Below are 57,671 nucleotides of genomic sequence, written 5' to 3'. Positions count from 1 at the left end.
AACAAAATGTGCATACTTACAAATTTGCAGCAAGCATTTTATACTCATAACACAACAAACCTTCAAGGAGGACCTACTTTGAAAACTCTTGTAATCGTCACTCATCCAAGCATCGAAACATCCGTCATCAATAAGCGTTGGGTAGAAGAACTCAAAAAATATCCAGAAAAGTATACCGTACACGAATTGCATAAGGCATACCCAGATGGAAACATTGATGTGGAAAAAGAACAGCAGTTGGTTGAATCGCATGGGAATCTAGTAATGCAGTTCCCGGTTTACTGGTTTAATTGTCCGCCGCTCCTGAAAAAATGGCTTGACGACGTTTTCGCATATGGGTGGGCATACGGTTCAAAGGGAGGCGATAAATTAAAGAATCGAAAAGCTGCATTAGCGGTTTCTGCCGGAATTAGGGAAGAGGATTATCAGGAAAAGGGGAGATATCGGTATACACTTGAGCAAATATTGACCCCTTTTGAAACAACCTTCCGCTACTGCCACGCGGATTATCGTTCATTCTTTGCGTATTATGGTACGGAGACTGAGTCAGGGGAAAATGTACCTGGTCAAGAACTTGAGCCGACTGGTAGCCTATTAGATAAGAGCGCGCAAGATTATTTGAAATTCGTTGATAGCCTGTAAGGAGCTACATGAAAAAAGAAGTATTTCCTCGTTTAGGAGATACTTCTTTTCCTGTTAAAAACAATCGTTATGCCTGCTGCTTTACAGCCGCCAGAGGGGGCAAGCTGTTTTTCTCTCCCCAGTCGCACATCATATTTAACAAGGGAATGAGAGAAAGACCACGTTCTGATAAAGAATATTCCACTTTTGGAGGGACTTGTGGATATTCCTTGCGGATGATCAAGTCGTCTGCTTCTAGCTCTTTTAACATTAAGCTCAGCGTTTTAAAGGAAATGGTACCGATACTTCGCTTCAGCTCATTATGCCGCATCACCTTATTTTCAGCTAGCCAATACAAAATGATCATTTTATATTTACCGCCTATTAAAGACAACGTATATCCAAAGCCAGTGTCTTTCAGCTCCACGCCAGTTGGAACACAGGTTTCAGGCACAAAGCACACTCTCCTTTGTGAAGTATAGTTTCACAATGCATATATGTTACCATACATCAATATGCCATTTTTTGAAAGTGATGCAGAATAAGAAACCTGTGAACCTTTATGATTCGAGACTCTTTTGATGGCGTTCAAGCTTGCCGGGGCCAGCGTATAGTACCGAAAAGAAGCCGATAACGGCGAAAACCAATCCCACGATATAACCATGATTGATGGCGGTTCCTAGAGAATCAATCAGAAAAGAATGAATACCTGGCTCGATTTTTAAAGGCTCGCGCATGAGTACTTCAGGGTTAAGCAGACCTTCTACTTTCCCCGAGGAAATGCCATGCAATGACGCCCCTGTAGATACGATACTCGCATAATTTTGGTTCACAACAGCAGCCGTGATCGATGCACCGAGTACGCCTCCCATGTTCCGGCAAAACCCAACGATCGAGGAAGAAATACCCATATATTTTTTATCGACCGAATGAACAATTGCGTTTTGTGCAATGCTCATTAAGGGCCCGATTGCAGCAAACCCGAACAGAATCATCAAGAGTGTTAAGAGAAAGAAGGAAATGCTGGTTGAAACGTACATAAGCAAAATAGAACTTACTACGCAAGCGAGCATCGAGAACGCCATGAGAGATCGAAAGGAAAATTTGGTTTGCAACATTCCGAATACCACGGCACCTCCCGTCAAAGAGAGCATCAACGGGGTCAAAACACTATTCGAGTTCGGATGTCCAAGCACGGCCACAGCGAAAATGGGCAAATAAGTGATGGCAGCAAACATGATGGCACCTTGAGAAAGACAGGCGATACAAGTCGCGACCACCATACGGCTTTGAAAAATTTGGAAGGGTAGGATCGGTTCCTGTGCATGACGTTCTACTAGGATAAAAGCGAGCCCCACTATTCCTGCCAGTACAAACAGTGAGATGATTTGCCACGAAGACCACTCATATGCTTTTCCTCCCCATTCAAGCGCCAGCATGACAGCTATACAGGCGACGATTAATGTAACGGTACCCCAATAGTCAATCTTTGGCTTTGTATGAGAACGGGATTCTTTCAGGGAAAACAGAAGAGTTAAGAGAGACAGCAAACCGATTGGAACATTGACATAAAAGCACCAACGCCACCCCAAATAATCAGAGAGCAAAGTCCCGACTTGAGGTCCGGCGATAGAAGAGAGTCCAAAGATACCGGCAAACACGCCGGAGATTCGTGCTGTATATTTCGGATCAGAGGATAGCGTAAATAGGATTGTGAAAGTAATAGGAAAGAGGGCCCCTGAGCCAATTCCTTGAAGGGCACGGAAAGCAATCAGCTGTTCGATACTTTGGGCAACGCCACAAAGTGCCGATCCAATGAGAAAAATCGTAATGCCAAGTAAGTAAAATAACTTGCGTCCAAAAAGATCGGACATTTTCCCGAAGATGAGCATCGTGCTGGTCGCGGCAAGTACGTACGAGGTGAAAACCCAGCTCATGCTTTCAAAGCCGCCAATATCTTTAATAATGTGACTAATGGCCGCCGAGGTGATGGTATTGTCGAGGGAAGACATCAGTAAGCCCAGTGCCATAGCAAGGATAATGAAGCGATTACGTTTATCGGATTGTGACATAAAAAGCGAACTCCTATCTCTTTTTTCTATTCATCTAGCAAACTTCGCTATAAGACTATTATTTGTGCATTCGTTGCCAAGAAATAGGGAAAGTACAGTTGTAAATCAAACTTTACATCGTTTCTGAATTTGACAAAAAAGCGTAGTCAATGTTATCATCCAAGCTAATTATGAATGAGGAGGCTCGTTATCTATGTTACATTCCGTGCGTATTCGATAAGCTGGCAATAAAAAAGCGGATTTGTTATCCACCACAATTGTGGGCTTTTTTTGAGCTGCTTATTTTTACGGATGGGGACATAGACTGCGATTGGGAAGGCTTATTTTGCCGTACCTTTCTATCGCTGCGAGCTCCTAACGTGATCATGCAGATCTAGGCCCGTAATGTGGACTGGGATCTGTATTTTTTATTGCCAAAAAATCAAGCGTAACCTATGCTGCATCCCTTTATTCGAAACGTAGAAAAAACGAAAAGGACTGAAAACCATGCGAACGATATATATGCATTGGTACTTCTTTATATAATCCGCTCTCCTAAAATCGCAGGCAAACCTGCGAACAAAAGAACTGCGATTTCCAAGGAGGGCACGATGATGAATGTATTGTTGAAGGCAAGAGATATTTTTGTGGAATATATGGGACGTGAAGTCTTAGACATTGACGAAATAGAGATTTATGAATATGACCGAATTGGTTTAGTAGGAGCAAACGGGGCAGGAAAGAGTACGTTGTTAAAAGTGCTGCTCGGTGAGATGCCTTTACCGTCTGGCAAAGTAGTACGGGAAGGGAATTTTGCCTACATCCCACAGCTGGAGGATGCGGTAGAACAAGAGGTAAAGGATTATGCGGTAATGGGCAAGCTGGGAGTGGACCGATTACAAGAGCATAGGAGCGGCGGAGAAGAAACGCGTCTAAAGATCGCGCAGGCCCTTTCCGGAGAGGTACATGGTATTTTTGCTGATGAACCGACGAGTCACCTGGATCGTGAGGGCGTAGGTCTGCTTATCAACCAGCTGAAGTATTTCAATGGCGCTATGCTCATAATCAGTCATGACCGCTATTTCCTGGATAAAGTCGTCGATAAGATTTGGGAGTTGAAAGAGGGGAAGATAACCGAGTATTGGGGCGGCTACTCCGAATACGTGGCTCAAAAGGAAGAGGAACGGCAACGCCAAGCTGAACAATATAAGCAGTTTACAGCGGAACGAGACCGTCTTGAGAAAGCCATCGCCGAAAAAAAAGATCAGGCGCGGAAGCTGGATCAGAAGGCGAAGGGAGCTTCAAGAAAAAACAGTTCGGAGAGCGGTGGACGTTTGAGCCATCAAAAAACGGTGGGCAGCAAGCAGAAAAAGCTCCACAATGCGGCGAAAAATATGGAGCAGAGAATCGAAGCACTGGAAGAAGTGAAACCTCCTGAAACAATTCGTACCATTCAGTTTCGCCAGAGTAAAGCACTGGAGCTCCACAATCCATATCCAATCACGGGGAAGGATATATGCAAGCAGCTCGGGGACAAAGTCATATTCGAGCAGGCTTCCTTCCAGTTTCCGTTGGGGGCCAAGATTGGCATCATCGGTGGGAATAGAACAGGCAAAACAACCCTCATGAAAATGATCATGGATCGAGAAGATGGCATAAGCTTGTCACCTAAAGCCGAAATCGGCTACCTACCTCAGGATGGATACAAGTTCGACCGCAATCAGGGTGTGATGGAGTTCATGCTCGAAAACTGCGATTACCAGGTTTCCGAAATTCGTGCTGTACTGGCCTCTATGGGCTTTTCTCATCAGGATATACGCAAAGAGCTGTCTGCGCTCAGTGGTGGCGAGATCATGAAATTACAGCTTGCTAAGATGTTGTTGGGGAGATACAACATCTTGCTCATGGATGAACCAAGCAACTTTCTCGATCTTCCGACAGTGGAAGCGTTAGAAAAGTTGATGAAAAGCTATGCGGGTACGATCATTTTCATCTCGCATGATGTCCGCTTGCTGGAGAACGTAGCCGATATGGTCTATACCATTGTGGATAAGAAAATCATTCGGAAGGCGTAATGAAATCTGACGTGTTTTGTTCAAACAGCGATACTGCATCTCACGCAGTATCGCTTTATTTTTTGATGAAGCAAGCTAAGCTTTCATAATTGCCGTTGACTTTGCCCTTAGGGGAAGGGGTATAAGTAGAATATCGATACGGAATGAACAATGGAGGGGAGCCTTTGCTATCAATCGGAGAATTCTCAAAAATCTGCGGAGTGTCTACCAAAACGCTTCGCTATTATGCCGAAATAGGTTTAATGAATCCGGACGAGATTAATTCGGAAAATGGTTATCGATATTATTCCATCCAGCAACTAAAAAAGATGCTCTTCATCAACCGTTTGAAATCGTATTATTTTTCGCTGGACGAAATAAAAGCCATTCTGGAATGGGAAGAAGATCAGTCGGAGGAGAAGCTTGTTTCCGCCCTTCTTCGCAAGCAAAGGGAGATGTATGAAAAACGAAACGCTTTGGACTATACCATAAAACAACTTGACTATGATCTTTCCATAATCGAGCAGGGTATCCCCATGATGTCATACCTTGACAATATAGAAGTACAGCTTGTGGAGACCCAGCCAATCCATATTCTTTCTATACGTCACATGATGACGAGTGATGATTATGCAACAGGATATGGAAAGTATTTTAGTAAGCTGTATGAAAGGATTGCGACTGAAAAGCTCACCTTGCTCGGAACGCCGATGACGATTTATCACAGCCCTGAGTTCAATCCCGCCGGTAACGATACCGAGTTTGCACTCCCGGTCGCGGAGGCTGTAAAGGGAACAAGAGATCTGCCTGGAGGTCTTTGTGCGAAGTCTTTATGTAAGGGCCCTTATTCTGAATTGACATCGGTATATGCTAGGCTGAGGGAATGGGTAGAAAATGAAGGCTATGAATTGGTGAGATCACCCTACGAAGTCTATGTAACCTCACTGGATCAAATCAGCGTTCCCGAGGAGCTTGTTACGGAGGTGTATTTTCCAGTCAGAAAAAAATGACATTCTCTTATCGAGGAGGGAATTATCATGCAAAGAAGCAATATGCCGACTACACAATGGCAAGCAGTAGACCCGGCCAGCTTGAACATAGACGCTGAAAAACTAGCAGAGCTAGACTCTATCATAATAGACGCGTACAGCAATATAAACGGAATGGTTGTTGTGAGAAATGGTTATATCGTCCATGAAAGATACTATCATGGCTATGGACCGGAAGACAGGCACCATGTAGCCTCCGTAACGAAAAGTATACTATCTGCCCTCATTGGCATTGCCATAGAGGAACGGTATATCAAAAATGTCGATCAAAAGGTGCTGGATTTTTTCCCCGACTATGCGCCCGATTCTACAGATTCGCAAAAACAAGAAATCACCATACGCCATCTTCTCACGATGACGGCCCCGTATTCTTTTGAGGACTGGCATGAACCACTGGATAGAATGTGCATGCAGTCCGATTGGGTAAAATATACCCTGGATATGCTCGGGCAAAAGGGACAGATTGGAACATTTAAATATTCGACCGCTGGGGCGCATCTGCTTTCAGCCATCCTCACACGCAGCACAGGAAAAAGTGCCCGAGAATTCGCTAACGAACGCTTGTTTACACCCATCGGCATGAAAGATATTCCTGATTATGAAATGAAGGCGTTCGCGTTTGAAGATTTATTCGGTAAAGATGTGAGAGGATGGGTAAAAGATCCAAACAACAACTCCACAGGAGGGTGGGGGCTCACGTTAACCCCTCGTGACATGGCGCGTGTTGGTTTGCTCTACCTGAATCGTGGCAGTTGGGACAATCATCAGATCATTCCAAAGACTTGGATAGATGAATCAACCGCGATGAATCCCAATCAATACGGGTATCTATGGTGGTTACGTGAAGTGGACGGTGTTTTTGCATATGCTGCAATAGGCGATGGCGGTAATGTTATCTGTTGCATCCCAGAAAAAAACCTCGTCGTAGCCATTGCATCTGAACTTATGCCGAATCCTCGTGATCGATGGACGCTGATCAAGGAGCATATTATCGGGGCGGTAATCTAAGGCATCAGATAGGAATTGGAACAAGGAACCGGGGAGTTGCAGCTCACCCGGTTTTACTGTTAAACGCTCGTTTAACTACACTTTACTTGGAAGCGTAATTTTCGGCAGCAATGCAAATGTAGTAGCTTAATCCTGTTTGCTGTTCTTCCAACATAGCGCGGTGGAACTCATCTGATAGGAAAAATCTTGACTGCTCGGCAAAAGCTTTCGCATCGATCGGATGATCTTGTTGTAAAAAAGCAAGATGGTTTTCGATCGCAGCAATCACTGTTTCATCATCGACACTTTTGTTGTTTTTCAACGCCTCTGCCATAAACGTCATGAAAGCAGTCGCTTCGGCAGCTTTTTCATTCATGGAAGCCGCGTTCAGATTCTCCGTATCCAATTGAAAATCGTACGCTTCCTGCAAATGCTCATTTTGTTGAGTGAATGCCTGCTTCCATTCTTCCTCGTTCAATCCATCAAACATGTTCTCAGTGGACATATTTCCTCGCTTCCTTTCGTGTTGAATCGTTTCTTCAAGAGTATTCAAGATGCGCTCCAATCGAAGCTTGCGTGCCTTTAACATCGCTTGCTGCTCACATAAGCAACGAAGTCTGTCTGGTTCGTGATCAAGTGCAGCTTTAATGCTGTCCAACGAAAAATCAAGCTCACGATAAAACAAGATTTGTTGTAACCGCTTGAGTTCATTCTCACCGTAATAGCGGTATCCATTTTCTGTAACGATTTCGGGCATCAGCAAACCAATCTTTTGATAATGGTACAGTGTCTTGATTGTGGTACCGGACAGTTTGGCTACATCATTAACGGTATATAACATGGCGATTCACCTCCTGAAATTGAGTTTGCAGTCTGACCTTAGGTTGGAGTCAAGTGAAAAAAATGAAAAGAGGAGTAAGGCCGAAATCAAACGAATGTAAGCATATGATCCATATACTGGATAGGGGGATTCGCATGATGAGGTTATTTCAGTTGGATTCTGAAGATGACATCGAAAAGGTAGTGGCCCAGTTGCAGCAAATCGCACAAAAGCGATGCACGAATACGACTTAGAAGGGGACCAGCTTCGTTTCAATCAACTGTCCGACACTTGCACGTTTGTGATAGAAACAGAGAAGGATGGTAGCTATTTACTCCGCATTCATGGAAACAAGAACAGAAAGGAAATTGATTCCGAGCTTGGTTGGCTGAGCTATTTGCATGAAAAAATAGAGGTAGCGATTCCAACGGGTATAGATTGCCGCAATGGTTCCAAGACAGTGAGCATCGATCTTGCGAATGGTGACTGTGTCTTTGTATCCGTCATGCATTGGGTCGAAGGGGAGCATGTAGATGAAGAGCTTTCGGAAGACCAAGTTTACAAAGAGGGCGTTCTGTTAGCAAAGCTTCATACAGTATCCCGAGATTTCCAATTGACCCCTGAATTTGCGCGTCCGATCTGGGGAGAGGATAGCTTCAAGCAGTCCATGACTCATTTGAAGGAGCATTACCAACGATTTCTGACAGACGAAGAATTCGAGCTATATCAATTGGCGGCGGATAAAATTCTCAATTGTCTTGCCAAATTGGATAAGAATAGCAGTCACTCTGGAATCATTTACGGCGATCTGCACCAAGGCAACATTGTGTTCTATAACGGAGACCCTCGACCGATTGATTTTGGAAGATGTGGGTTTGGTTACTATCTTTATGATATCGCCCATACCATTTTGGGTTTATATCCTGCCCAAAGAGAGCTAGTCATAAAAGGTTACGAGAGTTTGCGGAAACTAGAAGGGGACTGGCTCCCCACACTAGAGAGCTTCACAGTGATGGTCATGATTGAAAATTATAGTCATCATGCTTCTGACCCCAGGGAAATCGAGGGGCTAAAAGCAGAACAGCCATATGCGATCGCTATGATCAAAAACTACTTGAACGGTACACCATTTCTTTTTCATTCAAAGACAGAGAAGTAGAGGGGAAATGGATGAGCTCACCAAAAAGCCGCCGATCAAACGGCGGCCTTTTCCATTATAGTAGTGATTCAGCAAGAATACGAGCGATCTGCTCGCTGTCCTGTTCTCTGTACACATAATCATGATGATGGGGGTGGTGAATGCTTATCCAGCCATGCTCGATAGCCTTTTTGTAGTAATCCTTTGCGCGGTCTTCTTCGCCACTCAGATAGAACAAGCATGCAGCATTCCAATACAAGGCCGGATCTCCATCCCAATCCCAGCCTTTATCGAGTGCTTGGGCATAACTCCATGCTGCGCGGGCGTAGTCTTTTTCCACGCCATAATTCAAATCGCCACACATATAGTGGTTGCCATTGACAAGGAAATTGTTTAACGGAAGGTTCCATCCGAACAGAACCGGGAAATCCGCGAGCAGCTCGAAACCGACAGACAAGGCTGTTCGCTGCGATCCTATATTATTTGACCAGCACTGCCATCCCACTCTTTTGATTCCGCGCTGTTTAGCGAGAGAGAGAGCACCCCATGCTGTCTTTCGAGCCCATCCGAGCCCCCGATACTCTTCATGGGTTTCTATACCCAATTCACATTCGTCTTCTACTACCCAGTCCGTCATGCACCAGCTAATAATGGTCGGTCCCTCATCGGTTTCTTGAATCGCGGCACAACCGAAGCCTTTGTTTTCATAGGCTTCTATGGATGGCCAGTTATCTTGTATTTCATCGATAACATCTTCAAGCCCTACCAATTCTTTACGCTTCAACAACGTGCTGTCTATCGGGACAAGATGGTCGCAAGCAGGAGAGGACAGATCCTGTAAATGGTGAGTAAAGATCATTCGTCCGCTTCTCATGGGATATACATCTTTCATTACGATATCGAGAATGTCATCCCACTTTTCATCAGTAGGATAAAACAGGACGTAGTCAAGCTGTTCATCAGCAGCGAGCTGCGGTAATATCTCCTCTTTGATTAAGGTATTCACTTCTTCAAAAAAGAGGGGATTATCAACACTGCCTCCTAGAAAAATACCTTGGGGGCTTGTCAACAAGGCTGATCTTGCATCATTTGACAGGAATACTCTACCAGGAGTAACACCTGCAATGACCCCTTTGATGGATACATGATGCTTCAACGCTTCAAACAGATTGGTCGCGCTATGGAAGCAATCGGTTGTGAGTTCCGTTCCCTGAACCATTTTTTGAGCAAACATTTCGTTCATTTCCTCCCACAGCATATGAGAGAGGGGATGAAATTATCGTTTGGAACCTCTCATATGCTTTTCCATTTGTTTTTGCGAATCCAAAACATCATCACTCCTTTACCTGTAGTAGGGCGCGAACTCTGGGGTGATTAGCCTCTGATGCCCCCATGTTCATTATGGATGATGATCCAATTTTTACAAGGAAAAAATACACAATTGTTTGATTTACATAAATTAATTATGGTAAACAACAGATCGAACACACGAAAAAACACTTTGCAGACAAAAAAGGCAGTGGTAGCCCAGGGCTTGTTCCTGTCCGAAGCTACTCCTGCCTTTTTCGAGTTATCCTTCCTGGCGCAAATGACAAGCAAGCTGTAATTTCAGCAAGTCTTCCGGATTTCGTAGATCGATGTGAAGAAGCTCCTCAACTTTGCGCAATCGCTGATACAGCGTATTGACGTGAATGTGCAGCTCTTTGGCGGTCAGTTGAGGGGATTGACTGCATTTCATATAAGTCATGATCGTCTGTTCCCATTCCTGATATTTTTCCGGGTCTTGCCAGAAAGGGGCAAAGACATCTTGAATGAATGCATCAATATCGGCCTGACTCTGGTTCAACATGAGGCGATTGACACCCAGGTCTTTATAGTGAACCACACCAGAACGGCTGCGGTTGGTCAAATAGTGAGCGGCTTTCTTGGCTTCTTCGTAGCTTTTGCTGATTTGCTCAATCCCGCTTGCCATAGTTCCCACGCCAATCGACAAAGATGCTTCGTTGCCAAGTTCCCACTCGTAGGACGCCTGTTGCAGCCTCTCCCGGATGTCCTTCCCATCTCGGGAGCCAAGAGACCGGATGAGGAGGGTGACGTGATTATGGAATCCGTAGACGAACATCTGTGTTTTATTGAACTCCCATTTCCAACGGGTAATGAGCCGGTGAATGTTTGCTTCTAGCAATGCCAGATCGTGGCACTGCGTCAGATGGGCATAAACCACGTAGTATTTTGCTTGCGGCTGCAACCCCATCGAACGGGCGCGGTCAAACAGTTCATTTCCTTTGCTTGCGATCAGCTCTTGAAAAAGATCGTGTGCTCGCTTGTACAGCACGGAGCTGATCGATTGCTTTTTCACCAAATCGAGTATGAGCACAGCACTCCCTTGCTCGACCGTCATACGTGCGAGATCAGATAGCCCGCGTTCGTCTAAGGGAATCATGAGACATCCGAGAAAGATGCTTCCATTGATTAGTGGATACAAACAGAACAGTTGATCGTCACCAGAAGCGGGAGAGAACAAGCTGACAGAAACAGGCTGTCTTCTTTTGTTCAGCAATGTATACAGTTCATCCCAGCTAAAAAATGAAACACTTTCTTCAGGATACATTTTCTGCTCAAGCCAATCGGCGAAATAAATGGAATGGCCTGTCATTTTGCCGAGGGTTTTTACGATTGTTTCCGCCCCTTTATTTTGCAAGGACAACTGCTTGATGGATTCATGGATATGGTTGCGTTGTATCAAATCATCATGCTTGGCTTGCAGTTCGGCGCTAATGGCAGCCATATGTTCATACGCTTTCTTGACTTTTGCATAGAGCTCGGCATTCTGCAGGGCGATGGAAGTTTGGTCTGCGAAGCCTTGGAGGAGGTCGAGGTCGTACTCGGTAAACACATTTTCTTGATGAAACTGATGCAGGACAAGTACGCCGATACGCTTTTCTTCACGTGATATCGGAACGCATAACAACCCATTCAAGTCTCGCAATGTTTTTGCGTGGTTCAGGGAGTGAAAATTGTCAGCGGAGATGTCCTTCATCGCATGGTTTGTTTCTTGGCTGGTTTTGTACATACGTGGGATTCCGTCTTCAAACACTTTGCCTGCGATGGATTCTCCCACCCGCATTTTGAGATCCTTGAACACCGTAACATGAAAACCGACGGTCGCTTTCGGAATCAATCGGTCGATAGTGGGATCATACAAGTGCAGGAGTCCTGCGTCTGCAGCCGGGATAACAGCCAGTGCGTTACCAATGATGCCACGGATGATTTGGTGAACGTCGAGGGTAGCAGATATGGAGCGAATCCCTTCAAAGAGTTTCTTGCTTTCCTCCGCTTTGGCTGTCATTTTTTCTTCTGCCAACAACAGGCGAATGCCGAACCACAGTAGTTCCCATTGGTCAGAGGTAAGGATGACCGGTTGTTTTGCTTGATTTGAAAGGCAAATAACCGCTTGTCCTTCGTTTTCGTAGAAAAAACGGTACATCTGTTGGGCATATTCATAACGCATGTGGCTAGCACCGTTGTCACAGAGAGGCACTGTCGTAGGGGACGTAATCATGGTAGCGTTTTCATGAAAAGAAGAGAAAATAAGCCGAAAATGTCGATCACGCGAAAATTGGAACCAGATCGAAAAAGGCTGATTGCCAAACCATTCATGCAGCTTTTCAAGCAGGAGCGAAAATGAATTCATCCACGTGTCCTCCATGTAGAGAAATACACATTACTAGTTGGAAATAAGTGTCTGTATATACATTGTATTCATAATTTTTACTATATACAATACTCGTATAAGATGCGGAAGGTGGGAGACGATTTGACAGCAACCTACAATAACTACATCAATGGAGCTTGGGTAACGAGCCATACTGGACAGGTTTTCCCTAGCACGAACCCTGCCAATACGAATGAGGTTCTCGGTTATTTTCAAAAATCGGACGGGCTGGATGCGCGTTCTGCCATTGAAGCTGCTGCCAATGCTTTTGGTGAATGGTCGCAAAAATCAGCTCCCGCACGTGGAGAATTCTTGTTCTCCCTCATTCACTTATTGGAAAAACACAAAGAAGAGCTCGCAGAAACCATCACCCGTGAAGTAGGAAAAACATTGCGGGAAGCGAGAGGCGAGGTCGCCAAGACAATCACCTCCATGAAGCAGTTAACCGGGGAAGCTACTCGCTTGACAGGTCAAACAGTGCCTTCCTTTGATGAACGGGTAATTGGTTACACGGTGCGAGAGCCAATCGGGGTTTTCGCGATTATTGCCCCATGGAATTTTCCGTTGGGGATTGGCTTGTGGAAGATCGTCCCTGCCATCCTCGCAGGCAATACAGTTGTGTTCAAGCCGGCGAGTAACACCTCCTTGATTAGCGTAAAGCTGGTAGAGCTCCTGATTGAAAGCGGCGTTCCGAGTGGCGTAGTGAATTTGGTAACAGGACCGGGTGCGGTAATCGGTGATGAATTGGCGAATCATCCACTGGTCAAGGGCATTTCCTTTACAGGCTCTTCTGAAGTGGGACTTGCCTTGGGGAGAGCAGTTGGAGCCAGAGGAGGCAAGATTCAGGCGGAGATGGGCGGGAAAAATCCGGCAATCATACTCGCGGACGCCGATATTGACCTCGCCATTGATTCCATCGTACTGAGCGGATTCTTCGATAATGGGCAACGTTGTACGGGGACCAGTCGCGTATTGGTCGTTCCCGAAGTAGCCGAACAGGTAAAAGCAAAACTGATCGAGCGAGCGAAGAGCTTGAAAATTGGGGATGGATTCAATCCAGAGAATCATAACGGACCAGTAGTGGACGAGCATCAGCTCAATTTGTATCTTCACTATGTACAAAAGGGGATCGAAGAAGGGGGCGTACTGGAATGCGGGGGTAAGCGCCTGCTAGAAGGTGATCTCGCCCAGGGCTACTTCGTCGCACCGACAGTGTTTACTGGCATAACGCAGGAGATGACGATTGCCAACGAAGAAATTTTTGGCCCTGTGATCGCCGTGATCGATGTGGATTCTTTCGAACATGCGATGCAAGTGGCTAACCAGGTGGAATTCGGCTTGTCCTCCACGATTTTTACAAACGATTTGCAAAAAGCTTTCCAATTTGTCAAAGGCATTCAATCAGGCGTCACACATGTCAATATGCCGTCGACTCATTTTGAATCACAGTTTCCGTTTGGTGGCAAAAAGATATCTGGATTGGGTCCGAGAGAGCAAGGGGAGTCTGCGCTCGACTTTTACGTTGAGACAAAAACAGTTTACATTCGGCCTTAAGTATAAGGAAAGCAGGAGGAGCGAAGATGGAAGCGATTGGTGTTATCGGCATTGGTGCAATGGGGAAAGGGATGGTCTGCAATCTCTTGCAAAAAGGCTACCACGTGTATGCCTATGATCCAAGTCCGGCAGCAAAAACCTGGGCGAAGGAAAAAGGAGCGACGGTTGTCGAGTCTCCACAGGCAGTGGGTAGCGTAGCACGTGTCGTTTTCACTTCGCTTCCAGGTCCTGCGATTGTTGAGGAAGTCATGCTGGGTGCGGACGGACTTTTCTTATCATTAGAAGCAGGCAGTTTCGTATTTGATACAAGTACGATCGACCCTGCTACAGCCAAACGACTGAATCAGCACGGCGTAGATAAGGGGATCTACTACTACGATTGTCCGGTGAGTGGAGGACCTGCGGGTTCTGCTGCTGGAACGTTGACGATTATGGTCGGTGGTGATGAGGCAAAGCTTCCAGAAATCATGGACTATCTCAGGACAATTGGAAAGGAAATATTTTATCTGGGGGAATCCGGCTCCGCACAAGTGGCGAAGCTTTGTCACAACTCTGTCGTTGCAGTCATCACAGCAGCGTTGGGTGAGGCGTTTAGTGTCGGGGCAAAAGCTGGCGTCGATCCGCACAAGCTGGCAGCCGTCATGGACAAAGGATCTGCCCACAATCGTGTACTCTCCGTTTTTGGGCCTAACATCTTGTATGGTACATATGAAAATACGGTCTTTTCCTTGGATCATATGCACAAAGATTTACAGCTCTATGCGCAAACCGCACGTGAACAGCAAGTGCCTGTTCTCGTTGGAGGCACGGTTGCACAAATGTATGAAGCAGCGAAAGCACAAGGGAAAGGTAGCTGGGATTCGAGTGCGGTCTGTACCGTGACGGAGGAGCTGGCTCATACAACGATTGCCCGTTAAGCTTTACGTTTAAAAGAAAAGTAGACTACAGCAACGATTGCTTGTAGTCTACTTTTTTATGTAAGCTGCTGTTCAATGTAAGTATGCATCACTATCTGCGATCAAAAGCAAGACTCGCAGCAAGGCCTGTCAAAACACTTGCCATGAGCCAACGCTGCACCCGGTTTGACCGCATTCCAAGCGAGCCAGAGCAGGTAGACAGCTCCGACTCACTTGACAGATTCGTAAACAAACGGAACCGTTATGAAAAGAGCCGAGAGACCGAGCATGGTTGCGATCATGTAAATCACGAATCCAAGTATGACACCAAGAAGGGAGATGACTCCAGCTCTGCGACCTTGTGAAATCGTACGGGAAATGAGGTAAGTCTACAACCTCTATTTTCATGAAACATCTGCTCGTCCCCAAGCATTTACTCACTCGTTTTGTTCATATGCGCATAAGACCGCTCAATCACATGCAAAGCTTCGAAGTGCTTCACGACATTGTTCCCCAGCGTCACGATGACGAACAATAAGATGATACCAAGCAATGCCTTCTTTACTTTCATGTGACTCAGCTGCATGATGAACCGGGCGGCGAGCAGGAAAAAGGCGAAGAAGTAATGTCCGGCATACAGGTACAAATCATACCGGAACGTGGCCAGACCGAACCCTATTACAATGTGGAGCACGAAAGCAAACCCGATATAGGCGGCGAGCGACCAGGCTTCTTGCGTGCGAATCCCTTTGATGAAACCGAGTACAGCAAGAGTGATCAGCGTCAAGCCGATGACATGCACATACCATGGATACGACAACGTTAGGTTCGTAGCGAACGCGACCATCCCCGGTTTTGGGTCGATAAGTGCAATGTCCGGAGTCAGTACAGGACTGATAACGAGCATATACAGAGCCTTCCAGTGCTCGCCGAACGAGAACGGAGCCGTGTAGATGAACCCTCCGGCATGAATCGATTTGTACCAGGTCGAAAACCAGGATTGCCCGAACAGAACATGCTGCAAAATCGTGAAGCTAATGATTAATAAGAGAAATTCGAGCGCAATCCGCACCAGCTTCAAAAAAATGCTCTTCTTTTCTGTATGAAACAGATTGACGGCCAAAACGCTCATAAATGGAATGAAGTTCGTCGAAGTAACACCGAAGTTGACGAGGGCAAACGAAGCGTTCGGCCACGAAGCCAATTTCTTTTCCGCACGGCTGTACTGGGTGTAAAGTACGGATAAAAGAATGACGAACTGCGCATACGGATAAGAATCGGGAATCATGGCCGTGAAAATTTGATAAGAGGCCGTCCCGAAAAACACAGCAAAAAGCAATGGGGTATAGAAGCTTTTACATCCCTTGCGCAGGTAGTAGTAAACCATGGCAACACCGAGCGCGTTCATGATCGCTTGAACCACCGCGAAGAAGAAGTTTTCCGTGAAAAATTTCGATAAATAAGCCAAAGGAATTGAAAGAAAATGAATAAACGGATGGATCACCGTTGGGTTAGTATAGTTATAGTACAGCGTCGGATCAAAATTAAACAGATTAAGCGTAAACGGCACGCCGTAGAAAGGGCTGATCGGAGCCAGAACGGCGATGTTTTGATTCATATAAGTAAGAAAAGGCACATTCATCGACAAATAGAAGGCGAAAAAACAGGCAAACAGAATAAACGCTCTGACATTATCTTTTCGATCATGAAACAAATAGCTGAAAAAACTCATACCAATCCACCATTCAACGTAAAATTGATTTTTTGAAGCATGATTATCTAAACGAATTTTAGCTATATTATACAAAAATAAATTAATATTGCACCAAAATTTAACATTTAAGAAGCTGTCAACTTTTTCGAGAGCATGTGTATCGTGCTGTTGACAGCTCCAAACAGTGGGTCTAGCATGAAAGATCATGTCTGATGTGATCGAAAGGAGTGAACGACTTGCAAGAAATAACCTCAACAGAACTGAACCAATCTCTGCAAGAAAAAGAGTCGGTCGCTCTTTTTGTCTATACACCGATGTGTGGGACCTGCAAGCTCGCAGCACGTATGCTCGACATCATGCACGAAACATTGCCTACCGTTCCTCTGTATCAGATCAACATTAATACGGCGCCTGCATTGGCAGAACAATGGCAAGTGACCAGCGTTCCCGCCTTGCTTATTTTTCACAGAAATGAATTGTTGGAACGTCATTATGCCATCCAGTCCGTTGGATTTTTATACGATGTTCTAAAACCTCTGGCCTAGACATACACCTATTTCCTTCGCCATGAATATGACAAAGAGAGAAGAAATGCGAAGGAGGGGGCGTATGCAAATCCACGTGGTGGAAGAAGGACAAACCTTAGCGAGCATCGCCGAGACGTATGGAACCACACCTGAGGCGATAACGGAGGCAAATGAACTGCCTGATCCTAATAAGCTGGTAACTGGACAGGCGATGGTGATTCCGATTGTGGGAAGCTACTATTGGGTTAAGCAAGGAGATACGTTGTATACCATCGGTCAGCGTTATCAGATCAGCGCGGCAGAGCTTGCCCGAATCAATAGGATTCCGCAATACAGACCGCTTCAAGTCGGGCAACGCCTTTACATCCCGCCCCGTCCGCGGCGTGCAGCTGATTTCAATGCTTATGTGGAACCGAGACGCACCGTCACACCAGCTTTGGAAGCCGATGTTCGCACGGCTGCACCGCATCTGACATATTTGGCTCCGTTCAGCTTTCGTATCAGACGGGATGGTACCCTCGTGCGACCGACAATGAACAATTTTCCGCAAATCGCAAGAGAAAACCAGGTTCTGCTCATGATGGTCATTACGAATCTGGAAAGAGAGCAGTTCAGCACGGAATTGGGCGAGCTCATCCTCAACAATCCAGAGCTTCAGAATACCTTGTTGAACAATATTCTCCAGACAGCACGAGAGCTGGGAATGGGAGATATTCATTTTGACTTGGAAGCATTACCCACAACCGGTGCAGAAGCGTATGCCAGCTTCTTGCGAAAAGCGAGAGACCGTATCCATGCAGCAGGACTGATGATGTCTGTTGCGCTGGCACCGAAGACAAGTGCTGAGCAGGCAGGCAAATGGTATACCGCCCATGATTACAAGGCGATCGGTGCCATTGCGGATTTTGTCGTAATCATGACATATGAATGGGGCTATAGTGGTGGTCCTCCTATGGCAGTTTCCCCGATTGGTCCGGTACGACGTGTCTTGCAGTATGCGATTACCGAGATGCCAGCTGATAAAATTTTGATGGGCCAAAATCTGTACGGATACGACTGGACCTTGCCCTATGAGAGAGGGACGACAGCGCGTGCATTGAGTCCACAGGCAGCGATTGCCCTGGCTTCCCGGCATAATGCAGTCATCCGCTATGACTATCGCGCGCAGGCTCCGTTTTTTACGTACACCGATGATCAAGGCAGGCAACATCAGGTGTGGTTTGAGGATGCGCGGTCGATCCAAGCCAAGTTCAATCTGGTTAAACAGCTCGGTTTGAGAGGCGTCAGCTACTGGAAACTCGGTTTGCCATTTCCGCAAAATTGGCTGTTGATCGAGGAGAACTTTCGCGTCCGTAAGCGTGCATAGTCATCTGGCGTACATTCCATCGCGGGTTGTACGCCTTTTTTTCGCATGAAAAATCATGGTATGATGAAGATGACTGTAAGGAAAAGGGGAGAAATCATGGGAGAATGCAAATTGGATCACAGCCATGAGGACGTACTCAAAAAACTGGCAGAACAAGCTCCACATCTGTCAGAGTTGCGTGTGAGTCAATTCAAAAAGCAGTTGAATGGCGAACTCAGCCAAGAGCGTCTAAACGAGCTGTTTCATTTATTGAAAAAGTATGACCTGGCAAGCCCAGAGGAGCGCCAAGAGCGCGAAAAACAAATGGATCACTTGTTTGGCTAAGCTTTATACATACGTTTTTCGTTTTGCCCCCAAGTGGGAGAATCAGGCTGGAACCATGGTTCCATGCAGCGAGGAGTAACGATGGAAGACAGACTTTATTATCAGGATGCCTATACAAGAACGTTTTCGGCTCAGGTGACGAGGACTGGTGTCGAGCAAGATGGGACACCTTACGTGGTACTTGATCAAACGGCTTTTTACCCTACTGGGGGCGGACAGCCTTCCGATATGGGCGTATTGGAAGAAATTCGTGTGGTGGATGTAGAAGAGGTAGATGGTGAAATTCGTCACCGACTAGAAGCTCCCTTGTCCGAAAGCATTGCGGAAGTAACCGGTCACATCGATTGGGACCGCCGCTTCGACCACATGCAGCAGCATGCTGGCCAACACATTTTATCAGCGTCCTTCCTGGAAGTCGTGCAAGCGGAGACCGTTGCCTTTCACTTGGGCAAAGAGCGTGTCACGATTGATGTACGACTGGATGAGTTGACAGCAGATGTATGGGAGAAGGTAGAAAAGCGAGCGAATCAGATTGTTCTGGAAAACCACCCCATCATTGCGCGGTTCGTTGATGACGAGGAATTGGCAACGCTGCCCTTGAAAAAACAGCCGACCGTTACTGAAAATATTCGGGTCGTGATGATACCTGAATTTGATTACAACCCATGTGGAGGAACACATCCAGCGCGAACGGGCGAAGTCGGGATGATCAAGATTTTGGGCTGGGAGCGCCATCGCGGAAACATTCGTCTGGAATTCATCTGTGGCTGGCGAGCTTTGCGGGACTACAACCAAAAGCAAGCTGTCGTTCGCGATACGGCGAAGCTGCTCGCTACCAATGAAGGGGAGCTGCTCGCACAGACGGAACGCCTTCTTGCAGAACGTGATGTCTTGAAGGCAAAATTGGCAGAAGTGGATAAGCAGCTCTTAGAAGTGGAAGTCAATCAACAACTATCTGCTGCTAGCCAATTGGGTCATTCTCGCCTCATTATGCGTACCTTTACAGACAAAACCATTCAACAGCTTCAACAGTTCGCACAGCTGGCTACTGCTCTGGCGCCAGATGTGATTTGCCTCTTGGCTGCTACTGCCGAAGACAAAATGCAAATCGTGTTTGCTCGTGGGCAAGAAGTCAACGTAGCCATTAATCAAGTGTTGAAAGAAACCTTGCCGATCATTAACGGAAAAGGTGGGGGAAATCCTGCGATGGCACAGGGTGGCGGTCAGTCAGTAGTGGATGCGGAAGAAGTATTGCTGCATGCACGCAAACTGCTGGAAGCCTCACTAATGTAGATGCACTCGATTCAATAAAAGGAGGAATCCGCGATGAACTGGAATCCGGGAGATATCGTTCGCGTTTCGCAGCGAACTGGTGAGTATATTGCAGAAGTATTGGAAATCCACGATTCGAAGCTGCTGGTAAAAGTGTTGGCAGTTACCAAATACCCAACGCAAGGTGATTTGCATTCTTCCTACGAAGTAGATGTGCCGCTGTTTCACCAGCGTCCAGCACTCTCTTACATGGAAAAATTCATGACACCTGTCCAAGGGGTCATTCGCTATAATGGCACGATTCCAGACTACAAGGAATCTGTGCGTCAGGCGATGGAGAGAGAAATGGAAAAGCTTGCGAAAATGGCAGCTTGGGCAGAGCGTTGTCTCGTTGAGCTGGAAAAGATGCACAAGGAAGCCTTTACAAACGCGAAATAGAGTGGTACTGTAGTACTCGAATGTACGACAATTGCATAGCTTTACTACCAAACGGGGGCCAAGCAACGTTGGCTGAGATTGTAACGAGTGTGTTACTGACCGTTGAACCTGACCTGGGTCATGCCAGCGGAGGAAGAGGTATTTGGAATCAGTATCACATGTCGCATCCGAGCGGAACTATGCTTGTTTGCGCACATGGATGATAAGATGACACTCAACCATCCGAGGCGGATGGTTTTTTTATGCCATTCGTCCGGTGAGATGGGATGGGTATACGGCTTCTTCTGTTTGTCTGAATCGACTCAGGCAGGCGGGAGAAGCCGTTTTTTTTCCAGTAGAAGGAGGTAATCAATGATTGTTCAGCTGAATGGGAAAAAAGTAGAGTTGGCGGAAGAGATCACAACAGTGCGAGCCTTGCTTGCTTCTTATTCCCTGCAAGAGAAAATTGTCGTCGTAGAGCGAAATGGTGAAATTATTGATCGCTCAGCGTACGAACAAACACCGATTGCAGACGGAGATCGTATAGAAATCGTTCATTTTGTCGGAGGAGGATGATCATGATGGATACATTGAAAATTGGATCGTACGAGTTTCGCTCCCGTTTGCTTTTAGGGACAGGTAAATTCGCTGATTTGGATACACAAGGGAAAGCGGTAGAGGTGTCAGAAGCAGAAATTTTGACATTTGCGATTCGTCGCTTGAATTTGGAAAATCCGCAAGAACCGAACTTTTTGGAACAACTCGATTTGAAAAAATTCACCCTGCTACCAAATACAGCAGGTGCCTATACAGCAGAAGAAGCCGTGCGCATTGCCCGTTTGGCTAAAGCATCTGGACTGTGTGACATGATCAAGGTCGAAGTCATTGGAGATCCGAAAACTCTTCTCCCTGACCCGATTGGCACACTCGAGGCTTCGAAAATCTTGGTGGAAGAAGGCTTTATCGTACTGACCTACACCAATGACGACCCGATTCTTGCTCGACGCCTGCAAGAGGTTGGCGTACATGCGGTTATGCCGGGTGCGTCACCAATTGGTTCCGGACAAGGGATTGTCAACGAAAACAATCTCCGCTTTATCATCGAGGATGCCAAAGTACCGATTATCGTCGATGCTGGAATTGGCTCGCCAGCAGACTGCGCGAAAGCGATGGAGCTGGGGGCGGACGGTGTCTTGTTGAACACAGCAGTCGCCCTCGCTGACAATCCTGTTCTGATGGCAGAAGCGATGAAGCTCGGGGTGGAAGCAGGTCGCAAAGGCTTCCTGGCAGGCCGTATCGCGAAAAAGCGTTACGCGTCCGCAAGCAGCCCGACTGAAGGGATGATTGAGTAGCGTGGATCGACTGACAGAAGCGGTAGAATCGATTGCCAGCCGCAAAGAAGAGCTGTTTGCCCTATTGGCAGAGCTCGTTTCTCATCCGACTGTGAGTCCTCCCGCGCGAAATAGCGATGCCGCACAAGGAGTAATCGCCAACAGACTGCAAGCGATGGGATTCGAAGTAGATCGCTGGACGGTATATCCAGGAGACGACAATATCGTCGGTCGGTTATCAGGGAGTGCTTCTACCCAGGCAAACAGCTTGATTGTCAACGGGCATATCGATGTGGCTGAAGTCGGAGATGACAAGGGGTGGACCTATCCACCTTTTGCTCTGACACATGGCAAGGATGGGCGCTTGTACGGACGTGGTGTTGCGGATATGAAAGGCGGACTGGCAGCGAGCCTGTTTGCGATCCAAATGCTGCGCGAACACGGAATCGAGCTCCAAGGCGATCTGCTCGTTCAATCCGTCATCGGAGAAGAAGCGGGTGAAGCGGGGACATTGGTCGCTATCGAGCGTGGCTATCAGGCTGACTACGCCGTTGTAGTGGATACGAGCAATCTCCACATACAAGGGCAGGGCGGGGTCATTACAGGCTGGATCACGATTGAGAGTCCGACGACGCTGCATGACGGAATGCGTGCACAGACCATTCATGCAGGCGGACGTGTTCGGGGAGCTTCTGCCATTGAAAAAATGACGAAGGTGATCACCGCACTGCAGGAACTGGAGCGGGACTGGGCTGTCATGAAGTCCTATCCCGGCTTCCCGGCAGGCAGTAATACGATCAATCCCGCAGTCATCGAGGGAGGTCGACACGCTGCATTTATCGCAGACCGTTGCGCTCTGTGGATTACCGTTCATTTTTATCCGAATGAATCCTACGAAGAGATCATCCGAGAGATCGAGGATCATGTCGGGCGTGCAGCTGCTGCTGATCTTTGGCTGAGAGACAATCCTCCTACATTCCGGTGGGGTGGACGTTCGATGATTGAGGAGCGCGGTGAAATCTTCCCTTCACTGGAGTTGGATACGAAACATCCAGGCTTGGCAACGCTGCAATCCGCCTATGAAAGTCACATGCATCAAGCACCTATCGTTACGATGTCGCCTACGGTGACGGATGCAGGCTGGTTTGCGCATGCAGGCATTCCGGCTGTCCTATTCGGACCCGGTGAGCTCACGCATGCTCATGCCGTAGATGAATCCATTGATCCCGACCAGCTTGTTCATTTTGCCCAGATCATGGCCCGCTTCATTGCCACCTGGTGCAATACCCCAAAGGAAGCGAAGGAGTGAGTATTGCATGACAACCTTTACTGATCGTTTAAGAAAAAGTGTAGCCCCGATCTGGGAGCGTGTTCATCAACATCCTTTCGTCACCGGACTTGGAGATGGCAGCCTGCCCGTTGGTGCATTCAAATATTACATGAAACAAGACTACATCTATCTGATTGATTACGCGAAAATGTTCGCGATTGCGAGTGTGAAGGCGTACGATCTGGAAACAAGTTCTCGCTTCGCTGCTTTGCAAGAATCGACGCTGAACACAGAGATGGAGCTGCATCGCCAGTATGCAGAGCGCTTCGGTATCTCTCGCGCGGAGCTGGAAGCGACAGAGCCTTCGTTTGTGATGTTGGGGTACACCAGCTACATGCTGCGTGTCGCTCATCAAGGGTCGTTGGCAGAATTGGTGAGCGCACTACTCCCATGCACGTGGAGCTATTGGGAAATCGGCAAGCGCTTGGCACAAGTAGAAGGGGCGCTGGATCACGAACTGTATGGCGAATGGGTACGCATGTACAGCTCCGATGAGTTTGGGCAGCTGGCGATCTGGCTGATTGATATCATGAACCAATTGGCGGAAGGAAAGAGCGAGCAAGAGCTGGCCAAACTGGAAGAGTATTTTGTCAATACCTCCAAAATGGAGTACATGTTCTGGGACATGTCCTACAGAGAGGAAATGTGGCCGTGGGAGAACAACTAGCTTTCGTCGACGTCAGCTTTTCGTATGGCGACAAGCAGATTCTTGATCATTTTGATCTGCGTGTGGGGAAAGGGGAGTTCGTCAGCTTGATCGGTCCGAGCGGGATCGGGAAAAGCACCTTGTTTCAACTCATCGCAGGTCTTCTTACGCCCACGCAAGGCGAAATCAGGCTCGGCAATGTAGCAGTTGCAAATCGTTTGGGGCAAGTCGGCTATATGCCCCAACGAGATCTGCTCATGCCATGGCGTACGATTGTCGAAAATGCAGCCTTGCCTCTAGAAATCAAAGGTATGACAAAAAAAGAAGCGCATGAGTGCGTCAGACAGCAATTGCCAAGGTACGGGCTTCAGGAGTGGGCTGACAGCTACCCAGCCCAGCTTTCCGGTGGAATGCGTCAGCGTGTTTCCTTTTTGCGCGCATTGTTTTCCGGCGCAGAGATGATGCTGCTGGATGAGCCGTTTAGTGCATTGGATGGAATTACAAGAATGGACATGCAAGAGTGGCTGATGGAAAAGTGGCAGGAAACAGGCAGTACGATGCTGATGATTACGCACGATATCGACGAAGCCATATTGCTCGCGGACCGCATTATTGTGCTGACTGGTAGTCCGATCACCAGGCCGATCGAATTAGCCGTTCCGGTAAGCAGACCGCGAACAGCAAGCAGCCGCAACCAAGCCGGATTTTTGGCATTGCGTGAACAAATTTGGGAACTGCTTCGACAGGAGCGCCAAGCAGCCATGAAGCCGTTGAGGAGAGAAGCATGATGGGGAGAGGCATTTGGTTTGGTATCTCCATCGCCATTTTTCTCCTGGTGTGGGAAGCTGGATGCCGCTTCCTCGGAGTGCCGCCATTCATTCTACCGCCACCTAGCGCTATGGTCGTATCGCTGTGGGATTTACGTGCCTCTCTAATAGGTATACATCTTTGGGCGACGTTAAAGGAAGTGTTACTGGGGCTATCGATCTCGATTGTGTTTGGAATCTCCCTTGCATTTGCGATGATTCGCAGTCGGATTGTGGAACGCTTGGTCTATCCGTATATCGTCATCTCCCAAACGATCCCAATTATAGCGTTATCACCCGTTTTTATTTTGTGGTTCGGGTATGATTTATCTGGAAAAATCGCTGTTACGATTCTGTTTACTTTCTTTCCGATCGTCGTCAACACATATGACGGACTTCGCTCGACGGACAAGGAAATGCTCCAGCTGTTAAAAACGATGGGGGCAACAAACGGACAAATTTTTACCAAGCTGCAATTGCCGTCGAGTTTACCCCATTTCTTCAGTGGCCTCAAAGTGGCAGCTACCTACAGTGTGGCTGGGGCGACGATTGGGGAATGGCTGGGGGCGAGTGAGGGTCTCGGGTATTTTGGCAGACGGGCATCCGGCAATTTTCAGGCTCCCGCGTTGTTTGCCTCGGTCCTGTTGCTCTCGATTCTCGGCATGCTGCTGTTTTGGCTAGCTGGACGACTCGAACGTCATTTTTCCCCGCATATGAAAATCAAAGGAGAACAACAATGAAACCTTTCAACAAGTGGACGAAAGCATTCATGGCACTCACATTGGCAACAGGTCTTGCTGCTTGCGGCAATCAGGCGAGCTCGGATGCTGGTCAGACGCAAGCCCCTGCTGGTAAAGGAGCGGAGGCGACAGAGCTGACGATTGCGCTCGATTGGTATCCGAATGCCGTACATTCCTTCTTGTATGTCGCAGAGGAGCAAGGCTATTTTAAAGAAGAAAACCTCAAGGTGACCATGCAAATGCCTTCCGACAGCAATGATCCTCTGAAAATGGCAGCTGCTGGCAAAGTAGATTTGGCGATCAGCTATCAACCACAGCTCGTCCAAGCTCGTGCAGAAGGAGTTCCTGTCGTATCTGTAGGTGCACTCGTTCGTCATCCGTTAAACGTGATCATGACGCGCCAAGACAGTGGAATCGATACTCCGCAAGAGCTGGCTGGAAAAAATATCGGTTATCCATCACTTCCACTCGATGAATCGATCGTACGTCAAGTTGTGCAGCATGCTGGTGGGGATGATTCCGGACTAACCTTCACGGATATCGGCTTTGACATCGTCCCGGCGTTGACGGCCAAAAAGGTCGATGCAGTAGTAGGTGGCTATATCAACCATGAGCAACCGATTTTGGAGAAGCACGGCGTTCCTGTCAATGTGTTCAAGCCTTTTGAGTTTGGTGTTCCAGACTACTATGAGCTCGTATTAGCGACAAGTGACGATACATTGGGCAAAAAGCAGAAAGCTGTGGAAGGTTTTCTCCGTGCAATTGGCAAGGGCCAGGACTATGTGAAAAATAATAAGGAAAAGGCACTCGATCTGTTGTTTACCAAACAGGCTGCCGATTTCCCACTGGAAAAAGACATTGAAACCAAGAGTTTGGATATCCTGATTCCGTTGATGGATGCTGGAGAAAAGCCATTTGGATACCAGACAGTGGAGTCTTGGCAAACTCTGATTGATTGGATGAAAAAAGAAAAGCTGATTACGGCAGAGATCAAAGCTGAAGATATCATGCGCGATCTCGTGAAATAATCAGTCGAAAAGCACCCACTTTGCACACTTTTGAGAGTCTACTCTCGATTAGCGAGGCAAAGGAGGTGCTTTTTTTTGCTGGATGGTTCTATTCCGATTAGGAGGAGAGGGGGAAACAAAGTTCTGCTGTCATCCCTTTTCCTGTATCACTTGTTAACAGCAGGCGTCCATGATGAGCGGCTGCAATACGTGCAACCATGGGCAAACCGAGACCATGACCATTGTGTGAGGGAGATTTTCTTTTTGACGAATAAGGCAATTCCACCAAGTCAGGCAGCATGCTTTGCTCAATGCCTTTTCCGTTGTCAGTGATAATTAGGAGAGCATTGCGCTGGTTGGCTGACAGGGTCGTTTGCACGTGGATGTGACAGCCTGATGGGTTATGCACGATGCTGTTCTGGACGAGATTCGTGATAGCGCGGACAAGAAGTTTTTCATCACCCATCACGAAGCATTGCTCAGTCGTGACATCCAGCTCAATGGTAAAGGCCTCTGACAAATCATTGTTCAAAAAGTCAGTAACAATTTGCCGCGCAAGTGTCGATAGCCGAATCAGTTTGGTATGAATGGGCTGCATTTCGTATTCCAGCATGGAAACGAGATTCAAGTCGCTGACCAAAGACCGGAGCTTTTCCCCTTGCTTTCGAATGATGCTTGCTTTTTGCTGCTGTTCGTAAGGCACCGCGTCGCTCTCTTCCAATTCACTGGCATACCCGAGCACCATCGATAATGGCGTGCGTATATCATGGGAGATTCCCGCGATCCAATTCGAACGTGCTTCGTCTCTGGCTTTTAGCATAGCGTTCTTCTCTTGCAGAAGCGTCGATGCATGATTGATGCTTCGGGCAATCCCGCTGAACATTCCCTTTGCCTCGACATGGGTATGCTGATCTTCTGACAGAGCGTGAATTCCGCTAATCAGAGGGCGGATGGCCCGAATGAGTCGAGTGCCGATGAATAGCGAGAGAAGAGCGGCGAGCAGTATATTTCCGAATAGCAAAGCCAGTAATCGATACGGCAAATCGCTTATCCAACTGATTGGTAAATGAATCTGGTACTTGGCGAGACTGTCCTTCGGGTAGCCCACGACGACCAGCCCCATCTCATGCTCCCAGACAAAAACAGGATAGTCCTGTAAGTAATTTCGCGAGAACTGCGCCACTTCTGCCAAGGAATAGGCGCGAGGCAATTGGTCCGGTATGGCGTAGTCCCAGATGACCTTTCCATCGTCCGCAATCAGCATGGCCCAAGCCTGGCTCTTTTGCAACCAATCTTGTGCATTTGGTTCCAACGTATAGTGGGAACCGTTCTTGTGGAGACCTTCTGCGATAGTTTGTGTGACGTGAACGGGAGGAGAGCCTTCGTTCATGCCTTTGAAAACAAATGTACCGAGAATGATGTAATTGACGATGAGCAAAAAGACGGCGATCAGGATAGAAGCACCTGTATAACGACGTAAAATTCGTACAGCTCCATCCATCTACAACTCTTCCTTTACGAGTAATTTGTACCCAAGTCCTCTTACCGTCAGCAAATATTCAGGAGTGGACGGACATGGCTCAATCTTTTCGCGAATGCGCCGCATATGAACCATCAGCGTATTTTCATACCCGTAGTAATCGTCACCCCATACGGATTGGCACAGGGCATCACTTGTGACGATTCGTCCCCGGTTTTCATAGAGTTTTCGCAAGAGTGCGTGTTCCTTGGCGGTCAAAGCATATTCGTGGTGATCTCTCGTCACGATTGCCGCCTCCAAATCGATTGTACTGTCACCAAGCTGGAAAACAGGCAGCCGTTCGATTTGGGGAGGGGCGTATACACGTCGTAAAATGACCAGGAGACGGAGAACGAGCTCGCGCGGTAAAAATGGCTTCACAATATAGTCGTCAGCACCTAGGCCAAGTCCGAGCAATCGATCTTCATCTTCTCCTCGGGCTGACAGAAAAATGACAGGGATTTGCGAGAAACGACGGATCGAAGTCAAAAGTCCAAATCCATCTCCATCAGGCAGCATGACATCCAGGATTACGACATCTGGCTTGTCCGAAGCGCATATCACTAATGCTTCTTTACAGCTACCCGCATGAAAAATACGAGAGAATCCTTCCTTACGCAAAAATCCATCGATCATATTTCTGATATCAAGCTCATCTTCCACGATGAGCACTTTTTTCTGTTTCCACTCTTCCATATTGAATCACCCTTATTCATTATACTCGCTTGATTTGTGTGTTCTACCCACTCGAAGTCGATTTAAGGTTGTCGTAAGGTTCCTGTCAGCTTATCGACGGGTTGGGTCTCTATGATTTCGTAGGAGAGACCAACAGATAGGAGCGAGAAAAGATGAATACGGTAATTCGAACGGAAAACCTTTCAAAACGTTATGGAGGTGCCTATTCCGTCCAGCGGGTGAATCTTGCGGTAGGAGAAGGGGAGGTGTATGGCTTCCTCGGTCCAAATGGTGCGGGAAAATCGACGACACTTAAAATGCTGCTAGGATTAGTCAAGCCGACAGAAGGGAGTGTCTCTGTATTCGGGAAGGATTTTAGCAGGAACCGAATTGAAACTTTGAGTCAGACGGGTTCCTTGATTGAGGCTCCTTCCTATTACGGTCATCTTACTGGCCTGGAAAATATGCGCGTCATGCAGCGGCTGCGAGGTGTTCCGGACAAACATGTAGAGAAAGCCTTGCAAATCGTCCGTTTGGAAAAGCAACAGAACAAAAAGGTAGATCAGTATTCGCTCGGGATGAAGCAGCGACTGGGAATTGCCATGGCTTTGCTGCATTTTCCAAAGCTCGTCATCCTCGATGAACCGACAAACGGTCTGGACCCTGCAGGAATCGGTGAAATTCGGGAATTGATCCAATCGTTGCCACACCAGTATGGAATGACCGTGCTACTCTCTAGCCATCTGCTCTCGGAAATCGAGCAAGTGGCCACGTCTATCGGCATTATCCACGGGGGGAAGCTTTTGTTTCAAGGGAGCATGGAGCAGCTGCAACGGAACAGTCAGCCTCATGTTTGGATGAAAACGCAGGATAATGAAAAAGCGAGAAGGGTTCTTCAAGATAGGGAGCATTCTCCAAGTCTCCAAGATGGCTTCCTTGTCATGGAAGGCATGGGGGATAGAGAGGTAGCGCAGACAAATCGGGCGCTGATTATGGCGGGCATTGATGTTTATCGCATTGAAGTGCACAAACAAAGCTTGGAGAGCATTTTCCTCTCCCTTACAGGCAAGGAGGGGAGCTTGTAATGAGGACACTCTTGCTAGAGTTTTATAAAATTAGACATAAGCGTCTGTTTCTTATGCTCGCCATTCTTTTGAGCATCGAACTGGCATGGGGGTTTATGGCTGTCAGTACCTCCATGACGAGAAATCCAGATGCCGCGACGTGGAGCGCCATACTGGTCACGATTACAGCCATGAATGGATTGTTTTTGCCGATCGGTTCGGCTGTCATTGTTTCACGGATTTGTGATATGGAACACAAAGGGCGTACATGGAAGCTGTTGATGGCTGCTTCTGTCAGCCGAAAAGCGGTTTATGCGGCAAAATTCGTCTCTGCGGCTGTTTTGATGGGGAGTGCAGTCATTCTACAGGTATTGGCGATCGTGGCATTTGGCATTGGCTATGGGTTAGCAGAGCCAGTTCCGATTGGTATATTACTCCATTTTGTAGCAGGAACCACGCTGACGAATCTCGTGGTGATTGCTCTGCAGCAATGGATCTCTCTCGCCATCAAAAATCAGGCATTTAGTCTATGTCTCGGGATGATCGGGGGCTTCATTGGCATGACAGCGAGCTTGTTTCCGCCACAAATCGGACGCCTTTTCATATGGTCGTACTATGTGGACTTTTCGCCCGTTACGTATCAATACGTGAACGAAACCATGCTGTTTACTACACGCGAAATCGGTGTTCATTTGCCGATCATCGTCGTACTCATGGGCATCGCATTCTACCTTGCTGGGAGCATTCACGTATCCCGGCAAGACGTGTAGGGAGGAACTTGTTATGCTAATCAAATGTTTGGGAGCAGAATGGGTAAAACTTCGACGTTCGCGTATATGGCTCGTTTTGCTTGTGCTTCCTGTTTTCAGTACGCTGATCGGCTTCGCCAACTACTGGATGAACCAAGCGATCCTGCAAAATGGCTGGTATAGCCTGTGGACGCAGGTGAGCTTGTTCTACGGAGAATTTTTCTTGCCCATTCTCATCGCGATCTGTTGTTCGTTCGTGTGCAGACTGGAGCATGTAAACCGAAACTGGAATGTGATACTGACAGCACCGGTAGCAACCCCAACGATTTTTTTCGCGAAGCTGGTGGTGGTTGGTGTTCTCCTTTTTGCTGTGCAGCTTTTCTTCCTCGTGTTGTATATTTGCGCGGGTTTCATCGCTGGACTACACGCACATTTTTCGTTTCCAATGGAAGTGTTCGGATGGATCATGCGAGGCTGGCTGGCCTCGCTCGCCATCATCTCCTTCCAACTATGGCTTTCCACGCGGATACAGAGCTTTGCTGTACCTGTCGGCATTAGTGTTTGCACTGTTTTTATAGGGTTGGGCTTGTATGTATCTGGGCTTGGGATGTTTTTTCCTCTGTCACTTTTGACGATTGGCATGGGCGTGCTTAGTCAAGAGAGTTTGTCGCTAGGAGAGCTGGGGACGTTTGTCGTCATGTGTGTACTATTCGTGACAAGCGGCTGTACACTGGGGATTCGCCGTCTTACGAGAGCAGGTCTTTAACAGTTTTCGCCACATAAACGGTTTCCCTTTCCTGTCAAACAACCTTATAATAGAAGGTGAATGCTTGAATGAGGAGAAGTTTCCATGGACGACAAACACATAAACAAGACGAATAGCAAATGGGTGATCTGGGGGTTTATTCTCAGTGTACTCGCTTGTGCTGTGTCTATGGTGATTTTCATCTACGTGATGCGCAACTAACAGCACATGATGGAACCGTCAAAAAACCGCTCATTTACGAGAGCGGTTTTTTGCTGTGGTGTTAGCGGGATATCGCTGTTATTTTTCGGATGGCTTCTTCTTGTGACAGCTGGTTCAGCTCGGTAAAGCCAACGTTGGAAAGAGCTATCGTTTTTCCTTGATAGATGGGGTAAACGCCTTGCCAGAGACCTGCTGTACTGTACAGCTGTGATCCGCTCACTTTTCGTAAAAACAATAAATAATTCCCTTCCGCCAGCGGCCCAGGGTATGTTAGGTTAAGTGGACTGGAGGCATCAGGCAGCGGCTCTACTCCAGTGCTAATCACCGTTAATAGCCTGGCTGCCGTACCTTTTATGGCCGTTTTTACCTGGAGGCTTTGTGTGTAGTTCACGATCTTGCCTTGGGGAATGGTGCGTCCCGTTGGATAGGCCTGATGGGCACTGTCTACCCAAGCGATTACGATCAAGTCGCACTTTTTGACGAGATCCGCAAGAGAAGAATAGGGGGAGGGATCTACTTGTACACGCCCGATGGCGGTTTGGGCATGGACGGGGAATGTAAAGGCGCAGAGAAGTGATAGACAGAGCAGCAATCGATAGAACATGAAACCATTTCCTCCAAACGAAAGAAGTCTTGAAGGTAGTATGAACGGAATGGGTATGATTCATGCCTGTAGACTTTTAGTATAATGGTAATATTCCGAATAAATAGAATACGTGCTATCATGATGGCGTACTGTGATTTGTTGGTTGAAATCGCCCAGACTATGACAAGGAGGTTATCATGAATCATTTATTTGCTTTTCGACGTGTCGGTACGTGGTTTTTCGTGTTGGCTCTCTTGCTGCAGGTAGCAGTATCACCTGTACTAGCCAGGGAAGAGGTCACTTCTTCTCGTCCTCTTGCACTCAGCATAGAAAAATTGCTCGCCGATTTGAAAAATGATGAGAATAGCAAGGGCATGTACGCTGGAATCGCGGTCTACGATCTAACCGACAAAAAGTACGTATATAAGCACAATGCGGAACGCAATTTTATTCCGGCTTCCAACATGAAGCTGTTTACGACAATTGCCGGTCTGGATAAGCTGGGGCCGGATTATCAGTGGAAGACCGAGGTGTTTGTTTCAGGAAAGGTAAATAACGGTGGCATTTTGCAAGGAGATCTGATTTTAAAAGGCTATGGGGACCCTAGCCTGACCACAGGCGATTTGCAACAAATGGCAAAAGCCATCAAAGATTTGGGGATCAAACGAATCAATGGAAACTTGCTTCTCGATGACAGCTATTTCGATGAGACCAGATTGGGTACGAGCTGGATGTGGGATGACGAACCATATGGGTACAGCGCTCAGGTAAGTGGTTTAGCCGTCAATAAAAACTTTACCACCCTAACTGCAACCCCTGGAAAAACGGTGAACGATGCCCCCGTCCTGACCATGAATCCGGCTACCACATACATAACAGTCACAAACCAGTTGAAAACAACAGAGGGCAAGGAGAGTAACGTGCTTGTCGAGCGACCGCGCGGAAAAAATGAAATCATCGTATCCGGTACGATCGGGCTTCAAGCAGCTCCTTATGAGGAAGATGTCACGATGGAAGACCCGGCTTTTTATGTGGGGGATCTATGGAAGGATCAGTTGCTGAAACAAGGGATTGCCTTACATCCGAAGACAGAAGTGAAAAAAACTGTGCTGCAAAGCGGAGTGCCGCTCTATACCCACTTGTCCAAACCGTTGGCTGAGATCACGGTGGAGCTCAACAAGGATAGTGACAACTTCTATGCGGAGATGCTTTTAAAGACGCTGGGCGTTACTCAGAAAGGTGAGGGCAGCTTTGAGGCAGGCAGTGAAGCGGTAGCGGACGTGATGAAGCGCGCTGGCATTGAGTCAGGCTTCCGTCAGGTAGATGGATCGGGGTTATCGAGATTTAATATGATCACTCCAGAACAGATGATTGAAACCCTCATCTTTTTGCAGGAGCAAGAATATCGAACGGAACTGGAAAAATCACTCCCAATCGCAGGAGTGGACGGCACATTGAAAAACCGTATGAAAGGAACGAGTGCGGAAAAGAATTTGTTTGCGAAGACAGGTTCGTTAAGCGGGGTCAATACCATGTCGGGTTATGTAACGGCAAAAAATGGTCATCAGCTGGCCTTTTCGATTTTGATCAACGGTATCTATCAATCGAAGTATGCGAGGGAGCTACAGGATCGAATCGGAATTTTGTTAACAACCTACCCGGACATCGCAGCACCGGAAGGATTCAGCCCTCCAGAGAAAAAGACGTACCCACTCTCTGCTTTGATCGATCCCATCCTCGATACGCCGGAAGCAGCAGGTGTAACGGCTGGAATCATAATCAAATCGTTGGATTCAACAGGTGACCCCGTTTTATACGAACGAGATGCAGACACACTGCTTACTCCTGCTTCGAATCTGAAGCTGCTGACGACTGCCACAGCGTTGAAGCAGCTTGGTTCGGATTACGTATTCAAAACAGAACTGTATGGAGACGCACCGATCACCTCTACGGGCGTACAACAAGGCAATCTGTATGTGAAAGGATACGGTGACCCTACCTTGCATACGGAGAATGCGCTTCAAGTGCAGGAAGGTGTGTCGATTGAAAAAATAGCGGGGTGGCTCAAGCAAAAAGGAATCACGCGTATTAACGGGAACCTCGTGATGGATGAAAGCTACTTTGACCAACAACGGCTTGGCCTCGGCTGGGCATGGGATGATGAGAGCTACTATTACAACCCGACTATTGGGGCGCTTGCACTGAACCGTGGGACGGTCATGATCGAATTCAAGCCTGCTAACGATGCTGGCAAACCGGTGGAAATCAACTTGCTTCCCAAAACAGCGTATGTGCAAGTGATCAATGAAGCCCAGACCGTACAAAAAGGGGAAGAAAATACGTTTGCTATCCTGCGTGACCGTGGGACAAATACAATTAGACTATCAGGGAACCTCCCGCTTGATCACGAAGGAGATTACGAGCGCGTACCTGTGGAAGAGCCAGCCAAGTACGTGGGGACCGTACTGAAGGAAACATTGGAGCAGCAAGGAATTGCATTTGCTCCGAAAAGCGAAGTGATGATCCAGCCAGTTCCTCCAGCAGCAGTGAAATGGACACAATTTGAGTCACTGCCGCTGAAGGACATCGTTTTGTACCTCAACAAGCGCAGTGACAATTACTACGCCGAAATGCTCCTCAAGACACTTGGAGCCGAAAAGAAAGGGAAAGGGAGCGCAGCCATTGGTGCAGAGGTCGTTCAGGAAACCGTAGCTTCGCTTGGCGGCAATACCACCTTCGACATGATGGATGGATCAGGCTTGACCCGCTACAATCTTATTTCTGCTCGGCAGATCGCATCCGTACTTGAAGGGATGACCAAAGAATCGACATTTGCCACTTATGATGAATCATTACCCATAGCAGCAATAGATGGTACTCTGAAAAACCGCTTGAAGGACACACCTGCCGCCAATAATCTTCATGCGAAAACAGGTTCGATGACAGGTGTGAACACATTGTCGGGCTATATCACGACCAAAGGCGGAGAGAAGCTCATCGTTTCGATTATGTTTAATGGATATGTCGAGGATGAAGAGCTGTTTGCCAAGATGCAGGACCAGATCATCATGACACTGGCCAGTTATGAATAGTATCACGCAAAAAAGGAGCCCCTATTTCGGGAGCTCCTTTTTCTGTTGGTATCGTCTACCGAACTGGGTCAATGCCTGTAGCGGTCAATCAGAGGGTGACATATCTATATTCAGATTAGGAAGCAGGCGAAGTACAGAACAGCGGTGAAGGAGGGGAAAAAGAGAAGATGCACCCTGCACTCTTTCATTGGAAGCATTTGGAGCAAGTCGTAACAGAGGTGCTTGTACAGGCAGGTACCAGACGCGAGCATGCAAGGCTTGTCGCAGAATCCCTCGTCCATGCTGATTTGCGCGGCATCGAGTCTCATGGTTTGGCGAGGCTGCCGATTTATCTCCAACGAATCGAAGCAGGCTTGATCGAATTGAACGATGAACCAGTGGTATGGAAACAGGAGGGGGCAACAGCACTGGTAGACGGCAAAAACCAGCTGGGTGCGGTAGTCGGGGTTGCGGCATTGGAGGAAGCGATCAAGTTATCGCGGCAGATGGGAATCGGGGTAGTCGGTGTTCGTCATTCCAACCACTTTGGCTCCTGTTCGTACTATGCAGAACGAGCAATCGCAGAAGGAAAGATTCTTCTTGTCCTTTCCAATGCCCCCGAAGCAATGGCACCTACAGGAGGGATTCGTCCATTTTTCGGCACGAATCCAATGGCAGTAGGAATTCCGGCAGGCGAAGAGCCATCCTTTTTGTTAGATATGGCTACAAGCGTCGCTGCCAGGGGAAAAATCGCCTTAGCCGTTAAAAAAGGGGAAACGATTCCTGCCGATTGGGCCATCGATCCGAATGGGAAGGAAACAACTGATCCCAAACAAGCCTTGCTAGGCTCACTTTTGCCGATCGGGGGAGCAAAGGGTTACGGAATGGCGATGTTCATCGATATTTTGTGTGGGCTGCTAACGGGTGCAGCAACGGGACCACATGTAAAAAGCCTGTATGACAATTGGAACGATCCACAGAACGTGGGCCATCTATTCTTGACGGTGGATATTGAACGATTTATGCCACTGCCCGATTTTTGCGCCAAAATGGATGCGTACATTCGTGAGGTGAAAAGCGTACCGGCGAAAGAAGGTGTATCCGAAATTTTCATACCGGGGGAGATCGAGAGCCGAAAAAAGCAAGAACGCATGGAAAACGGTATTCCATTCGATCCGAACCTGACGAAAGAACTCAGCCAATTATGCCGTACCTATGGTGTCGATTTGCAGGCAGCGTATCATATCCCCTAACCAGATTTCCATTCGCAGGTGGTTTCACGGACAATTCATCGCACATAGACTAATGTCATCGGTTTGGAAAGGAGTGAACCGCCTATGCAACGACACATGTGCAAAGGCAAAATTCACAGGGCGACAGTTACGCAGGCCGAACTGGATTACGTGGGGAGTATCACGATTGACGTTGCCCTCATGGATGCGGCAGATATCAAGCCATATGAAATCGTGCAAATAACCAGTCTGCGTAATGCCACGCGCTGGAAAACATACGCGTTACCCGGAGCATCGGGAAGCGGAGTCATCTGTCTGAACGGCCCACCTGCCCATCTATTCTCGCCAGGAGATCTGGTCATCATTTTGAGTATGGGCATGTACGATGAATCCGAGATCGAACAGCTCGTACCTAAGGTCGTGTTTGTGGACGAACAGAATCGCATCACGAAAATAGAGGAGCATCATCTGATAAAGAATGGAGAGACACTGCCATAAAACCGCCAAACGTAGGTAAATGGGGCAAGCATAAGCACATGGTCAAAGACGAATTTTTGCAGGAGTATTTGCCCAAAACCCGCGTGTACTCACCTAAAGAGCTATGGGAGTATGCAGAAGCGTTTACACACGTGATGCTGAAGCCTTCGGGAGGCGGCGGTGGGGCAGGAATTATTCAAGTAACGGCGCGAGGAGAAGAGAAGTATTTGGTTCATAGCGGGAGTCGTCGGCGTCTCGTGGACGGGAAGGAGGCCACGATCCGATACGTGGAATCGTTGTTTCGCCCAAAAACATACCTGCTCCAGCCACGTATCCCACTCGGTAGAATCAACGGCAAGCCTTTTGATGTACGTGTCATGATCCAGCGCAGGAGCAATAAGGAGCCTTGGGTCATAACAGGGTGGTGTGCCAAGGTTGCAGGTCCGGGCTTTGTCGTGACAAATGTGGCTCGCAGCCGTGGAAAAGTTTTGCCCATTCGCACGGCAATCAAGCTGTCGAATATAGAAGCGGTCCCGAATCTTTTGAGTGATATCCGCATGGTAGCTGCGGCGGTAGCTAAACGATTGGGAAGAGCCTATCCGACACTCCGGGAGATCGGTTTGGATTTAGGGATTGATGTGGATGGCAAACCGTGGATTATTGAAGCCAACTTCCGACCTTCTCTTTCTCTCTTTCAAAAACTGGAGGATCAGTCCTTTTACAAACGAATTGTCTCCATGCGAAAACGATAAGAGGAAAGCCACTTGTCGATGTTTATACGGTAAGATATGGGCAGGTGGTTTCCCTTGTTTTTTTACTTCCGACTATAGTGAGAAAAATGATAATGATCTTGCAATTGCAACTATGGCGTTGCTACTAGCTAAGGAACGCAAAAGTTGATAGAATGCCTCTCAATAAGGTGGGAGGTAATATACACGTCGATGATAACCTTGTCTAAGAAAGAAATGTTGCTGGTCAGTTTTATGCTGTTTTCGATGTTTTTTGGTGCGGGCAACCTTATTTTTCCACCCTATCTGGGTCAAGAGGCTGGTACCCATGTTTGGCTGTCGATTGCAGGCTTTGTATTATCTGCTGTCGGTCTTCCCATCCTTGGGGTGATTGCCATCGCAAAAGCAGGGAGCTTTTACCAATTGGCGAGTCGTGTTCATCCAAGCTTTGCTCTTATTTTTCCTATTTTGATTTATGTGTCGATTGGACCCGCACTTGCCATCCCGCGTGCAGGCAGTCTCGCGTATGAGATGGGAATGGCGCCGTTTTTGTCGGCACAAGCGGCTGAATCTACCTGGAGTCTTTTCCTCTACACGATCGTGTTTTTTGGCATTGTCTTTTGGTTCAGTCTGACTCCTTCCAAATTGATTGATCGCTTTGGGAAAATTCTGACTCCTGCACTGTTGACCATGATTGCATTGATCTACATCAAGAGCTTATTCACACCACTGGGTCCAACGGGTGTACCAGCAGGAAAATATGCCACCAATCCGGTTGTGCAAGGTTTTCTGGACGGGTATTTAACGATGGATGCTTTGGCTGCACTCGTATTTGGTATCGTGATCGCCAACACGCTGCGGAGCAAGGGAATCGAAGACAAAAAGCAACTGTCTGCGAATATGATCAAAGCAGGCCTCGGAGCAGGTATGTTGCTGACGTTCATCTATGTCATTTTGGGATTGCTGGGTTCATCCGGTGCCTCTTTAGGAAGGCCGGAGAATGGCGGTCTGCTTCTGACAGCAATCATGAGGCAGCTATTTGGGACAAGCGGTACGCTGATTCTTGGTGTCATCTTTACCGTTGCTTGCCTCTGTGTATCAATTGGACTCGTCACCTCTTGCAGCCAATACTTTCATGGGCGATTCAAAGGTTTGTCCTACAGAGGATGGGCGATCATTCTCTGTGTCCTGAGCATGGGAGTCGCAAACTTGGGACTATCCGAGATTTTAAGTGTATCTGTCCCTATTTTGGGTGCTATTTACCCAATTGCTATCGTGCTCATTTTGTTGGCGTTGCTAGAGCGCTGGATACCCGCGCATTCCTCTGTGTACATGACGACTGTCGCAGTTGTGACGGTTTTTGGTGTCGTGGATTTGATGAATCTTACGTTTTTTAATCAGAGCTGGAACGATATCTTGGGTGTCCTTCCGTTTTATAAGGAAGGCGCCGGTTGGATCATGCCAGCAATATTTGCTGGTTTTGTCGGTGTTCTGCTCGACTTTCGGAAAAGGACAAACCGCACAGGAACAGGAACAGCGGCTTCCACATCAAAATAAGGCAGCATGTAAGAGAGGGCTTCGTTTTTGCGAAGCTCTCTTGTTGTGGAAGAAGCATTTGTTACTTTTTTCGAGGTTCATTCGTATTAAAAGTGTTAAAGCCTAAGGAGCAGTTGAGGAGGTTCATTGAAGTGAAAGTAGCACCTGTTGCGGAAGGGGAGCGAATTCGGCAGCTAGATGGGATTAGAGGCTTTGCCCTCTTGGGAATCTTGCTGGTGAATATGCCGTCATTTTTGTATCCGATCATGTTCTTACCAGATGCAGGGATGGTCGATACCCATTCGGAAATGGATGGTTGGATACGGCTTTTGTTTAATATGTTTGTACAGACGAAGTTTTACACCATCTTCTCGTTTTTATTTGGGGTAGGCTTTTTTCTGTTTATGCATCGCGCCGAGAGCAAACAGTTGCCTTATCAGAGCCTGTTTACTCGCAGATTATTGGTGCTGCTGATTGTGGGGATGGCACATCTTGTTTTCCTCTGGTATGGAGACATTCTTCATACGTACGCCCTAGCTGGTTTTCTTCTGTTGCTGTTTTACCACAGGCAAGAGAAGACGATCAAAAGATGGGCGTGGACGCTCTTGATCGGTGTGCAGGCCCTGTCTGCTCTGATGCTGACCGTTCCAGAGGAACTCGTTCCTGTGCCAGACCAATCACCACTCATTCAAAAAGCTATCGATGCTCATACCAATGGGTCGTTCATCGAGTGGTTACAATTCAGGGTTGCTTACCAAATTCCGGTAGTTTTCTCTTTTGAGTTGTTTGTTATCCTATCTGTTCTGCCTCTCTTTTTATTCGGATTTCTGGCTGCCAAGCGGGGTGTATTTGAGAGGACGGAAGAATTTATTCCGGCCATTCGCCGCGTATGGTGGCTGGCGCTGGGCTTGAGTGTTGTGCTTGTACCGATGATTCCGCTTGTTCAATTTGGCATCGTAAAATTTCCAGCCTCGATCTCGATCGCCGTTCAGACATTTGTTACCTGGAGCGGTCTTAGTCTGTGCGCTTTTTACATCACGTCACTACTGCTTCTTTATCGGAAAGAGAGCGGCAAGCGCATGCTGAAGCATTTGGAACCGGTCGGCAGAATGGCGTTAAGCAACTATTTGAGCCAAACGATCATCGCTGTAGTGGTGGTGCGTGTTGGACATTTGTACGGAACGCCTGGGCTAGCTCTCGGATTGGTGTTTAGCTTGGTGATCTTCACTGCGCAAATCTTCGTTAGTCGCTGGTGGCTCGCTTACTATCAGTTTGGTCCGGCAGAATGGCTTTGGCGCTGTTTGACATACGGCAAATTTGTACCAATGAAACGAAAAGGAGGATCTCATGCGATTTGACACTCTCATGACAATTGCTGTCGTGCTTATGCTGACGTCCTGTTATTTTTATTTGTGGAATAGGCTTCGCTCGAAAACGTCCAGTTAATCTGGGCGTTTTTTTATCCTTCAGCGTCAGGGCAGGACTTAGGATAAAAGTGGCATGATTGGGGCAAAATTTTCCTATCTCACATAGCCGAGTAACAAGCAGCAGCGCTCTGACAGTAGGAAGGAGAAAGAGGATGGCTGGCAACTGGATTCCGTTTTTAATCGGCTCCTTTGTAGGATCGATGGCTGCACTCATCGTGGTGGGACTGGTTTTGATCTGTCTTTTTCGACCTCTCACCCAGTGGGTACTCGCCAGGTTCATGAAGCGCCTTATGTCAGACCGCTATCCGGAAAATATTTTTGAGATGGTCTCTGCAATGACCAAAGTCAGTCCACGCTACGTTTTGGAGAACAGCTTGCGTGCAACTACTGGACAAGCCATCGAACGTCCTTTCGGGAGTCCGCGCAAGTTCTTGAACTTTGATAGCCTGATTTTTTCTCCTGCACAGCTGGCCGTGCTGCCTTCGAGCGAGGATACAGAAGTGGATATGCAAATCACGATTGGACCCATGGCAAAAAAGCCGTTAACCTTGGACATACCGCTCATGGTAGGCGCGATGGGGTACGGTATCGGTGTGAGTGAAGATGTAAAAATCGCGATGGCAAAAGGTACGGCTGCAGTAGGGACTTTGACGAATACAGGGGAAGGTCCGTTATTACCGGAAGAAAGGAAATTCGCCAAGCATCTGATGATCCAATACAACTCGGGAAAGTGGGGGAAAGAGCCGGAAATTTTGCGACAGGCGGACGCCATCGAAATCCATTTTGGGCAGGGGGCGACTGCAGCTGCCGCGAGTTTTATCCCCGCTGAATATATCCAGGGAAGAGCTGCTGAAATCATGGGTGTTCAGGATGAAGAAATGATCGTCATTCCTTCGCGGCATCCGGAAGTATCGAAGCCGGAGGATCTCAAGAAGCTCGTTGACAATTTGCGAACAATAACAGATGGTGTACCGATTGGCGTCAAAATCTGTGCGAGTGCCATTCTTGAAAAAGACTTGGAGATCGCGATCAGAGCCGGTGTAGATTTTATCAGTATCGACGGCGGACAAGCGGGGACAAAAGGTGGGCCTCCCATCCTGGAGGATGATTTTGGTTTGCCGACGATTTATGCCCTGACCCGGGCGGTGCGCTATTTGAAGAAAAAAGGTGTGAAAGACCGAATTACCTTATTGTCTGGGGGCGGATATAACACCCCGGGTGAGTGCCTGAAAGCAATTGCTTTGGGAGCGGACGGCATATTTATGGGGACAGCTGTTTTATGGGCGATGACTCATGATCAGGTGACAAAAGCAATACCGTGGGAACCGCCGACTGAGCTGGTCACCTATCCAGGGAGCTTGAAAAACAAATTCGACCCCGATTCAGCCACGAAATACTTGGCTAACTTTTTCCTCTCGTTTGTGGATGAGATGGAAATAGCCATCCTCGCGCTGGGGAAAACATCTATTCGTGAAGTTACGGCTGCGGATATGGTCTCACTCGATGAGATGACGAGCAAAGTGACGAAAGTACCCCTTGCCTATCATTCATCCTCTTCCAGTTAAACAGCTTGATGATGTACGAATGGGAGGGATTCGTATCGAACAGAGGATCATCCAAATCAAATCGGCTGGACAGTATAACGGATGGACCATGACGCAGACGTGGGAGCATCTTCTTTTTTTACATTGGGCGATTTCCCCAACATCTATCAAAGCGCTGATACCAGCCGGACTTGAGCTCGATACTTACCATGGCAAGGCATGGATCAGCATTATCCCGTTTTTGCTGAGTGGCGTGCGTTTGCGTCGGATGCCATCCGTACCATTCACGACGACTTTCCCTGAAATCAATGTGCGGACGTATGTGAAGGCAAAAGGGAAGACGGGTGTGTATTTTCTTTCGCTGGATACGTCAAATCCGCTAGTAATCAAGATTGCGAGATTTTGGTACCGACTGCCTTATTATTCGGCCCAAATGGCTTTTCATCGCCAAGGGGATCGGATCGATTTTACCTCTCGACGTCTATCTGGTCTACCTCAGTCTCCCTGGTTCGAAGGCAGCTATCAGCCTCACGCTGACAGATTTTTCGCCAAAGAGGGAACGCTGATGCATTGGCTGACAGAGCGATACACGCTCTTTTGCACGTGTAACAGAACGAAGCAAATTATGTATGCAGACGTGGTGCATGAGCCGTGGCAGCTACAGGAGACAGCCTTTCATATTCGTGAAAACTCGATGACCGCAAACCTGTCAATTCCACTCACGGATTCTCCGCATCTAGCACTGTATTCACGTGGGGTACAAAGTCTGGTTTGGCCGATTCGCAGTTTAGCGGATCTATCTTCGGATCAGGGAGGTTATTCGTGACTGATACCTGTCCAAAGGGTATCAGTCTTTTTCGATTTGAGGCTTGCCAGACTGACTTTTGGTCGGTAAGATGGGAGGTAGCGCTTTTTTTCGTAAAACAGGAAGGATCTGGTATTTGATTATGGCTCGAAAAGAACGAATTGGTGAGTTGGATCTGATCCGGGCCTTTGCATTCTTGGCTGTGGTTTATCAGCATGTCATTGGTGTGTATATCCGTGAGCCGGGACTGACAGAGCAGGTGTCGATCGTCTACGGAATGTTGTTTCATTTGCTAAAATTCGCGGTACCAGCATTCATTTTCATCACGGGTCTTGTTTTGTTTTACAACTACGCCGAAAAAGTAAACTATATTTCCTTCACGCGTAAGCGGATAACGGAGATTTTGGTTCCGTATGGTATTTGGTCAGTGGTGTATCTTTACTTGATGGAGAGACCCTTGGGTGAGGGAGCGGCGTTCGTCTGGAATATATGCAAAAATTTCCTGACAGGGACATCCTCGTATCATCTGTGGTTCGTCGTGATGATTTTTCAGTTTTATCTTTTGTATCCGTTTTGGCAAAGAGTATTTGAACTTTTTCGCAGATTCGTGACAAGTCGCTTGCGTCTTGTTATCGCTCTTGGTGTGACTGGATTGGTTTATGGGGCCCTGATGTGGTTTTCAGCGCGGTACATTCCGGCGCACGGTTTCCGTTTCGATATGAATGGACTTGATACGTACTTCATCAAATACCGCGATCGAAATGCATTCTATTATTTCTATTACTTTTTGTTCGGTGGCCTGGTCGCCTTCACGTTGCCTGCATTTCGTGCCATCCTGAAAAGATACTGGCAATGGATCATCGTTTCAGTTGGTGCCCTGTATGCAGTCATTGGCTATGAACTTTTCCGTGATTCAGGGCAAGGTCAGATCAATTTAAACGTCGCGACATCTTTGAAACCGTCCATGTTCCTCTATACAATGGCTTGCTTATTGGCTGTGTACGCTCTTTGCCTATGGATGAGCAAAAAGCAGTCAAAATGGATACATTGGCTAGGACTCCTTGGGAAGTATTCGTATGGAGCTTATTTAATTCATGCGCTAATTTTGACTTACTTGATGAAGGTTTTACGCGAGCTTCAGCTTTTTCACATGGGCGTGTGGGGAAGTATGGCAGCATTCGTTTTGTGCTCTATTCTTTCTTTTGCCATATCATATGGGCTGGGAAAACTGCCGTTTGGTTCCTGGCTGGTGGGGGCAGCAGAGAAAAAGACAAAAAAGATTCCGTCCTCTCAAAAAGAATGGCAAAACGCAGGTTAATCGAAAGCAGCTTGGCCAGATGAAGAGAATAGTAGGAGGATGAAGGGAGAAGCGAGTCATCATGCTGTTTGCTTACATTCAGTTAGCCTTGGCTATGGCCCTGGTAGGAAGCAACATCTCCATCGGAAAAGAAATTGTTTTCCATGTTCCTGTGTTTTTGTTTTCGGAGCTGCGCTTTTTGCTTGCGATCATCATCCTATTGCCGCTGCTGGCTATGCGTGGAGAATGGAAAACGTCCTGGAGCCGTGAGGAAGGCAAGGTGTTATTCTGGCAGTCGTTTTTTGGCGTGTTGCTGTTTAGTATTTGCATGCTGTACGGCGTTCAATGGACGACTGCTACTGCAGCCGGTATCATTACGAGTACGGTACCAGCCTGCATCGCTTTGTTTTCGTTTTGGATTCTCAAGGAAAAATTACACGCCAACAGCTTAGTGGCAATCGGTTTTTCAGTAGGCGGCATCGGGTTCATTACGTTCACAGGAAGCGGAGGGGAGCAAAACTGGGTAAGCATGCTTGGCAATTTGCTCGTATTTTTTGCAGTCGTCAGCGAAGCGCTCTTCACGATTTTCGCCAAAAGACTTTCTGGGAAAATTACACCTTTTCAAATGACGGCTGCGATTAATGTCATCAGCTTTGTCTTGTTTCTTCCGTTTGCGATCTGGGAAAGCTTGCGGTTTGATTGGAGTGCCGTACCTGCAAATGTATGGTGGCTTCTTGTGTACTATGCGTTTACGGCCAGCGTCTTATCCTTTTTTCTCTGGTACAAAGGAGTGGAGAAGGTGGAGGCTTCCAAAGCGGGCTTGTTCACCGGTATGATGCCGATAAGTGCTGCTCTCGTGGCTGTCTTTTTCTTGAACGAAGCATTTACTTGGATGCACGGAATGGGGATGCTTCTGGTGCTAGCTTCCATTTTTATCGGGACACAGCAGCCTCGTCGTATACGTTCGTCAGTTGAAAGCTAATAGAAATAGCATGATGGAAAGATCTCGGAAACCCTCGCATGTATACTTCTTGGGTATCCGAGTCTTTTTTTTGAAAGAAAACGAAAAGCGCCCTGACACGAGGTCAAGACGCTTTCGCAATAGAGCTAGTTACATTTATTTGGTCAATGCATTTTCCAAATCTTTTACACCGCTGTAGACTAATTCGAACAAGTCCGCAATGTTCTCTTCTTCAATGCAAGAGAAAGCAATGCGCAAATCGGTTTGACCGAGAGCGATTGTACCGACGCCGTACTGTTCCAGCAAATGCTGGCGCAATGTTTCTGCTTCAACAGTCTTTAGCTTGAGGCACATGAAGTAGCCAGAGTTGAATGGATAGTAGGTCCACACGTCATCGTATTTACCGCTGTCGAGCACTTCCTTGGTGCGGTTGGCGCGGCCTTTCATGATATCGAATTTCTCCTGCTTCTGTGCTTTGTACTCCGGAGCAGTGATTGCTTGCAGGACAAACGTTTGGGAAGGATGGGATCCGCTGGAAAGAGTCGCGCGGATGATTCCCATTGTCTTCTGCTCCAAAGCGCTGAGCAAGTCGCTGGATGGAGATGCATACGTAATGAAGCCAACACGGAAGCCCCATACGTAATCCTCTTTGGTAGCCCCATCTACTTTTACAGGCAGAATACGCGGGTGAACGTCACACAGGCTAGCGAAGAGAGATTCGTGCATGGAATCCTCAAAGAACAGGCCGAAGTACGCGTCATCTGTCACCGCAACAATGTTGATTCCCGCTTCAGCGCCTTCTTTGAGTGCAGCGACGATTTGTTTTCCTTCCTCTGGACCTGGTGTATAGCCAGTTGGGTTATTCGGGAAGTTGAGTACGACGATGGCTTTCCCTTTGTCTTTTTGCGCGAGAATCGCATCACGCAAAGCAGCAGCATTAAACTCCATCTCGTCGTTATACAATGGGTAGTAGACCATTTCCGCACCACGGCGGATCGAAAAAGTGAGCTCGTAGTTTTCCCAGTTTTTGTCCGGGATGATGACACTGTCGCCGCTGTCAGCGAACAAGTCAGACACGATGCTCAGTCCATGCGTCAATGCGTTTGTAACGATTGGGTTACTAAACGTATGATTAGCCAGTGCAGGCTGTTCCTCGATCATTTTTTTACGCCATGCTGCACGCAGCTCAGGCTTTCCTGCTGGGGGAGCATATTCGTAAATGTCTTTTGGCTGGTAAGCAGACAGGTTATCCTGGATGACCTTAAGATGCATCGGTTGACCGTTTTCCAGTGCAATCCCGATGGTTGCGTTGTACTTTTTCGCTTTTGCTTTCGCTTCTGCCGACTGGCTGAGAATCCCCTCTTTTGGGAAATAAATCAGCTTGGCGATATTGGAAAGCATTTCATACACGTGCGGGTTTTCCCGTTGGATGGTTTCGTTCAGCGTTGATGCCAATGAATGCATGGTAGCCTCCCTCTTCATTTACAAACATCTTTCTTTACCAATAAAGATAGCGTATCTACATGCATTTGTCACCCTTGCCCAGCGGGATATTTCAGATTTTACGAGGTTTCTTTTGACAGCGAGGACCTGATTTGCTACCTTGAAATCGAAAACTGAGTGAATGCGGGAGGGAGAAGAAAATGGCTGAACGCATGATCGTTCGCCTGGGGGACCCTGTCTTGCGTGAAACTTCAAAAAGAGTACCAACCATTACTCCACAGGTTGAAAAGATTTTGGATGATATGGCCCAAACGATTTACGCGGCGAAAGGTCGAGCAGGTTTGTCTGCGATCCAGATTGGCATCTCGAAGCGCTTAGTTGTGATGGATTGCGGTAGCGGCTTGATTGAACTGATCAATCCGGTGTTGATTGAAAAATCAGGTGAGCAGGTAGGGGAAGAAGCTTGTCTTTCGATACCGGGTGTTTTTGGAATCGTTCGTCGGGCGAATTATGTCAAAGTTCAGACGTTGAACCGCCAAGGAGAAACCAAAACAATCGAAGCCGAAGAATTCCTTGCTCGGTGTATTCAGCACGAGATGGACCATTTGGAAGGAATATTGTTTATTGATCATACGGAAGAGCTCTACTATGTAAAAACAGGAAAGAAACTGAATCGCAAGGATCTGCACCGTATACAGGTTGCAAGTAGAAAAAAATGGTGGAAATAAACGGAGCATAAACAGCAAGGAGATTAACTCATGAAGCGTTGGAGTATTATGGTAACAGGCTTTGGAACAGTAGGACAGCAGGTAGCCAGACTGCTGGAGCAGAGACGGGAGCGGTACCGCGAGCTATATCAAGCGGATGTCAGACTCGTGGGAATCGTTCGTTCGGCTTCCGGCCTCTATGATGAGAACGGAATCGATTCAGGAATATGGGAAGACTATGCTCATACCAAACAAGCATGGGACCCATCATGGAACGCGCTGGAATTTATCAAGTCAGATCAAGCGGAAGTGCTCATCGAGGCTGGTCCATCTGAAAAAGAGGGAGGACCCGGCCTGACTTATATTCGTTATGCGTTGGAGAATGCCATGCATGCGATCGCGATTTCAAAAGGCGCGCTTGTTGTCGATTATGCTGGCTTAGCCGCTTTAGCCAAAAAACATGGCGTCGCGTTGAAAGTGAGTGGAGCAACAGCAGCAGCTCTGCCGACGATCGATCTTTTGCAGTATAATCTGGCAGGCTGTGAAGTAAAACGAGTCGAAGGCATTTTTACAGGAACGACTAACTTCGTGCTCACAAAAATGATGGAAGAGGGGCTCAGCTGTGCGGAAGCTGTCGAGTTGGCTCAGAAGATGGGGATTGCCGAGCCAGAGCCTTCTTACGATATCGATGGTTGGGATACAGCTTCGAAGCTTACGATCTTGGCAAACGCCGCTTTTGGCGCGCAAGTAAAACTGCTCGATGTCGCACGCGCAAGTATTCGCGAAATAACCTCGTTACAAATCGAGACGTGGAAAAAGCATTCGAAGATTCCCAAGCTGATCGGAACCATCCAAAAGGAAGCGAATGGCGCGGTTTCTGTCGCAGTTGAGCTTTGTGCAGTGGATCTTACCCACCCTTTTGCATCTGTATCAGGTACGACAAAAGCCATACGGGTAGTAACAGATGTCATGGGGGATTTATTGGTCGTTGGAGGAAAATCAGATCCTGTCGCGGCAGCAGCGGCTGCCTTGAAAGACCTTGAACATATCATTAGCAGATAGGTTCATTTGCATGTGCTTCCAGTGTTCCTTAGGAATGAGTCGTTTACAACAGCGAGCATAATAGAGATGCACCACCAAAAACGGCGAGGGGGCCATACGGATGAATCAATCGTCTGATGTCAATGCCGAGCTGCAGCAAGTATCTGCTTACCCAACCAAGCAAGAAATGAATCAAAAGGACGTTGCTTTGTTACATGAGCAGGAGGACAACTGCTGTACCCCCAAAAAGCAGGCGACAGAAGCGCAGCGGAAGTAACGTCTACACGAAAAAAGCCGGGTCTCGATTACGAGACACCGGCTTTTCGTTTATCTTGCAGTGTGTTCTATCCGATAAATTCTTGTACCCAGTAGCCATTTGTGAAGCCTACACCAATTTTTGTGAACGCAGGGTTCATAATATTTTGGCGGTGGCCTTCACTGTTCATCCATTGTGTCATCACTTCTTGAGGACTGCGTTGACCCATGGCGATATTCTCACCTGCAGTCGAGTACTGGATGCCAAATTGCTTCATCATATCAAATGGCGAACCGTACGTTGGGCTGTTGTGGTCAAAATAGTTGTTTGCAGACATATCTTGTGCTTTTGCCAACGCTACTTTGGACAGTGCTGCGTCCATTTGAACAGGCTTGAGACCTGCTTTTGCACGTTCTTGGTTTACCAAATCCGCGACTTGTTTCGCAAAATCACCAGCTTTTGCTTGATCCGCTTGATTTACTGGAGCAGCAGGCTGAGTGACGTTATTGCTAGGTTGCGCTGGTGCAGCATGAACTGGTGCTGGTTGAACCGGAGTTGGTTGTACCGGCTTTGCAGGTTGCATCGGCGTCATTGGCTGTTGTACTGGCATTGGTTGTCCAGGGGCAAAGCCTTGTTTTTGTTGATAGAAGTTCCAAAATGGTTGGGAATTTGGAGCTTTTTGGAATTGTGGCATATAATATTGGAACTGTCCGCCAGGAACAGGACAAGTAGAAGCAGCCGAAGCAGAAGTAGCGAAGCCTGTTAGAGCCAAGCCCAGACCAAGAGTCATCGCGATTGTAACAGAACCAAAACGTTTCATTAAACAAATCTCTCCTTTTTTTTGCCTACGAGGTTAGTTGTCGGATTCGGATTGAGGAAACAACCCTACGCCAGTTCGGCGATTCACCCCAATGTGGAATAGCTCATCCACAAAAAAGTCCCCCGCACTTCCTTTTCAGTAGGAAGTCTCGGCTTATTTCGTTTGGCATGAACAACGATATCAGACAATCCCAATCGAAATAAAGGAGTAATATATGGCAAATAGCTGGAAGCGTTGATGCATTAGGCTCATTTCGCTTCGTTTGATTGTTCCTTCCATGCGGTTATGCCGCCTACCAATGCATTTGCTTGAAAACCATGCTCACGTAGCAGAGCGGCAGCCTTTTGAGCTTTGTTACCTGTTGTACATACGGTAACGATCTGTACATTTTTCGCAAGTTTTTCGGTTTCTTCATCGAACGGCTTGTCCTGTTCTTTCATAAGAAGATAGGGAACGTTACGAGTCGGTGCATTTTCATGAACGAGGCTGCCGGTTATAAATTTTTCGGCGTCGCGTACGTCCAATAAAAGTACGGGCACTTTCTGTTTGAGCATTTCTGATAATTGAATGGTTGTTAACGTATGATTTTGCAATGAAATCCCTCCCAATGTTATTGTAACAGAGAACAGCTTCGCCCAGAATAAGGGAGAACTGTTGCTTTTATTGGACAACCATGGTAGAATGAGGTTGCTACTTGAAAAATTGATACCTAACATTCATCGAGGTGTATGCTGATGGATAACATTTTTGAATCCCCGATTCACACTGGCGCGGTCATCGGAGCCGCAAGGATGGAAGAGAGGAAGGGCTTTCATTGTTTTAGGTTTTCAAAAGGTTTTGTTTTTAATCTTGCAGTTCCGTCCTATGACATTCGCATAGTTGCTGAGTAGGTAAATTTCACATATCATGAAGGCGTATCATAGCACATGATCTGGTATTTCTTCATGATATGTGAGCTTTATTTGCTTCGGTAAATATGACTAGCATATTCAAATTGAATTTTTGGAGGTTTTTTTAAATGCAAACGAACGGAACAGTAAAATGGTTTAACGCAGAAAAAGGTTTCGGTTTCATTCAAGTAGAAGGCGGAGACGATGTATTCGTACACTTCAGCGCAATCCAAGGTGACGGTTTCAAAACTTTGGACGAAGGTCAAAAAGTTCAATTCAACATCGTTCAAGGCAACCGTGGCCCACAAGCTGAGAACGTAGTAAAACTGTAAGTCTCCTTTTAAAAGAAACTGTCCTTTCGAGGGCAGTTTCTTTTTGTCTTAGGACGTGGAAGCAAATAGGCGTTGGGTTCGTCCCCAGCGCCTTTTCCTGCTTGGGAATGGATTAAAAAAGGAACTATGGCTTCCCACCATAATTCCTTATTCTCTTCCTACAAAATATTTAAATACAAGTGTCGATTTCGATCGTTTGGAATTGACTGTCAAGAACGGTAAGACCAACAACTTGACCGCCGCCGATAGAAGTACGGCCATAAGTGGTGAGAAGGACATTTCCGTTGTTTTCTGCAACGGTAAGGCGAACTTCATAGTGGTTGGATGCGGTGACCAGCGCATTGAAAGCAGTGCGAGTATTCGCTGGGATAAATTGCGTGATGTCAAGCAAGGTGCTAACTGGATTGGTTTGCGTAACTGCAGTACCCCAGCTCAATACTTGCACACGTACTTCTACATCTTCTGTGTTCAGATTGACCAGGTCAAGGTGAGCGGTGAGAGCAACAGAGAGGTTGTTTTGCAAAATACCAGTCGTTCTCACAGTATTTCGTTTTGGGCGTCTGTTGCTTCTTCTTTCATTACCGCCTTGATCGTCGTCGTATTCGATTTCAGACATCCATGTTCACTCCATTCTTGTGTAATCTAGTGGGACAATAATACGATATTGTTTCTTGTCTTGATTTGTAACGGCGAACGTAAGGGGACGAGTACCTATTTTTGATAGAGGATGGTGGGGGTTTTGGGAGAAACGCCTGTATGTAAACAACTAGACTATGCGGCTCGCTTTGATTGGGGATATGAAGGGGTGGAACAGGTCGGGGCAGCTTCGGATATGATCGTCATTATCGATGTGCTCTCCTTCAGTACATGTGTCGATATCGTAACGGGACGCGGTGGTATCGTCTATCCTTATCAAGTAAAGGATGAGTCAGCTGTAGCATTCGCCAAACAAAAAGCAGCGCTGCTTGCTGGGAAACGTGGAGAACCAATCTCCCTTTCACCTGCTTGTCTGAAAACGATACCGCTGAGAAGTAGGTTGGTGTTACCCTCGCCAAATGGATCGACCTGCACCGTGTTGGCAAAGAAAACAGGGGCGAAGGTAATCGCTGCATGCATGCGAAATGCGCCATCTGTCGCCAGGTACATACAGCAGCAGAAAGGAACCGTAACGGTCATTGCTTGCGGTGAACGGTGGGGGAATGGAGCATTGCGACCCGCTATTGAGGATATGATAGCGGCAGGTGCATTGCTTCACGAATTGGAGGGATATCGATTGTCACCAGAGGCCGAAATAGCGGTGGCTGCCTTTCGATCGGCACAAGGTCATATTCCCGCTTACTTGCAGAAATGTGCTTCCGGCCAAGAACTGATCAGCATGGGGTACCCGGAAGATGTCGCACTTGCAGCACAATGGAATCGGAGCTGCACGGTTCCAGTCCTGAACAATGATTTTGCTTACGAAGCGATTTAATCTTTTCGCATAAAGAATCCCTCATTCGGTAACCATGGTTATGAACCATACATGAGAAAAACTGGACAGGGAGGATTCATATGGATGACAATAGCAAGTCCATCGACCAATCAGAAGAAAATATCCTGACGAATCGTCAAGGCCATCCGATCACAGACAACCAGAACTTGCGGACAGTTGGAAATCGCGGACCAACCGTTCTGGAGAATTACGACTTTCTTGAAAAAATCACACATTTTGATCGGGAGAAAACACCTGAGCGTGTCGTGCATAGCCGTGGTGCAGGAGCACATGGCTATTTTGAAGCGTATGGAACCGTAGGGAATGAGCCGATTTCTACGTACACGAGGGCAAAGCTGTTTTCGGAGCGAGGGAAAAAAACGCCTGTGTTTGTGCGGTTTTCTACGGTTATTCATGGGACACATTCGCCCGAGACATTGCGCGATCCACGTGGATTTGCCGTGAAGTTTTATACAGAGGACGGGAACTGGGATCTGGTTGGCAACAACCTTAAAGTTTTTTTCATTCGGGATGCGATGAAGTTTCCTGATCTTGTCCATGCGTTCAAGCCTGATCCAGTGACAAACATTCAAGATGTGGAACGGATCTTTGACTTCATCTCGAACACGCCAGAGGCCATGCATATGATTACGTTTTTGTTCTCCCCGTGGGGAATACCAGCGAACTATCGGCAAATGCAAGGCTCTGGCGTAAACACGTACAAGTGGGTAAACCACGAAGGAAAAGCGGTCCTGGTCAAATACCATTGGCAGCCGTTAGCGCAAGGGATTAAGAATTTGACACAAAAACAGGCGGAAGAGATCCAAGGGAAAAACTTCAATCATGCCACGCAGGACTTGTATGAAGCGATTGAGCGAGGAGAATATCCGGAGTGGGAAATGTGCGTCCAGATCATGAGTGATGATGATCATCCTGAGCTCGATTTTGATCCGCTTGATCCAACGAAAATATGGCCCGAAGATCAGTTCCCGTTTCTTCCTGTAGGCAAAATGGTTTTGAACAAAAACCCGGATAACTATTTTGCTGAGGTCGAGCAAGCAGCTTTTGGGACAGGTGTTTTAGTGGATGGACTTGATTTTTCTGATGACAAGCTACTACAAGGAAGGACCTTTTCCTACTCCGATACGCAACGTTATCGGGTTGGCGCGAACTATTTGCAGCTTCCGATCAACGCTCCCAAAAAGCATGTAGCTACCAACCAGGAAGGTGGTCAAATGCTGTATCGAGTCGATCGGACGCAGCGGCATATTAACTATGAGCCATCAACGATTGGCGGATTGCAGGAAGCCAAGCAAGCAGCTCCTGATCATCAGCCAGAAGTGGAAGGGAAGGTCGTTCGTCAAAAGATTGATCGCACCAACGATTTCAAACAGGCGGGAGAACGTTATCGAATCATGGAAGACTGGGAAAGAGAAGACCTCATTGCCAATCTGACGGATGCACTCCTCTCCTGTGATCCTCGTATTCAAGAGAAAATGCTTGGCTACTTCTCGCAATGTGACGAAGAGTACGGCGAGCGTTTGAAAGCAGGAATCGCACAGGGCAATGGCGGAAACAGCAAGGAGATGGGCGGACCGATGGGCGCAACGAATCCCGGAGCGGCTGTCAAGGAAGCCGAACAGAAGTCTCGTCCGTCCAAGCCTTACTGATGACCCCGGTGAACAATCAAGATTGAATGAACAGCGGAGCTTTGCCGAATCCATGGTAAAGCTCTTTTTTGTATCCGGTTGCATTTTTACCTAACAATCAGTAGGCTAAAACGTATGGGATCGATTTGCCAAAGGAGACGTCATTCATGTCAAAAGATAATAAAACACATCAACATATTGTAGATGCAGCCTTTCAATTATTCGCGGAGCATGGGATTGAAAAGACGAGCTTGACGATGATTGCTACAGAAGTAGGGATTACAAAGCCGGCGATCTACTACCACTTTGCATCAAAGGACGCACTTCTCGATTATTTGTTTGATCAACTGTTTGGAAACTATACATTCTCCCATTTTTTCACGGTTACGGATTTTACAGCTGACAATTTCGCGGAACTCCTTATCGAAACTGGCTTGAAGTTATTGCCGAGCGAGGAAGAGGATTATGCCTTTTTACGCGTCTTCAATCAATTTCTGCTGTCTGTCAGTCAAAAAGAGAAGTACCGTGACAAGTTGCGGCTGATGCAAGAAGATTTTTTGCAGGGCTTTACCTCCTTATTGGAGCGAGGGATAGAGTTAGGTGTCGTCCCACCTGATCGTGTCGTAGCAAAAGCTCATATTCTAGCGCTTGTCGTTGATAATATTAGTAACTACTTGCTGATGGGGATTGAGCTAGACCAGAGGGATATCTGGACTGAAACAGTGAGAAGCGTGCTAAAGTAATCGGAAAAAATAGTGACGCATTTCGAGTTGCCAGCGTCTTACAATTGTTTACATGAGACGATGGCGAGGAGAATCATGATGGTACGAAGAGAGAAATGGGTAGCATTATTGAGCTATACCGCGGTACTCTCCCTATTGACGACGGGTGGGGTCGCTGCTGCATCCCCTGCGAAGGCAGTTTCCCAAAAAGTAGAAGCATCGGTTGGCGCGACGGGCAATACCGAGGTGAAGCTGCAGGCTTGCAGTCAAGCTGATGCAAAAGCGGATGCTTCGGACACAACGATGAAGTCCTGGAAACCATTGGGGAATAAGCCGGTACTGGAAGGGATTACTTCGATTGCAACAGGCGTCATTTTTGATGAAGCAGGCTATGGGTGGAGGCCAGGCATTTCTTATGCCTTCACCGAGGATGGGCAAGTGTGGAAATGGGGCTTTCAATCTGACAAGAAGTATGAACCGTACAAACTAGCCGGGATCAAAGATGCCAAGCAAGTCATGACGGATTATGTCCTCACGAGCGCCGGTGAAGTATGGCAGATCGACGAGAAGAAAGCACCTGAAAAACTGGCCGGTCTGGATAAAATCAAGAACATTCAGCAGATCGACCTTCATGAAGGCGTACTCTTTTTACTAAAAGAAGATGGTACTGTATGGAAATGGAACGATGGAGCGAAAGCAGCAGAAAAGGTGACGAAGCTCTCGAATATCCGTGACATGTATAGCTCAGCCTTTTCCTTGTTTCTAGTAGATGACCAAGGGAAGCTTCTTTATCTCGATGGCAAATCCGGAGAACTGAACACAGATAATCTGCAGGAAATGGATATCCCAGGGAAAGTCAAACAGGTAGCCGTCGATTACACGGATCGCGCCTTGATCCAAACAGAAAAGGGCGAAGTGTACAGCTACAATACAAAAGAAAATGAAAAAGCAGTGCGTGCTGCTCATGCAGATGGTGCCACGCGGATGGCAGTTGGCGGAGAAGGATTGTACTTGGTCGTAAAAGCGGACGGAACTGTCTGGGGCTGGGGACATAATACCCATGGAATGCTCGGTGCGAATCTGGAAAATGAGCTGAAGGAGCCTGTCAAAATAGCAGGTCTATCTGATATTACAGACGTACGAGCGGGCACCGACCATGTGATTGCTCTCGATAAAACAGGAAACGTCTATTCATTTGGCAGCAATATGACAGGACAGCTGGGTCGAATCCCTGTTACCTTTGACAAATGGACAGAATTGGGCGAATTACGTGATGTAAAACAGGTAGTAACTGAGTTGGATCGACCGTACTTCGTTCGTAAGGATGGTTCTGTATGGAGTTTTGGCGCGGATCGAGTGCCATATGAAGTGAAAGGACCTGCGAAAGTAAAAACAATGGATAGCATCATGGATTTTCCGGTTACCTTGAATGAGAACGGACAAATCCAGGTGTGGACTAATGAATTTAGCAGCTGTGAAACATTGGCGTTGCCTTCTCGCATCAAGGATTTTGTTGGTGGGGAGAAGCATCTCTTGTTGCGTACGGAAGATGACCAATTCTTGACTGTGGAATTCAGTTATAATTCCGCCGAACGCGGAGGGGGATCTGGCATCACGAACTTGCGCCCCAAAAAAGTGGAAACCCTCAGGATCGATTCAAAAATGGCTCCGGATGTAACCAAGCTTTATGCCAATCTTTATACGTTCTTTGCAGTGACGAAAAATGGTCAGGTATTGTACGCAGAACGGAAGAATGATGAACCGTTTACTTCATTTGCGCAGATAGCTGGTATGAAAGGCATTCGTGAGCTTGCACCTGAGTATTTTGTCCGTTATACAAAGGATACCGCATCAGTTTGGGCGATTGATGATGCAGGCAAGGTTCAGGAAATTCAGGTGTACCCTGAGAGCGAAGGGAATGACGCAGGAGCCATCAAAGTGAAGCTGGAACCCAAAGCGGAAGAAGGCATTGCCATGATGAGCGGACGTTTGCGGATTACCAAGGATGGGCAAATATTCGAACATGATTGGGAACCGCTTCAAAAGCAAAAAGTGGCTGCTCCCGTCAGACTGATTTCATCCACGTATGACTATGCAATTGAAGGCCCCGGCTCGCATTACCATGTGCTAGTCACAGAAGATGATAAGATTGTATTGATTGGCGATAATCCATACGGAAAAGGCGAGCTTCAACCAGATAAGGTCAGACAATAAAAGAAAAACCCTCATAGCTTGTTAGCTTGAGGGCCTGGCACAGCGGAAAAGATCATCTTCCTCTGTGCTTTCTTTTTGCTTTTTGAACCTTTTGCTGCCATTTTTTCTCTTGAATCTCAAGCAATCTTTGTCTTCCGACGACTTTCTTTTCTTTCTTACGTCTGCTCAGCTCAAGTTTTATGGCTTCTTGAGCACGGGTAGACACACCGCTAGACTTCATTTCCTTCGCGACTTGTCGAGCAAGACGCTTGGGGTTTACTCTTTGCTGAGATGGTGTCTCCACTTGGATCGTTTGTTGGGTAGCATCAAGGAGAGAGTGAATCTGGTGCAACACAAACAATTGGACTTCTCCATCTTTAGGTTCCGCTCCAAAAATGTACCTGGACGCTTTCAAATGTCCAGCTTCTTGTTGCTCAACGACTCCTACCCAGTACTGCCCATCAAAATACACGGTTAGTTTCAAACAAACCGCCCCCTCTAACAAGACTTAGAGTGATGGACATCCCGAGGGGGGAAGGTTACTGACAGAGTATGCATATGGACATGCTCTGCGCCCGGACTACCAACCGGGCTGTGTTTTTACACTCTTGATTAGAGTATGTAGGAAGAATTTCCAATTTGCAAGCTGGGTCAGCATACTTTTCCCCGTATGTGTTGCTTTAAAAGAAATGGAAAATGTGGTTGTACTTATATTCAATCGAATTCGTCCAAAGAAAACAGCGCTGCATGTTGCCAACCTTCGATTTCGCCAGGAGACGATTCTGCACGGATTTTACTAAAAGGAAACACCGAAGTTCTAGCACAAATGAACATGATTAACTTGACGGAAGAGGATTTGCAGTTAATAGCAGCGTTTCGTCCAGTCATTGAGACTGAAATTGAGCAGATTACGTCTTCTTTTTATGAATCGATTCTCCATGTGGACTCTTTGAAACATATTGTGATGGAGCACACAACCGTTGAACGTTTGCGTCAGACCTTAAAGAACCATTTAATCGAAATGTTTGACGGCCGAATCGATCCCGCCTTCATTGAAAAACGCTTGAAGATTGCGATGGTCCATCAAAAAATCGGGCTTCCTCCCAAGTGGTACATGGGTTCTTTTCAAAACCTGTTAGGCACA

Annotated in this window: 54 protein-coding genes, 2 pseudogenes and 2 riboswitches (1 of these 58 only partly in view); of the genes and pseudogenes, 41 read left to right on the top strand and 15 right to left on the bottom strand. The window is 47.3% G+C overall.

Annotated features, from left to right (window positions below):
• The first annotated feature begins 78 nt into the window (after positions 1–78).
• A complete protein-coding gene (locus FB479_RS24790) occupies positions 79–642 on the top strand; it encodes an NAD(P)H-dependent oxidoreductase (RefSeq protein ID WP_142067054.1) in 564 nt (187 codons plus the stop codon).
• Between the two features lie 67 nt (positions 643–709).
• Here the strand turns inward: FB479_RS24790 and FB479_RS24785 are convergent, their stop codons facing one another.
• Together FB479_RS24785 and FB479_RS24780 are read right to left on the bottom strand one after the other, a co-directional pair.
• Positions 710–1,075: a winged helix-turn-helix transcriptional regulator gene (locus FB479_RS24785; RefSeq protein ID WP_142067053.1), complete on the bottom strand. Its 366-nt coding sequence runs from the start codon at positions 1,073–1,075 to the stop codon at positions 710–712.
• A 106-nt stretch (positions 1,076–1,181) separates the two neighbouring features.
• Positions 1,182–2,693 (bottom strand): MFS transporter, encoded by a 1,512-nt coding sequence (locus FB479_RS24780; RefSeq protein ID WP_142067052.1) that lies wholly within the window; start codon positions 2,691–2,693, stop codon positions 1,182–1,184.
• 593 nt (positions 2,694–3,286) lie between these two features.
• Between FB479_RS24780 and FB479_RS24775 the strand changes: the two genes are divergently transcribed.
• The 3 genes from FB479_RS24775 to FB479_RS24765 all read left to right on the top strand — a co-directional run bounded on the left by FB479_RS24775 (position 3,287) and on the right by FB479_RS24765 (position 6,783).
• On the top strand, positions 3,287–4,747 hold the full coding sequence (locus FB479_RS24775) for an Msr family ABC-F type ribosomal protection protein (protein ID WP_142067078.1): 1,461 nt from the start codon (positions 3,287–3,289) through the stop codon (positions 4,745–4,747).
• Positions 4,748–4,911: 164 nt separating this feature from the next.
• A complete protein-coding gene (locus tag FB479_RS24770; RefSeq protein ID WP_142067051.1) occupies positions 4,912–5,736 on the top strand; it encodes a MerR family transcriptional regulator in 825 nt (274 codons plus the stop codon).
• A 27-nt stretch (positions 5,737–5,763) separates the two neighbouring features.
• Complete coding sequence (locus FB479_RS24765; protein ID WP_142067050.1) at positions 5,764–6,783, top strand: serine hydrolase domain-containing protein; 1,020 nt, start codon at positions 5,764–5,766, stop codon at positions 6,781–6,783.
• A gap of 82 nt (positions 6,784–6,865) precedes the next feature.
• Here FB479_RS24765 and FB479_RS24760 read toward each other — a convergent pair whose 3' ends face one another.
• Complete coding sequence (locus tag FB479_RS24760) at positions 6,866–7,603, bottom strand: MerR family transcriptional regulator (protein ID WP_142067049.1); 738 nt, start codon at positions 7,601–7,603, stop codon at positions 6,866–6,868.
• Between the two features lie 214 nt (positions 7,604–7,817).
• On the opposite strand from FB479_RS24760, the gene FB479_RS24755 reads away from it, so the two are divergent.
• Positions 7,818–8,741: a phosphotransferase enzyme family protein gene (locus tag FB479_RS24755; RefSeq protein ID WP_255438620.1), complete on the top strand. Its 924-nt coding sequence runs from the start codon at positions 7,818–7,820 to the stop codon at positions 8,739–8,741.
• A 55-nt stretch (positions 8,742–8,796) separates the two neighbouring features.
• Here FB479_RS24755 and FB479_RS24750 read toward each other — a convergent pair whose 3' ends face one another.
• Complete coding sequence (locus FB479_RS24750) at positions 8,797–9,954, bottom strand: GNAT family N-acetyltransferase (protein ID WP_142067048.1); 1,158 nt, start codon at positions 9,952–9,954, stop codon at positions 8,797–8,799.
• A 336-nt stretch (positions 9,955–10,290) separates the two neighbouring features.
• Complete coding sequence (locus FB479_RS24745; RefSeq protein ID WP_142067047.1) at positions 10,291–12,414, bottom strand: helix-turn-helix domain-containing protein; 2,124 nt, start codon at positions 12,412–12,414, stop codon at positions 10,291–10,293.
• Positions 12,415–12,516: 102 nt separating this feature from the next.
• Between FB479_RS24745 and FB479_RS24740 the strand changes: the two genes are divergently transcribed.
• Together FB479_RS24740 and FB479_RS24735 are read left to right on the top strand one after the other, a co-directional pair.
• Positions 12,517–13,989, top strand: coding sequence for an aldehyde dehydrogenase family protein (locus tag FB479_RS24740; RefSeq protein ID WP_106655446.1), 1,473 nt, complete (start codon positions 12,517–12,519; stop codon positions 13,987–13,989).
• Positions 13,990–14,015: 26 nt separating this feature from the next.
• Positions 14,016–14,906, top strand: coding sequence for an NAD(P)-dependent oxidoreductase (locus FB479_RS24735; protein WP_142067046.1), 891 nt, complete (start codon positions 14,016–14,018; stop codon positions 14,904–14,906).
• Between the two features lie 212 nt (positions 14,907–15,118).
• On the opposite strand, the pseudogene FB479_RS24725 reads toward FB479_RS24735, so the two are convergent.
• Together FB479_RS24725 and FB479_RS24720 are read right to left on the bottom strand one after the other, a co-directional pair.
• A pseudogene (locus FB479_RS24725) lies at positions 15,119–15,271 on the bottom strand (LysE family transporter); the annotation flags it as partial.
• A 47-nt stretch (positions 15,272–15,318) separates the two neighbouring features.
• Complete coding sequence (locus tag FB479_RS24720) at positions 15,319–16,617, bottom strand: DUF6080 domain-containing protein (RefSeq protein ID WP_142067045.1); 1,299 nt, start codon at positions 16,615–16,617, stop codon at positions 15,319–15,321.
• A 218-nt stretch (positions 16,618–16,835) separates the two neighbouring features.
• Between FB479_RS24720 and FB479_RS24715 the strand changes: the two genes are divergently transcribed.
• The 12 genes from FB479_RS24715 (at position 16,836) to FB479_RS24660 (ending at position 26,386) form a co-directional block, all read left to right on the top strand.
• Entirely contained in the window at positions 16,836–17,144 is a 309-nt protein-coding gene (locus FB479_RS24715; protein ID WP_142067044.1) for a thioredoxin family protein, read from the top strand.
• Between the two features lie 64 nt (positions 17,145–17,208).
• Complete coding sequence (locus FB479_RS24710) at positions 17,209–18,492, top strand: glycoside hydrolase family 18 protein (RefSeq protein ID WP_142067043.1); 1,284 nt, start codon at positions 17,209–17,211, stop codon at positions 18,490–18,492.
• 96 nt (positions 18,493–18,588) lie between these two features.
• Complete coding sequence (locus FB479_RS24705) at positions 18,589–18,816, top strand: hypothetical protein (RefSeq protein WP_218033738.1); 228 nt, start codon at positions 18,589–18,591, stop codon at positions 18,814–18,816.
• An 81-nt stretch (positions 18,817–18,897) separates the two neighbouring features.
• Positions 18,898–20,109 (top strand): alanyl-tRNA editing protein, encoded by a 1,212-nt coding sequence (locus FB479_RS24700; RefSeq protein WP_142067042.1) that lies wholly within the window; start codon positions 18,898–18,900, stop codon positions 20,107–20,109.
• A gap of 33 nt (positions 20,110–20,142) precedes the next feature.
• A complete protein-coding gene (kapB, locus tag FB479_RS24695) occupies positions 20,143–20,526 on the top strand; it encodes a kinase-associated lipoprotein KapB (RefSeq protein ID WP_106655439.1) in 384 nt (127 codons plus the stop codon).
• A 41-nt stretch (positions 20,527–20,567) separates the two neighbouring features.
• A riboswitch (TPP riboswitch) is annotated at positions 20,568–20,678 on the top strand.
• A 199-nt stretch (positions 20,679–20,877) separates the two neighbouring features.
• Entirely contained in the window at positions 20,878–21,081 is a 204-nt protein-coding gene (gene thiS / locus FB479_RS24690; RefSeq protein ID WP_007729348.1) for a sulfur carrier protein ThiS, read from the top strand.
• Positions 21,082–21,083: 2 nt separating this feature from the next.
• A complete protein-coding gene (locus FB479_RS24685) occupies positions 21,084–21,857 on the top strand; it encodes a thiazole synthase (RefSeq protein ID WP_164724478.1) in 774 nt (257 codons plus the stop codon).
• Entirely contained in the window at positions 21,850–23,145 is a 1,296-nt protein-coding gene (locus FB479_RS24680) for an acetylornithine deacetylase (protein WP_142067041.1), read from the top strand. Before FB479_RS24685 ends, FB479_RS24680 begins: the two co-directional genes overlap by 8 nt.
• A 7-nt stretch (positions 23,146–23,152) precedes the next feature.
• A complete protein-coding gene (gene tenA, locus FB479_RS24675) occupies positions 23,153–23,833 on the top strand; it encodes a thiaminase II (RefSeq protein ID WP_106655437.1) in 681 nt (226 codons plus the stop codon).
• Positions 23,818–24,600, top strand: a complete 783-nt coding sequence (locus FB479_RS24670) for an ABC transporter ATP-binding protein (RefSeq protein ID WP_142067040.1) — start codon at positions 23,818–23,820, stop codon at positions 24,598–24,600. Before tenA ends, FB479_RS24670 begins: the two co-directional genes overlap by 16 nt.
• Positions 24,600–25,358 (top strand): ABC transporter permease, encoded by a 759-nt coding sequence (locus FB479_RS24665; RefSeq protein WP_106655435.1) that lies wholly within the window; start codon positions 24,600–24,602, stop codon positions 25,356–25,358. Before FB479_RS24670 ends, FB479_RS24665 begins: the two co-directional genes overlap by 1 nt.
• Entirely contained in the window at positions 25,355–26,386 is a 1,032-nt protein-coding gene (locus FB479_RS24660; protein WP_142067039.1) for an ABC transporter substrate-binding protein, read from the top strand. Before FB479_RS24665 ends, FB479_RS24660 begins: the two co-directional genes overlap by 4 nt.
• A gap of 97 nt (positions 26,387–26,483) precedes the next feature.
• On the opposite strand, the gene FB479_RS24655 is transcribed toward FB479_RS24660, so the two are convergent.
• Positions 26,484–27,866, bottom strand: coding sequence for a sensor histidine kinase (locus FB479_RS24655; protein WP_142067038.1), 1,383 nt, complete (start codon positions 27,864–27,866; stop codon positions 26,484–26,486).
• The gene (locus FB479_RS24650) at positions 27,867–28,580 is read right to left on the bottom strand and encodes a response regulator transcription factor (RefSeq protein ID WP_106655432.1); all 714 of its coding nucleotides are present in this window, start codon (positions 28,578–28,580) and stop codon (positions 27,867–27,869) included.
• A gap of 152 nt (positions 28,581–28,732) precedes the next feature.
• Here FB479_RS24650 and FB479_RS24645 point away from each other — a divergent pair, with 152 nt between their 5' ends.
• From FB479_RS24645 to FB479_RS24635, 3 genes are read left to right on the top strand one after another with little or no spacing between them, the layout of a single operon-like run.
• Positions 28,733–29,644 (top strand): ABC transporter ATP-binding protein, encoded by a 912-nt coding sequence (locus FB479_RS24645; protein WP_142067037.1) that lies wholly within the window; start codon positions 28,733–28,735, stop codon positions 29,642–29,644.
• Positions 29,644–30,393 carry an ABC transporter permease gene (locus FB479_RS24640; protein WP_142067036.1) on the top strand — a complete coding sequence of 250 codons (750 nt, stop codon included), beginning with the start codon at positions 29,644–29,646 and terminating at the stop codon, positions 30,391–30,393. The genes FB479_RS24645 and FB479_RS24640 overlap by 1 nt, the downstream gene beginning before the upstream one ends.
• A 13-nt stretch (positions 30,394–30,406) precedes the next feature.
• Positions 30,407–31,138: an ABC transporter permease gene (locus FB479_RS24635; protein WP_142067035.1), complete on the top strand. Its 732-nt coding sequence runs from the start codon at positions 30,407–30,409 to the stop codon at positions 31,136–31,138.
• Positions 31,139–31,400: 262 nt separating this feature from the next.
• On the opposite strand, the gene FB479_RS24630 is transcribed toward FB479_RS24635, so the two are convergent.
• Positions 31,401–31,943: a hypothetical protein gene (locus FB479_RS24630; RefSeq protein WP_142067034.1), complete on the bottom strand. Its 543-nt coding sequence runs from the start codon at positions 31,941–31,943 to the stop codon at positions 31,401–31,403.
• 179 nt (positions 31,944–32,122) lie between these two features.
• Here FB479_RS24630 and dacB point away from each other — a divergent pair, with 179 nt between their 5' ends.
• The 10 genes from dacB (at position 32,123) to FB479_RS24580 (ending at position 45,024) form a co-directional block, all read left to right on the top strand.
• The gene (gene dacB / locus FB479_RS24625; protein ID WP_142067033.1) at positions 32,123–35,017 is read left to right on the top strand and encodes a D-alanyl-D-alanine carboxypeptidase/D-alanyl-D-alanine endopeptidase; all 2,895 of its coding nucleotides are present in this window, start codon (positions 32,123–32,125) and stop codon (positions 35,015–35,017) included.
• A 167-nt stretch (positions 35,018–35,184) separates the two neighbouring features.
• Complete coding sequence (locus tag FB479_RS24620) at positions 35,185–36,249, top strand: Ldh family oxidoreductase (protein ID WP_142067032.1); 1,065 nt, start codon at positions 35,185–35,187, stop codon at positions 36,247–36,249.
• Between the two features lie 84 nt (positions 36,250–36,333).
• Positions 36,334–36,726, top strand: a complete 393-nt coding sequence (panD, locus tag FB479_RS24615; protein ID WP_106655425.1) for an aspartate 1-decarboxylase — start codon at positions 36,334–36,336, stop codon at positions 36,724–36,726.
• A 38-nt stretch (positions 36,727–36,764) separates the two neighbouring features.
• Positions 36,765–37,457: a YheC/YheD family protein gene (locus tag FB479_RS24610; protein WP_142067031.1), complete on the top strand. Its 693-nt coding sequence runs from the start codon at positions 36,765–36,767 to the stop codon at positions 37,455–37,457.
• Positions 37,458–37,646: 189 nt separating this feature from the next.
• Positions 37,647–38,990, top strand: a complete 1,344-nt coding sequence (brnQ, locus tag FB479_RS24605; RefSeq protein ID WP_142067030.1) for a branched-chain amino acid transport system II carrier protein — start codon at positions 37,647–37,649, stop codon at positions 38,988–38,990.
• 131 nt (positions 38,991–39,121) lie between these two features.
• Positions 39,122–40,327, top strand: coding sequence for a DUF418 domain-containing protein (locus FB479_RS24600; RefSeq protein ID WP_106655422.1), 1,206 nt, complete (start codon positions 39,122–39,124; stop codon positions 40,325–40,327).
• 221 nt (positions 40,328–40,548) lie between these two features.
• Entirely contained in the window at positions 40,549–41,961 is a 1,413-nt protein-coding gene (locus FB479_RS24595; RefSeq protein ID WP_142067029.1) for an FMN-binding glutamate synthase family protein, read from the top strand.
• 19 nt (positions 41,962–41,980) lie between these two features.
• A complete protein-coding gene (locus FB479_RS24590; RefSeq protein ID WP_142067028.1) occupies positions 41,981–42,766 on the top strand; it encodes a YqjF family protein in 786 nt (261 codons plus the stop codon).
• A 121-nt stretch (positions 42,767–42,887) separates the two neighbouring features.
• Positions 42,888–44,063 (top strand): acyltransferase, encoded by a 1,176-nt coding sequence (locus FB479_RS24585; protein ID WP_142067077.1) that lies wholly within the window; start codon positions 42,888–42,890, stop codon positions 44,061–44,063.
• Between the two features lie 61 nt (positions 44,064–44,124).
• A complete protein-coding gene (locus tag FB479_RS24580; RefSeq protein ID WP_142067027.1) occupies positions 44,125–45,024 on the top strand; it encodes a DMT family transporter in 900 nt (299 codons plus the stop codon).
• 135 nt (positions 45,025–45,159) lie between these two features.
• Here the strand turns inward: FB479_RS24580 and FB479_RS24575 are convergent, their stop codons facing one another.
• Positions 45,160–46,467: an aminotransferase class I/II-fold pyridoxal phosphate-dependent enzyme gene (locus FB479_RS24575; protein ID WP_142067026.1), complete on the bottom strand. Its 1,308-nt coding sequence runs from the start codon at positions 46,465–46,467 to the stop codon at positions 45,160–45,162.
• Between the two features lie 179 nt (positions 46,468–46,646).
• Here FB479_RS24575 and def point away from each other — a divergent pair, with 179 nt between their 5' ends.
• The 3 genes from def (at position 46,647) to FB479_RS30640 (ending at position 48,471) form a co-directional block, all read left to right on the top strand.
• Positions 46,647–47,174, top strand: coding sequence for a peptide deformylase (def, locus tag FB479_RS24570; protein ID WP_142067025.1), 528 nt, complete (start codon positions 46,647–46,649; stop codon positions 47,172–47,174).
• Between the two features lie 30 nt (positions 47,175–47,204).
• Positions 47,205–48,215: a homoserine dehydrogenase gene (locus tag FB479_RS24565; RefSeq protein WP_142067024.1), complete on the top strand. Its 1,011-nt coding sequence runs from the start codon at positions 47,205–47,207 to the stop codon at positions 48,213–48,215.
• A 100-nt stretch (positions 48,216–48,315) separates the two neighbouring features.
• On the top strand, positions 48,316–48,471 hold the full coding sequence (locus FB479_RS30640; protein ID WP_185746410.1) for a hypothetical protein: 156 nt from the start codon (positions 48,316–48,318) through the stop codon (positions 48,469–48,471).
• A 67-nt stretch (positions 48,472–48,538) separates the two neighbouring features.
• Here FB479_RS30640 and FB479_RS24560 read toward each other — a convergent pair whose 3' ends face one another.
• Together FB479_RS24560 and FB479_RS24555 are read right to left on the bottom strand one after the other, a co-directional pair.
• Positions 48,539–49,270, bottom strand: coding sequence for a CAP domain-containing protein (locus tag FB479_RS24560; RefSeq protein ID WP_142067023.1), 732 nt, complete (start codon positions 49,268–49,270; stop codon positions 48,539–48,541).
• A gap of 7 nt (positions 49,271–49,277) precedes the next feature.
• A riboswitch (cyclic di-AMP (ydaO/yuaA leader) is annotated at positions 49,278–49,434 on the bottom strand.
• 84 nt (positions 49,435–49,518) lie between these two features.
• Positions 49,519–49,863: a rhodanese-like domain-containing protein gene (locus FB479_RS24555; protein ID WP_255438608.1), complete on the bottom strand. Its 345-nt coding sequence runs from the start codon at positions 49,861–49,863 to the stop codon at positions 49,519–49,521.
• A gap of 425 nt (positions 49,864–50,288) precedes the next feature.
• On the opposite strand from FB479_RS24555, the gene FB479_RS24550 reads away from it, so the two are divergent.
• On the top strand, positions 50,289–50,492 hold the full coding sequence (locus FB479_RS24550) for a cold-shock protein (protein WP_007729289.1): 204 nt from the start codon (positions 50,289–50,291) through the stop codon (positions 50,490–50,492).
• A gap of 169 nt (positions 50,493–50,661) precedes the next feature.
• Here the strand turns inward: FB479_RS24550 and FB479_RS24545 are convergent, their stop codons facing one another.
• A complete protein-coding gene (locus tag FB479_RS24545) occupies positions 50,662–51,108 on the bottom strand; it encodes a hypothetical protein (protein WP_106655413.1) in 447 nt (148 codons plus the stop codon).
• Between the two features lie 114 nt (positions 51,109–51,222).
• Between FB479_RS24545 and FB479_RS24540 the strand changes: the two genes are divergently transcribed.
• From FB479_RS24540 to FB479_RS24525, 4 genes are all read left to right on the top strand, one after another.
• The gene (locus FB479_RS24540; RefSeq protein WP_255438624.1) at positions 51,223–51,963 is read left to right on the top strand and encodes a 2-phosphosulfolactate phosphatase; all 741 of its coding nucleotides are present in this window, start codon (positions 51,223–51,225) and stop codon (positions 51,961–51,963) included.
• Between the two features lie 80 nt (positions 51,964–52,043).
• Entirely contained in the window at positions 52,044–53,633 is a 1,590-nt protein-coding gene (locus FB479_RS24535) for a catalase (RefSeq protein WP_142067021.1), read from the top strand.
• A 146-nt stretch (positions 53,634–53,779) separates the two neighbouring features.
• Positions 53,780–54,355, top strand: a complete 576-nt coding sequence (locus tag FB479_RS24530) for a TetR/AcrR family transcriptional regulator (RefSeq protein ID WP_106655410.1) — start codon at positions 53,780–53,782, stop codon at positions 54,353–54,355.
• 78 nt (positions 54,356–54,433) lie between these two features.
• The gene (locus tag FB479_RS24525; RefSeq protein ID WP_142067075.1) at positions 54,434–56,548 is read left to right on the top strand and encodes an RCC1 domain-containing protein; all 2,115 of its coding nucleotides are present in this window, start codon (positions 54,434–54,436) and stop codon (positions 56,546–56,548) included.
• A 52-nt stretch (positions 56,549–56,600) separates the two neighbouring features.
• Here FB479_RS24525 and FB479_RS24520 read toward each other — a convergent pair whose 3' ends face one another.
• Entirely contained in the window at positions 56,601–57,011 is a 411-nt protein-coding gene (locus tag FB479_RS24520; RefSeq protein WP_106655408.1) for a YjdF family protein, read from the bottom strand.
• Positions 57,012–57,359: 348 nt separating this feature from the next.
• Here FB479_RS24520 and FB479_RS31310 point away from each other — a divergent pair.
• Positions 57,360–57,671: pseudogene (locus tag FB479_RS31310) on the top strand (EAL domain-containing protein); it runs 1,115 nt beyond the window's last position.

Origin of the sequence: Brevibacillus sp. AG162 (assembly GCF_006715575.1) — a bacterium.
GTDB classification, from domain to species: domain Bacteria; phylum Bacillota; class Bacilli; order Brevibacillales; family Brevibacillaceae; genus Brevibacillus; species Brevibacillus brevis.
The sequence above is the reverse complement of the archived record's forward strand: the minus strand, read 5'-3'. Positions and strand labels throughout refer to the sequence as shown.

What these genes read in the sequence shown, in the direction of transcription:
- FB479_RS24685 (WP_164724478.1), top strand. Translation starts at nt 21,084, where the DNA reads ATGATGGATACATTGAAAATTGGATCGTACGAGTTTCGCTCCCGTTTG.
- FB479_RS24705 (WP_218033738.1), top strand. Translation starts at nt 18,589, where the DNA reads ATGGGAGAATGCAAATTGGATCACAGCCATGAGGACGTACTCAAAAAA.
- FB479_RS24745 (WP_142067047.1), bottom strand. Translation starts at nt 12,414, where the DNA reads ATGAATTCATTTTCGCTCCTGCTTGAAAAGCTGCATGAATGGTTTGGC.
- FB479_RS24530 (WP_106655410.1), top strand. Translation starts at nt 53,780, where the DNA reads ATGTCAAAAGATAATAAAACACATCAACATATTGTAGATGCAGCCTTT.
- FB479_RS24765 (WP_142067050.1), top strand. Translation starts at nt 5,764, where the DNA reads ATGCAAAGAAGCAATATGCCGACTACACAATGGCAAGCAGTAGACCCG.
- def (WP_142067025.1), top strand. Translation starts at nt 46,647, where the DNA reads ATGGCTGAACGCATGATCGTTCGCCTGGGGGACCCTGTCTTGCGTGAA.
- FB479_RS24565 (WP_142067024.1), top strand. Translation starts at nt 47,205, where the DNA reads ATGAAGCGTTGGAGTATTATGGTAACAGGCTTTGGAACAGTAGGACAG.
- dacB (WP_142067033.1), top strand. Translation starts at nt 32,123, where the DNA reads ATGAATCATTTATTTGCTTTTCGACGTGTCGGTACGTGGTTTTTCGTG.
- FB479_RS24780 (WP_142067052.1), bottom strand. Translation starts at nt 2,693, where the DNA reads ATGTCACAATCCGATAAACGTAATCGCTTCATTATCCTTGCTATGGCA.
- FB479_RS24620 (WP_142067032.1), top strand. Translation starts at nt 35,185, where the DNA reads ATGCACCCTGCACTCTTTCATTGGAAGCATTTGGAGCAAGTCGTAACA.
- brnQ (WP_142067030.1), top strand. Translation starts at nt 37,647, where the DNA reads ATGATAACCTTGTCTAAGAAAGAAATGTTGCTGGTCAGTTTTATGCTG.
- FB479_RS24525 (WP_142067075.1), top strand. Translation starts at nt 54,434, where the DNA reads ATGGTACGAAGAGAGAAATGGGTAGCATTATTGAGCTATACCGCGGTA.
- FB479_RS24735 (WP_142067046.1), top strand. Translation starts at nt 14,016, where the DNA reads ATGGAAGCGATTGGTGTTATCGGCATTGGTGCAATGGGGAAAGGGATG.
- tenA (WP_106655437.1), top strand. Translation starts at nt 23,153, where the DNA reads ATGACAACCTTTACTGATCGTTTAAGAAAAAGTGTAGCCCCGATCTGG.
- FB479_RS24750 (WP_142067048.1), bottom strand. Translation starts at nt 9,954, where the DNA reads ATGTTTGCTCAAAAAATGGTTCAGGGAACGGAACTCACAACCGATTGC.
- FB479_RS24550 (WP_007729289.1), top strand. Translation starts at nt 50,289, where the DNA reads ATGCAAACGAACGGAACAGTAAAATGGTTTAACGCAGAAAAAGGTTTC.
- FB479_RS24755 (WP_255438620.1), top strand. Translation starts at nt 7,818, where the DNA reads ATGCACGAATACGACTTAGAAGGGGACCAGCTTCGTTTCAATCAACTG.
- FB479_RS24710 (WP_142067043.1), top strand. Translation starts at nt 17,209, where the DNA reads ATGCAAATCCACGTGGTGGAAGAAGGACAAACCTTAGCGAGCATCGCC.
- FB479_RS24640 (WP_142067036.1), top strand. Translation starts at nt 29,644, where the DNA reads ATGAGGACACTCTTGCTAGAGTTTTATAAAATTAGACATAAGCGTCTG.
- FB479_RS24760 (WP_142067049.1), bottom strand. Translation starts at nt 7,603, where the DNA reads ATGTTATATACCGTTAATGATGTAGCCAAACTGTCCGGTACCACAATC.
- kapB (WP_106655439.1), top strand. Translation starts at nt 20,143, where the DNA reads ATGAACTGGAATCCGGGAGATATCGTTCGCGTTTCGCAGCGAACTGGT.
- FB479_RS24660 (WP_142067039.1), top strand. Translation starts at nt 25,355, where the DNA reads ATGAAACCTTTCAACAAGTGGACGAAAGCATTCATGGCACTCACATTG.
- FB479_RS24610 (WP_142067031.1), top strand. Translation starts at nt 36,765, where the DNA reads ATGGTCAAAGACGAATTTTTGCAGGAGTATTTGCCCAAAACCCGCGTG.
- panD (WP_106655425.1), top strand. Translation starts at nt 36,334, where the DNA reads ATGCAACGACACATGTGCAAAGGCAAAATTCACAGGGCGACAGTTACG.
- FB479_RS24635 (WP_142067035.1), top strand. Translation starts at nt 30,407, where the DNA reads ATGCTAATCAAATGTTTGGGAGCAGAATGGGTAAAACTTCGACGTTCG.
- FB479_RS24650 (WP_106655432.1), bottom strand. Translation starts at nt 28,580, where the DNA reads ATGGAAGAGTGGAAACAGAAAAAAGTGCTCATCGTGGAAGATGAGCTT.
- thiS (WP_007729348.1), top strand. Translation starts at nt 20,878, where the DNA reads ATGATTGTTCAGCTGAATGGGAAAAAAGTAGAGTTGGCGGAAGAGATC.
- FB479_RS24560 (WP_142067023.1), bottom strand. Translation starts at nt 49,270, where the DNA reads ATGAAACGTTTTGGTTCTGTTACAATCGCGATGACTCTTGGTCTGGGC.
- FB479_RS24645 (WP_142067037.1), top strand. Translation starts at nt 28,733, where the DNA reads ATGAATACGGTAATTCGAACGGAAAACCTTTCAAAACGTTATGGAGGT.
- FB479_RS24720 (WP_142067045.1), bottom strand. Translation starts at nt 16,617, where the DNA reads ATGAGTTTTTTCAGCTATTTGTTTCATGATCGAAAAGATAATGTCAGA.
- FB479_RS24700 (WP_142067042.1), top strand. Translation starts at nt 18,898, where the DNA reads ATGGAAGACAGACTTTATTATCAGGATGCCTATACAAGAACGTTTTCG.
- FB479_RS24585 (WP_142067077.1), top strand. Translation starts at nt 42,888, where the DNA reads ATGGCTCGAAAAGAACGAATTGGTGAGTTGGATCTGATCCGGGCCTTT.
- FB479_RS24580 (WP_142067027.1), top strand. Translation starts at nt 44,125, where the DNA reads ATGCTGTTTGCTTACATTCAGTTAGCCTTGGCTATGGCCCTGGTAGGA.
- FB479_RS24630 (WP_142067034.1), bottom strand. Translation starts at nt 31,943, where the DNA reads ATGTTCTATCGATTGCTGCTCTGTCTATCACTTCTCTGCGCCTTTACA.
- FB479_RS30640 (WP_185746410.1), top strand. Translation starts at nt 48,316, where the DNA reads ATGAATCAATCGTCTGATGTCAATGCCGAGCTGCAGCAAGTATCTGCT.
- FB479_RS24545 (WP_106655413.1), bottom strand. Translation starts at nt 51,108, where the DNA reads ATGTCTGAAATCGAATACGACGACGATCAAGGCGGTAATGAAAGAAGA.
- FB479_RS24655 (WP_142067038.1), bottom strand. Translation starts at nt 27,866, where the DNA reads ATGGATGGAGCTGTACGAATTTTACGTCGTTATACAGGTGCTTCTATC.
- FB479_RS24740 (WP_106655446.1), top strand. Translation starts at nt 12,517, where the DNA reads ATGCGGAAGGTGGGAGACGATTTGACAGCAACCTACAATAACTACATC.
- FB479_RS24595 (WP_142067029.1), top strand. Translation starts at nt 40,549, where the DNA reads ATGGCTGGCAACTGGATTCCGTTTTTAATCGGCTCCTTTGTAGGATCG.
- FB479_RS24535 (WP_142067021.1), top strand. Translation starts at nt 52,044, where the DNA reads ATGGATGACAATAGCAAGTCCATCGACCAATCAGAAGAAAATATCCTG.
- FB479_RS24590 (WP_142067028.1), top strand. Translation starts at nt 41,981, where the DNA reads ATGGGAGGGATTCGTATCGAACAGAGGATCATCCAAATCAAATCGGCT.
- FB479_RS24575 (WP_142067026.1), bottom strand. Translation starts at nt 46,467, where the DNA reads ATGCATTCATTGGCATCAACGCTGAACGAAACCATCCAACGGGAAAAC.
- FB479_RS24775 (WP_142067078.1), top strand. Translation starts at nt 3,287, where the DNA reads ATGAATGTATTGTTGAAGGCAAGAGATATTTTTGTGGAATATATGGGA.
- FB479_RS24665 (WP_106655435.1), top strand. Translation starts at nt 24,600, where the DNA reads ATGGGGAGAGGCATTTGGTTTGGTATCTCCATCGCCATTTTTCTCCTG.